This window comes from Frankia sp. R43, from assembly GCF_001306465.1.
GTDB lineage: Bacteria > Actinomycetota > Actinomycetes > Frankiales > Frankiaceae > Parafrankia > Parafrankia irregularis.
On sequence record NZ_LFCW01000005.1, the window covers coordinates 748,158 to 804,489 of the forward strand.

Annotated in this window: 57 protein-coding genes (2 of these 57 only partly in view); 37 read left to right on the forward strand and 20 right to left on the reverse strand. The window is 71.5% G+C overall.

What is annotated here, in order from left to right; all coding sequences use genetic code 11:
* Both ACG83_RS24010 and ACG83_RS24015 read right to left on the reverse strand, forming a co-directional pair.
* On the reverse strand, positions 1–230 hold the 5' end (the start) of the coding sequence (locus tag ACG83_RS24010; protein WP_054568443.1) for a S9 family peptidase. The gene continues 625 nt to the left of window position 1, outside the view; only the first 230 of its 855 coding nucleotides appear in the window; the start codon lies at positions 228–230; its stop codon lies beyond the left edge, outside the window.
* Positions 227–1,363 (reverse strand): YafY family protein, encoded by a 1,137-nt coding sequence (locus ACG83_RS24015; RefSeq protein ID WP_083473533.1) that lies wholly within the window; start codon positions 1,361–1,363, stop codon positions 227–229. Before ACG83_RS24015 ends, ACG83_RS24010 begins: the two co-directional genes overlap by 4 nt.
* Positions 1,364–1,475: 112 nt before the next feature.
* Here ACG83_RS24015 and ACG83_RS24020 point away from each other — a divergent pair, with 112 nt between their 5' ends.
* On the forward strand, positions 1,476–2,066 hold the full coding sequence (locus ACG83_RS24020) for a DinB family protein (protein WP_054568444.1): 591 nt from the start codon (positions 1,476–1,478) through the stop codon (positions 2,064–2,066).
* A 112-nt stretch (positions 2,067–2,178) separates the two neighbouring features.
* Here the strand turns inward: ACG83_RS24020 and ACG83_RS24025 are convergent, their stop codons facing one another.
* A complete protein-coding gene (locus ACG83_RS24025; protein ID WP_083473495.1) occupies positions 2,179–2,787 on the reverse strand; it encodes a TetR/AcrR family transcriptional regulator in 609 nt (202 codons plus the stop codon).
* Between the two features lie 73 nt (positions 2,788–2,860).
* Here ACG83_RS24025 and ACG83_RS24030 point away from each other — a divergent pair, with 73 nt between their 5' ends.
* Positions 2,861–4,051, forward strand: coding sequence for an FAD-dependent monooxygenase (locus tag ACG83_RS24030; RefSeq protein WP_054568446.1), 1,191 nt, complete (start codon positions 2,861–2,863; stop codon positions 4,049–4,051).
* A gap of 55 nt (positions 4,052–4,106) precedes the next feature.
* On the opposite strand, the gene ACG83_RS24035 is transcribed toward ACG83_RS24030, so the two are convergent.
* Positions 4,107–5,219, reverse strand: coding sequence for a questin oxidase family protein (locus tag ACG83_RS24035; protein ID WP_054568447.1), 1,113 nt, complete (start codon positions 5,217–5,219; stop codon positions 4,107–4,109).
* 186 nt (positions 5,220–5,405) lie between these two features.
* Here ACG83_RS24035 and ACG83_RS24040 point away from each other — a divergent pair, with 186 nt between their 5' ends.
* A complete protein-coding gene (locus tag ACG83_RS24040) occupies positions 5,406–5,831 on the forward strand; it encodes a MarR family winged helix-turn-helix transcriptional regulator (protein ID WP_063793179.1) in 426 nt (141 codons plus the stop codon).
* 123 nt (positions 5,832–5,954) lie between these two features.
* On the opposite strand, the gene ACG83_RS24045 is transcribed toward ACG83_RS24040, so the two are convergent.
* Both ACG83_RS24045 and ACG83_RS24050 read right to left on the reverse strand, forming a co-directional pair.
* The gene (locus ACG83_RS24045; protein ID WP_054568449.1) at positions 5,955–6,530 is read right to left on the reverse strand and encodes a GNAT family N-acetyltransferase; all 576 of its coding nucleotides are present in this window, start codon (positions 6,528–6,530) and stop codon (positions 5,955–5,957) included.
* 134 nt (positions 6,531–6,664) lie between these two features.
* Positions 6,665–7,549 (reverse strand): NAD(P)-dependent oxidoreductase, encoded by an 885-nt coding sequence (locus ACG83_RS24050; RefSeq protein WP_054568450.1) that lies wholly within the window; start codon positions 7,547–7,549, stop codon positions 6,665–6,667.
* A gap of 63 nt (positions 7,550–7,612) precedes the next feature.
* On the opposite strand from ACG83_RS24050, the gene ACG83_RS24055 reads away from it, so the two are divergent.
* Positions 7,613–8,020 carry a MerR family transcriptional regulator gene (locus tag ACG83_RS24055; protein ID WP_054568451.1) on the forward strand — a complete coding sequence of 136 codons (408 nt, stop codon included), beginning with the start codon at positions 7,613–7,615 and terminating at the stop codon, positions 8,018–8,020.
* A gap of 33 nt (positions 8,021–8,053) precedes the next feature.
* Here the strand turns inward: ACG83_RS24055 and ACG83_RS24060 are convergent, their stop codons facing one another.
* On the reverse strand, positions 8,054–8,902 hold the full coding sequence (locus ACG83_RS24060) for an SDR family oxidoreductase (RefSeq protein ID WP_054568452.1): 849 nt from the start codon (positions 8,900–8,902) through the stop codon (positions 8,054–8,056).
* A 207-nt stretch (positions 8,903–9,109) separates the two neighbouring features.
* Here ACG83_RS24060 and ACG83_RS24065 point away from each other — a divergent pair, with 207 nt between their 5' ends.
* A complete protein-coding gene (locus ACG83_RS24065; protein ID WP_054568623.1) occupies positions 9,110–9,523 on the forward strand; it encodes a MarR family winged helix-turn-helix transcriptional regulator in 414 nt (137 codons plus the stop codon).
* Between the two features lie 7 nt (positions 9,524–9,530).
* Here the strand turns inward: ACG83_RS24065 and ACG83_RS24070 are convergent, their stop codons facing one another.
* Complete coding sequence (locus ACG83_RS24070) at positions 9,531–10,196, reverse strand: DUF4097 family beta strand repeat-containing protein (protein WP_054568453.1); 666 nt, start codon at positions 10,194–10,196, stop codon at positions 9,531–9,533.
* Between the two features lie 222 nt (positions 10,197–10,418).
* Between ACG83_RS24070 and ACG83_RS24075 the strand changes: the two genes are divergently transcribed.
* On the forward strand, positions 10,419–11,147 hold the full coding sequence (locus ACG83_RS24075; protein WP_054568624.1) for a helix-turn-helix domain-containing protein: 729 nt from the start codon (positions 10,419–10,421) through the stop codon (positions 11,145–11,147).
* Between the two features lie 16 nt (positions 11,148–11,163).
* Here the strand turns inward: ACG83_RS24075 and ACG83_RS24080 are convergent, their stop codons facing one another.
* Complete coding sequence (locus ACG83_RS24080) at positions 11,164–11,541, reverse strand: helix-turn-helix domain-containing protein (protein ID WP_054568625.1); 378 nt, start codon at positions 11,539–11,541, stop codon at positions 11,164–11,166.
* A 104-nt stretch (positions 11,542–11,645) separates the two neighbouring features.
* Here ACG83_RS24080 and ACG83_RS24085 point away from each other — a divergent pair, with 104 nt between their 5' ends.
* Entirely contained in the window at positions 11,646–12,008 is a 363-nt protein-coding gene (locus ACG83_RS24085; RefSeq protein WP_054568454.1) for a DoxX family protein, read from the forward strand.
* A gap of 165 nt (positions 12,009–12,173) precedes the next feature.
* Positions 12,174–13,601, forward strand: coding sequence for an MFS transporter (locus ACG83_RS24090; RefSeq protein WP_152991500.1), 1,428 nt, complete (start codon positions 12,174–12,176; stop codon positions 13,599–13,601).
* Here ACG83_RS24090 and ACG83_RS24095 read toward each other — a convergent pair.
* Both ACG83_RS24095 and ACG83_RS24100 read right to left on the reverse strand, forming a co-directional pair.
* Entirely contained in the window at positions 13,571–13,900 is a 330-nt protein-coding gene (locus ACG83_RS24095; protein WP_200931363.1) for a YciI family protein, read from the reverse strand. The two genes, ACG83_RS24090 and ACG83_RS24095, sit on opposite strands and share 31 nt — an antisense overlap.
* Positions 13,901–14,050: 150 nt before the next feature.
* On the reverse strand, positions 14,051–14,929 hold the full coding sequence (locus ACG83_RS24100; protein WP_054568455.1) for an LLM class F420-dependent oxidoreductase: 879 nt from the start codon (positions 14,927–14,929) through the stop codon (positions 14,051–14,053).
* Between the two features lie 127 nt (positions 14,930–15,056).
* Between ACG83_RS24100 and ACG83_RS24105 the strand changes: the two genes are divergently transcribed.
* The 7 genes from ACG83_RS24105 to ACG83_RS24135 all read left to right on the forward strand — a co-directional run bounded on the left by ACG83_RS24105 (position 15,057) and on the right by ACG83_RS24135 (position 20,484).
* The gene (locus ACG83_RS24105) at positions 15,057–15,404 is read left to right on the forward strand and encodes a helix-turn-helix transcriptional regulator (protein WP_054568456.1); all 348 of its coding nucleotides are present in this window, start codon (positions 15,057–15,059) and stop codon (positions 15,402–15,404) included.
* A 281-nt stretch (positions 15,405–15,685) separates the two neighbouring features.
* Complete coding sequence (locus ACG83_RS24110) at positions 15,686–16,342, forward strand: cell filamentation protein Fic (RefSeq protein WP_235498132.1); 657 nt, start codon at positions 15,686–15,688, stop codon at positions 16,340–16,342.
* A gap of 181 nt (positions 16,343–16,523) precedes the next feature.
* Entirely contained in the window at positions 16,524–17,303 is a 780-nt protein-coding gene (locus ACG83_RS24115; protein WP_083473496.1) for an ABC transporter ATP-binding protein, read from the forward strand.
* Positions 17,300–18,022, forward strand: a complete 723-nt coding sequence (locus ACG83_RS24120) for an ABC transporter permease (RefSeq protein ID WP_054568457.1) — start codon at positions 17,300–17,302, stop codon at positions 18,020–18,022. The genes ACG83_RS24115 and ACG83_RS24120 overlap by 4 nt, the downstream gene beginning before the upstream one ends.
* On the forward strand, positions 18,019–19,272 hold the full coding sequence (locus tag ACG83_RS47765) for a sensor histidine kinase (RefSeq protein ID WP_054568458.1): 1,254 nt from the start codon (positions 18,019–18,021) through the stop codon (positions 19,270–19,272). The genes ACG83_RS24120 and ACG83_RS47765 overlap by 4 nt, the downstream gene beginning before the upstream one ends.
* A gap of 46 nt (positions 19,273–19,318) precedes the next feature.
* Positions 19,319–19,987, forward strand: coding sequence for a response regulator transcription factor (locus ACG83_RS24130; protein ID WP_054568459.1), 669 nt, complete (start codon positions 19,319–19,321; stop codon positions 19,985–19,987).
* A 113-nt stretch (positions 19,988–20,100) separates the two neighbouring features.
* Complete coding sequence (locus ACG83_RS24135) at positions 20,101–20,484, forward strand: hypothetical protein (protein WP_235498154.1); 384 nt, start codon at positions 20,101–20,103, stop codon at positions 20,482–20,484.
* Between the two features lie 29 nt (positions 20,485–20,513).
* Here ACG83_RS24135 and ACG83_RS24140 read toward each other — a convergent pair whose 3' ends face one another.
* Positions 20,514–21,368, reverse strand: a complete 855-nt coding sequence (locus tag ACG83_RS24140) for a nuclear transport factor 2 family protein (RefSeq protein WP_054568461.1) — start codon at positions 21,366–21,368, stop codon at positions 20,514–20,516.
* A gap of 115 nt (positions 21,369–21,483) precedes the next feature.
* Here ACG83_RS24140 and ACG83_RS24145 point away from each other — a divergent pair, with 115 nt between their 5' ends.
* On the forward strand, positions 21,484–22,008 hold the full coding sequence (locus ACG83_RS24145; RefSeq protein ID WP_235498133.1) for a TetR/AcrR family transcriptional regulator: 525 nt from the start codon (positions 21,484–21,486) through the stop codon (positions 22,006–22,008).
* Positions 22,009–22,020: 12 nt separating this feature from the next.
* Here ACG83_RS24145 and ACG83_RS24150 read toward each other — a convergent pair whose 3' ends face one another.
* Positions 22,021–22,677, reverse strand: coding sequence for a VanZ family protein (locus tag ACG83_RS24150; protein WP_200931364.1), 657 nt, complete (start codon positions 22,675–22,677; stop codon positions 22,021–22,023).
* An 88-nt stretch (positions 22,678–22,765) separates the two neighbouring features.
* Here ACG83_RS24150 and ACG83_RS24155 point away from each other — a divergent pair, with 88 nt between their 5' ends.
* The 3 genes from ACG83_RS24155 (at position 22,766) to ACG83_RS24165 (ending at position 25,988) form a co-directional block, all read left to right on the forward strand.
* Positions 22,766–24,097, forward strand: a complete 1,332-nt coding sequence (locus ACG83_RS24155; protein WP_054568463.1) for a serine hydrolase — start codon at positions 22,766–22,768, stop codon at positions 24,095–24,097.
* An 83-nt stretch (positions 24,098–24,180) separates the two neighbouring features.
* The gene (locus ACG83_RS24160) at positions 24,181–24,837 is read left to right on the forward strand and encodes a response regulator transcription factor (RefSeq protein WP_054568464.1); all 657 of its coding nucleotides are present in this window, start codon (positions 24,181–24,183) and stop codon (positions 24,835–24,837) included.
* Entirely contained in the window at positions 24,834–25,988 is a 1,155-nt protein-coding gene (locus tag ACG83_RS24165; RefSeq protein WP_200931365.1) for a cell wall metabolism sensor histidine kinase WalK, read from the forward strand. The genes ACG83_RS24160 and ACG83_RS24165 overlap by 4 nt, the downstream gene beginning before the upstream one ends.
* A gap of 18 nt (positions 25,989–26,006) precedes the next feature.
* Here ACG83_RS24165 and ACG83_RS24170 read toward each other — a convergent pair whose 3' ends face one another.
* On the reverse strand, positions 26,007–28,457 hold the full coding sequence (locus tag ACG83_RS24170) for a diguanylate cyclase domain-containing protein (protein ID WP_054568465.1): 2,451 nt from the start codon (positions 28,455–28,457) through the stop codon (positions 26,007–26,009).
* A gap of 187 nt (positions 28,458–28,644) precedes the next feature.
* The gene (locus tag ACG83_RS24175; protein WP_063793180.1) at positions 28,645–29,565 is read right to left on the reverse strand and encodes an SDR family NAD(P)-dependent oxidoreductase; all 921 of its coding nucleotides are present in this window, start codon (positions 29,563–29,565) and stop codon (positions 28,645–28,647) included.
* A gap of 93 nt (positions 29,566–29,658) precedes the next feature.
* On the opposite strand from ACG83_RS24175, the gene ACG83_RS24180 reads away from it, so the two are divergent.
* A complete protein-coding gene (locus tag ACG83_RS24180; RefSeq protein ID WP_063793181.1) occupies positions 29,659–30,126 on the forward strand; it encodes a helix-turn-helix domain-containing protein in 468 nt (155 codons plus the stop codon).
* Positions 30,127–30,182: 56 nt separating this feature from the next.
* Here the strand turns inward: ACG83_RS24180 and ACG83_RS24185 are convergent, their stop codons facing one another.
* Together ACG83_RS24185 and ACG83_RS24190 are read right to left on the reverse strand one after the other, a co-directional pair.
* Complete coding sequence (locus tag ACG83_RS24185) at positions 30,183–30,827, reverse strand: response regulator transcription factor (protein WP_054568466.1); 645 nt, start codon at positions 30,825–30,827, stop codon at positions 30,183–30,185.
* Positions 30,824–32,974 (reverse strand): sensor histidine kinase, encoded by a 2,151-nt coding sequence (locus tag ACG83_RS24190; RefSeq protein WP_235498134.1) that lies wholly within the window; start codon positions 32,972–32,974, stop codon positions 30,824–30,826. The genes ACG83_RS24185 and ACG83_RS24190 overlap by 4 nt, the downstream gene beginning before the upstream one ends.
* A 433-nt stretch (positions 32,975–33,407) precedes the next feature.
* On the opposite strand from ACG83_RS24190, the gene ACG83_RS24195 reads away from it, so the two are divergent.
* The 7 genes from ACG83_RS24195 to ACG83_RS24225 all read left to right on the forward strand — a co-directional run bounded on the left by ACG83_RS24195 (position 33,408) and on the right by ACG83_RS24225 (position 41,072).
* Positions 33,408–34,112 carry a hypothetical protein gene (locus ACG83_RS24195; RefSeq protein ID WP_054568468.1) on the forward strand — a complete coding sequence of 235 codons (705 nt, stop codon included), beginning with the start codon at positions 33,408–33,410 and terminating at the stop codon, positions 34,110–34,112.
* A gap of 563 nt (positions 34,113–34,675) precedes the next feature.
* On the forward strand, positions 34,676–35,713 hold the full coding sequence (locus ACG83_RS24200; RefSeq protein ID WP_083473498.1) for a fatty acid desaturase: 1,038 nt from the start codon (positions 34,676–34,678) through the stop codon (positions 35,711–35,713).
* Positions 35,714–35,730: 17 nt separating this feature from the next.
* Positions 35,731–35,988 carry an acyl carrier protein gene (locus tag ACG83_RS24205; protein WP_054568469.1) on the forward strand — a complete coding sequence of 86 codons (258 nt, stop codon included), beginning with the start codon at positions 35,731–35,733 and terminating at the stop codon, positions 35,986–35,988.
* The gene (locus ACG83_RS24210) at positions 35,985–36,902 is read left to right on the forward strand and encodes a cyclopropane-fatty-acyl-phospholipid synthase family protein (protein WP_054568470.1); all 918 of its coding nucleotides are present in this window, start codon (positions 35,985–35,987) and stop codon (positions 36,900–36,902) included. The genes ACG83_RS24205 and ACG83_RS24210 overlap by 4 nt, the downstream gene beginning before the upstream one ends.
* On the forward strand, positions 36,899–38,284 hold the full coding sequence (locus ACG83_RS24215) for a cytochrome P450 (protein WP_054568471.1): 1,386 nt from the start codon (positions 36,899–36,901) through the stop codon (positions 38,282–38,284). The genes ACG83_RS24210 and ACG83_RS24215 overlap by 4 nt, the downstream gene beginning before the upstream one ends.
* Entirely contained in the window at positions 38,281–39,198 is a 918-nt protein-coding gene (locus ACG83_RS24220) for a thioesterase II family protein (RefSeq protein ID WP_235498135.1), read from the forward strand. The genes ACG83_RS24215 and ACG83_RS24220 overlap by 4 nt, the downstream gene beginning before the upstream one ends.
* Positions 39,195–41,072 carry a fatty acyl-AMP ligase gene (locus ACG83_RS24225; RefSeq protein WP_235498136.1) on the forward strand — a complete coding sequence of 626 codons (1,878 nt, stop codon included), beginning with the start codon at positions 39,195–39,197 and terminating at the stop codon, positions 41,070–41,072. Before ACG83_RS24220 ends, ACG83_RS24225 begins: the two co-directional genes overlap by 4 nt.
* 102 nt (positions 41,073–41,174) lie before the next feature.
* Here the strand turns inward: ACG83_RS24225 and ACG83_RS24230 are convergent, their stop codons facing one another.
* Both ACG83_RS24230 and ACG83_RS24235 read right to left on the reverse strand, forming a co-directional pair.
* Complete coding sequence (locus tag ACG83_RS24230; RefSeq protein WP_054568472.1) at positions 41,175–42,734, reverse strand: carboxylesterase/lipase family protein; 1,560 nt, start codon at positions 42,732–42,734, stop codon at positions 41,175–41,177.
* 146 nt (positions 42,735–42,880) lie between these two features.
* Complete coding sequence (locus tag ACG83_RS24235; RefSeq protein WP_054568473.1) at positions 42,881–45,460, reverse strand: PKD domain-containing protein; 2,580 nt, start codon at positions 45,458–45,460, stop codon at positions 42,881–42,883.
* A 303-nt stretch (positions 45,461–45,763) separates the two neighbouring features.
* Here ACG83_RS24235 and ACG83_RS24240 point away from each other — a divergent pair, with 303 nt between their 5' ends.
* The 9 genes from ACG83_RS24240 (at position 45,764) to ACG83_RS24280 (ending at position 54,012) form a co-directional block, all read left to right on the forward strand.
* Positions 45,764–46,666 (forward strand): MerR family transcriptional regulator, encoded by a 903-nt coding sequence (locus tag ACG83_RS24240; protein WP_054568474.1) that lies wholly within the window; start codon positions 45,764–45,766, stop codon positions 46,664–46,666.
* A 54-nt stretch (positions 46,667–46,720) separates the two neighbouring features.
* Complete coding sequence (locus ACG83_RS24245) at positions 46,721–47,044, forward strand: PadR family transcriptional regulator (RefSeq protein WP_054568475.1); 324 nt, start codon at positions 46,721–46,723, stop codon at positions 47,042–47,044.
* A complete protein-coding gene (locus tag ACG83_RS24250) occupies positions 47,041–47,409 on the forward strand; it encodes a hypothetical protein (RefSeq protein ID WP_235498137.1) in 369 nt (122 codons plus the stop codon). Before ACG83_RS24245 ends, ACG83_RS24250 begins: the two co-directional genes overlap by 4 nt.
* On the forward strand, positions 47,406–47,861 hold the full coding sequence (locus ACG83_RS24255) for a hypothetical protein (RefSeq protein ID WP_200931366.1): 456 nt from the start codon (positions 47,406–47,408) through the stop codon (positions 47,859–47,861). Before ACG83_RS24250 ends, ACG83_RS24255 begins: the two co-directional genes overlap by 4 nt.
* Before the next feature lie 91 nt (positions 47,862–47,952).
* A complete protein-coding gene (locus ACG83_RS24260) occupies positions 47,953–49,761 on the forward strand; it encodes an ATP-binding protein (protein ID WP_054568476.1) in 1,809 nt (602 codons plus the stop codon).
* Positions 49,762–49,875: 114 nt separating this feature from the next.
* On the forward strand, positions 49,876–51,318 hold the full coding sequence (locus ACG83_RS24265; protein ID WP_054568477.1) for a phenylacetate--CoA ligase family protein: 1,443 nt from the start codon (positions 49,876–49,878) through the stop codon (positions 51,316–51,318).
* 154 nt (positions 51,319–51,472) lie between these two features.
* Positions 51,473–52,210, forward strand: a complete 738-nt coding sequence (locus ACG83_RS24270) for an SDR family NAD(P)-dependent oxidoreductase (protein ID WP_054568478.1) — start codon at positions 51,473–51,475, stop codon at positions 52,208–52,210.
* Between the two features lie 141 nt (positions 52,211–52,351).
* On the forward strand, positions 52,352–52,723 hold the full coding sequence (locus ACG83_RS24275; protein WP_054568479.1) for a YciI family protein: 372 nt from the start codon (positions 52,352–52,354) through the stop codon (positions 52,721–52,723).
* Positions 52,720–54,012 (forward strand): RNA polymerase sigma factor, encoded by a 1,293-nt coding sequence (locus tag ACG83_RS24280; protein WP_054568480.1) that lies wholly within the window; start codon positions 52,720–52,722, stop codon positions 54,010–54,012. The genes ACG83_RS24275 and ACG83_RS24280 overlap by 4 nt, the downstream gene beginning before the upstream one ends.
* A gap of 181 nt (positions 54,013–54,193) precedes the next feature.
* Here ACG83_RS24280 and ACG83_RS24285 read toward each other — a convergent pair whose 3' ends face one another.
* The gene (locus tag ACG83_RS24285) at positions 54,194–55,474 is read right to left on the reverse strand and encodes a GAF domain-containing protein (RefSeq protein ID WP_054568481.1); all 1,281 of its coding nucleotides are present in this window, start codon (positions 55,472–55,474) and stop codon (positions 54,194–54,196) included.
* Between the two features lie 159 nt (positions 55,475–55,633).
* On the opposite strand from ACG83_RS24285, the gene adh reads away from it, so the two are divergent.
* On the forward strand, positions 55,634–56,332 hold the 5' end (the start) of the coding sequence (gene adh / locus ACG83_RS24290) for an aldehyde dehydrogenase (protein WP_054568482.1). 825 nt of this gene lie beyond the right edge of the window; the window shows 699 of its 1,524 coding nt (coding positions 1–699); it begins with the start codon at positions 55,634–55,636; its stop codon lies beyond the right edge, outside the window.

Below are 56,332 nucleotides of genomic sequence, written 5' to 3' on the forward strand. Positions count from 1 at the left end.
CGCCGGCCGACCAGCGGCATTCCGAGATGCACCCGCCAGGCGGGCACATTCGCCAGCGGAAGCGCGGCGGCGAACGCGGCGTCCGAGCGTGGCGCGTCCATCATGTGCCAGGTCACCAGCAACGGAGCCGGTTCGTCGGCGCCTCCGGCCGGAGGCAGTGCCGTGAACGGCACGCCAGCCGCCCAGCCGGTGACAATCGTGCCGTCCTTCGTGCTGTCCTCCCCAGTCATGGAGGCGAACCTAGGTTGTCGGCGAGGCCATCGGGAGCAGCCTCTGCCGGCAGCAGAGGTTGTCTGCTGGCAGCAGAGGCTCTGGCAGCAGAGCCTCTGGCAGCAGAGGCTCCCGTCGGGTCGATCCGCCCGGGCGTCGACGCCCCGCCGCGCTGCCCGGCGGCGGCGCGGGCGTAGCGGCGGGCCAACATGGCGAAGGCGTCCGCGAGCTCGGGCGGCCCGATGACCTCGATGTCAGCGTCGAACCGGCCGACAGTGGCGGCCAGGCTGGGCCACGACCAGGAGCCGGCGACGAGCCGGCAGCGGTCCGGGCCGAGCTCCTCGACGATCCCGTCCTGGGAGAACCGGGACACGAAGGCGGCGGGCAGCTCGATGATCATCTCCCCGCGGCATGGCCAGCGGTCCGGGCCGGCGGAGCCCTGGAAACGCTGGGCGACGAAGGCGGCCACGTCCCCGCCGGGCAGCTCGCGGGGTGTGAACCGCGGGCCGGCCGGGGGACGCGGGGTGATCCGGTCGGCCCGGAAGGTGCGCCAGTCGTCGCGGTCCAGGTCCCAGGCGACGAGGTACCAGCGTCCGCCCCAGGTGACGAGGTGATGGGGCTGCACCCGACGCGGCGGGGGGACGTCGGCGGGCGCGGACCGCGACGGGACGGCGTAGTCGAAGCGCAGCTCCTCCCGGGCGTGGACGGCGGCACCGAGCGTCACCAGGACGGCCGGCTCGACCCGCGGGTTGGACGGTCCGCCGCGGCGTTCGACCGCGGTGACCCGCAGCGCGTCGACCTGATGGCGCAGCCGCGCCGGCAGGACCTGCCGGACGGTGCTCAGCGCGCGGGCCGCCGCCTCCCCGATACCGGCGCCGGACGTGACAGCGAGCTGGAGCGCGACGGCCAGGGCGACGGCCTGCTCGTCGTCGAACAGCAGTGGCGGCAGTTCCGCCCCGGCATCGAGCCGGTATCCGCCGTCGGGGCCCTTGGTGGCCCGGATCGGATAGCCCAGCTCACGGAGGCGGTCGACGTCGCGGCGAACCGTGCGCGGGCTGACCTCGAGCCGCGCGGCGAGCAGTGCCCCCGGCCAGTCCCGGCGTGCCTGCAGCAGCGAGAGCAGGGCGAGCAGGCGCGCTGACGTCGTCGGCATGCCATCGAGATTGCCCGAAGAAGAGGCCAGAACCTGACCTCTTCCCGGACGACCGTGGTGGTCACCGCCGACAACGGGAACGACCCAGGCGACCGAGAAGGGGCCGATCACGATGACGACCACGACCACGACCACGACCGCGCAGCCCGTAGCCCTCGACGCGGAGCGGGCCGACCTGCTCGCCGAGCTCGCCGTGGCCCGAGCCAGCCTGATCAACACCACCCGCGGCCTCAGTGACGAGCAGGCCGGCGAACGCCCGACGGCCAGCGCCCTGTGCCTGGGCGGGCTGATCAAGCACGTGACCGCCTGCGAGGAAGGCTGGATGCGGTTCGTCCTCGAGGGGCCCTCGGCGATGGACTACGCGCTCCCCGACGGCGTCACCTGGGAGGACTTCATGACCGGCACGGCGCGTGAATATCCGGCCTGGGCCGTCCAGCGCCAGAACGAGTTCCAGCTGCAGCCGGGTGACACGATCGCCGGGATCGTCGGCCGCTACCGGCAGGTCGCGGCCCGGACCGACGAGATCGTCGCGACCATCCCCGATCTGTCGGCGACGCAGCCGCTGCCGGAGGCGCCCTGGCACGAGCCGGGCGGCCGGCACAGCGTCCGCCGGGTACTGATCCACATCATCGCCGAGACCACCCAGCACGCCGGCCACGCCGACATCCTCCGCGAAACGATCGATGGCCAGACCACGACCTGACAGCGCAGCCCGCCGACTGCAACGGCCGACGACCGCTGACCGACAACCGACAGCCGCTCACCGACGACCGACAGCCGCTCACCGCTGACCGACAGCCGACGACGGGCCGGGGTCAGGACGGCAGGTCGCGTAGCCAGGGGGCGAGGGCGACTTCGGTGGCGGCGCGGATGGCCGCGTGCAGGGCGGCCGGGTCGTCGCGGTGCTCGGAGCCGTCGAGCACCACCGCCAGCGCGCCGGCGATGGCGCCGACGAACGCCCCGGTCAGCGCCCCGGCGCTCACCTCGTCGAGTTGCTCGGGGAAGGCCGCGGCGAGCTGGCGCCCGATCTCGCGCTGGGCGTCGAGCTGTACCTGCAGGGCGCGCCCGCGCACCGCGGGCACCGTCTGGAACAGTCGCAGGCGCAGCACCGCGAGCCGGCTCACCATCTCGTCGCTGTCGTCGCCGACCGTGCGCAGGGCGCGCAGCAGCACCTCGGCGGGCCCTTCGCCGGGGCGACGGGAGGCGATCGCCGTGATCGTCGCCTGTACCCGGGCATCCGATTCGGGGAAGAGCAGTTCCTCCTTGCTGGAGAAGTAGCCGAAGAAGGTCCGGGTGCCGATCTCGGCGGCCGCGGCGATCTCCGCGACGGTCGTCTCCTCATACCCGTTGCGCTCGAACAGCTCCGTCGCGACCTCGACGAGAAGCTGCCGCGTACGGGCACGCTTGCGATCACGCAGAGACACGGGGCAAGAGTACGCCCTCACTGCATTTTCGCATCGAGTGCAAAGTTGCACTCGATGCGATAGCGTGCCCTGCGTGACCTCTCACCGCGAGCACTCCGGAGACGTCCTGATCTGCGGCGCCGGCGTCGCCGGGCCGACCCTCGCCTACTGGCTGGCCCGGCACGGGTTCCGGCCGACCGTCGTCGAGCGATCCGAGGGGCTGCGCTCCAGCGGCAACCCGGTCGACCTACGCGGGCCCGCGCTGCCCGTGGTCGACGCGATGGGCCTGCGGCCGTCCCTGCGCGCAGCCGCGACCGAGACCACGGCGCTGCGGCTGCTGGCGGCCTCGGGCCGCCCGATCACCCGGGTCGCCATGCCCGGCAACAGCGCAGCCGGCCGCGGCGAGATCGAGATTCCGCGCAACGAGCTCGCCGCCGTCCTCGTCACGGCCGCCCGGGAGGAGGCGGAGTTCCTCTTCGACGACACGATCACCGCCCTGGCGCAGGACGAGCACGGCGTCGACGTCACCTTCGCGCGGGCCGCCCCGCGCCGCTTCGATCTGGTCATCGGCGCGGACGGCCTGCACTCCACCGTGCGGCACCTCGTGTTCGGCCCGGAAGACGAGTTCGTCCGGCACGCCGGCCTCTACGTCGCGACCATGCCGCTCGGCGCACCGGCTGACGACTCGCGGGAGGTGCTGATTTACAACACCCCGGGGCGGCTGGTATCCATCCACCCGAACCGGGGACGCGCCCTGGTCGCCTTCATCTTCCGCGGCCCGGCCCGCGCCGACTTCGACCACCGCGACGTCCACCAGCACCGGCGGCTGGTCACCGAGGCCTACGCGGACGTCGGCTGGCGCGTTCCGCAACTGCTCGGCCGGCTTCAGGAGACCGAAGACCTGTACTTCGACTCGGTGAGCCAGGTCCGGCTGCCGACCTGGTCCCACGGCCGCATCGCGCTGCTCGGCGACGCCGCCTCCTGCCTGTCCCTCCTCGGCGACGGCTCCAGCCTGGCCATAGCCGGCGCGCACACGCTGGCCAGCGAACTCGCCGCCAGCCCGGCGGACCACGCCGCCGCGCTACGCCGCTACCAGAGTGCGCACAGCGCCCTGGTCGAGCCGAGACAACGCCGCCTGAGGCTTTCCGCCGCCCTGCTCGTCCCGAGGACACGGGCCGGGATCACCGCCCGCAACCTCGCCGCACGGCTGTCACCCACACCGCGGCCAACGTCCCAGAACGGCCAGCGGGACGCATCCGTCGCCCAGCAAGGCGTCGCGCCCTGAGGGTGGCGGCCATCGCGCCGTCGGTCAGGACACGCAGACGTACACGCGTACCCCGTCAGATCGTGGCACGCGCCGGGTATCGGGCTATCCGGTCGCGGACGACCGTCGCGGCCGCCAGGTAGCGCGGATCGGGCCGCAGCGCATGTTCACGCAGGCAGGCCTCGGTGAACTTCAGCACGTGCTCGTCGCCGTGCTCGACGGCCTGGTGGATCAGCTCCTCGTGCCCGGGAACGTCGACGGCCCACGCCCGCGCGTGAGCCTCGCCTTCCCCGCGGTCGTCACCGGTGAACACCATCAGCAGCGCGGCCTCGGTCTGCCACATGGTGGCGACGGAAGGCTCGTGCAGCTCAGCCGGCAGGTACGGCAGGACGAGCCGCATGGCCGCCGGGGCGGTGACGGCGTGGATCAGGGGCACCGGCGACAGGTCGGTGTGGACCAGGCACAGGCCCGCGAACTGGGCGGTCAGGTCGCTGAGCAGTGCCTGGGCCTGCTCGGCGCGCAGCGCGGTGAGCGCATCGTGGTAGCCGGGCTGCCCGTCGAGCCGGCGCAGGCGCCCCTGTAGGAGCTCGCCCGCCGACAGGCCCGGCTCGAGCGGCGCCCGGGGCACCGCGGCCACGGCGGCGGCCACGGCGAGGCGTCCGTCGAACCGGGGGCTGCCGGGCAGCGGGGTGAAGCGGGCGGCCCAGTAGGCGAGCCCGCGGGCCAGCTCGGTCAGCTGCTGCGGGCCCGGCACGCCCTCGGCGGCGGCAACGCCCCGGACGGCGTGCGCGGTGCGGATGAGCCCGTGGGTCAGCCGGGACAGCAGGCCGGGCAGCAGCCGTGGCCACCAACGGACCAGCACGTCCCGCCAGGGCTCCTGGGCCAGCTCCCGTTCGAACAGGTACTCCCAGTCCCCGGCTCGGTCGATGGCGCCGAGCGCGGGCCGCCAGGAGGACTCGTCGGCTGGATCCAGGTCATCGCGGCGCGCGGACCGCTCATGGTGGGGCAGGAGGTCGCGGTATGCCTGCACCCAGGCTGGGATCGCGGCCCCGTGGCCGAGGACGGCCAGCACCTCGGCCCCCATCGGCCCGTGGTTGGCCAGATCGGCCTTGCCGGCACGCTCGTAGCCGAGATCGTCGAGGCGGTCGAGGGCGTCTGCCATCACGTCGCCATAACTCACCGAAACCATGTCTTCACGTCCTCACGCGGACGACTCCACCTGAAGGCGTCGCCCTGCCGTTATGTCGCATCGCCAAATGGTTCGGATATCCAAAGCTTCTACCATCGTAACGTGCGACCCGACCGAGGAGCCCCTGACGGCACGCAGGTGCCGGCGGCAGATCAGCCGCGGCCGTGGACGGCGCAGGAGCGAGACGTGCTCCTGCATGTGCCGCTGCTGGCGGCCTACTTCCAGCGCGCCCGCGGGGAGATGCCGCCACAGCTGCGGCGCACCTTCGACGAGCACCGGCTGACCGCTCGGCACGGCGCGGTCCTGCCCCAGCTCGTCGGCGGCCAGCAGTTCAGCGTCACCGAGCTGGCTGCCCGGCTGGGCGTGTCACTGTCCACCGCGAGTGAGCTCGTCGGCAGTCTGGGCGAGGCCGGCCTGGTCGAGCGCGCGGAGGACCCCGCCAACCGGCGCCGCACGCTGGTCTCGCTACGGGAGGAATACCGGCCTGCGGTCGAGGCCTTCCTCGCGACCCGCTCGGCCCCGCTGCTGCGCGCCCTGGCCACGCTGTCCGACGAGGAACGGGCGGGCTTCCGCGCCGGCCTCGCCGCCTGGAGCAGGGAGGCCCAGCCCTGACCCGGTGCCAGGCGAGAACAGATCGGCGCCGTCCTTCTCACCTGCGATGCCAAGTACGCCGCCACGGCTGGCTCCCGCTGCGCCATCGAACTGATCACATAGGTCGTCATCCTTCGGTCGCACTCAGGTGACGCGGTGACGCCCGACATCCACGGGCCCCGACGCAACAGACCAGACGTCGACCCGCCTGCCGATCGCGGGATTGTCGATCCGCCGTGCTACCCGCATTCCAAGCTTGGTGGCAACCCGCTGCGAACGAACGTTCTCCGGATGGATGATCGAGATCATCTCCGGCAGTCCGAGACGCCGGAACGCATCGTCACGGGCTGCCACAGCGGCCTCGGTGGCGAGCCCCTGCCCCCACGCCGACCGCTTCAGCCGCCAGCCCAGTTCGGGGTCCGGGCCCGCCTCCGCCAGAAAGGGCGGGACGTGCGCCAGGCCGGCGAAACCCAGGAACTCCCCGAGACGGTCAGGCTCGCGTGACTCCAGCGCCCACGGCCCGTATCCGTGATCCTCCCAGTGCCGGCACATCTGGCCGTAGAACGCGGCCCCGGCAGCGCCGTCAACGGGGCGGTTGAGGTGCCGTGCGACCTCGGGATCCTGGTTGATCTCCGCCATGGCCGCCTCGTCGGCCGGCTGCCACTGCCGCAGGAGCAGCCGCGCGGTCCGCAACGTGTCAATGTGCTTCCCCTCTGTCACATCGCGACTATTGCACTCCGCTCGACCGCACTCCGCTCGACCGGCGCACCCGGACGGCCATGAAGGCGGGCTGAAGGTGGTGGCCGCGGGGCCACCACCTTCCCGACGGCCGACGCGGTTGCGTTGCCTCGCGGTCAGTCGCCGCGCGGCCTGCTGAACTCCTCGATCAGCACGGGATACTGCTCCTTCCCGTGCCCGGCGGCGATCGAGCGGTCGGCCATCGCCTTGATCAGCCGGGGTAGTTCGGCGTTGACCCCCACCGCCTCGCTCTCCTCGACCAGATGTGCCATCGCCCGCGCGTCGGTCTCCAGGGCCGACGCCACGGCCGGGAAGGCGCCCGCGTCGATCTGCTCGGCGTATCCGGGCAGCCATTCGGCCACACCGGCGGCGATCTGCCGCGCGAACGGCGCGAAGGTCGCCGCCTCGACACCGGCGGTCCTGACCAGGGCGGTGCCCTGGAGCCAGGCGTTCAGGACGCTCCACATCATGGCCAGACCAGCCACGTCGTACAGGGACGCCAGCCCGTGGTCAGGGCCGAGGTAGGTGACCGTGCCGAGGGCACCGAGTGTCGGCGCGTGCGCCTCGAAATCCGACCGCGACCCGCTGTGCAGGATCACCGCCTCGGCGGTGCCGATCGCCGCGGGCAGGGCCATGATGGCGCCGTCCAGGTAACGCGCGCCGCGCTGCTCGGCCCATTCGGCGGCCGCCCTGGCCTGGGCCGAGTGGCCCGAGGTGAGATTGATCAACGTCCCGCCGCCCAGCTCGGTGCCGCCCACGTCGAGCAGTTCACGCACAGCGTGGTAGTCGGTGACACAGATGATCGTCAGGGGGCCCGCCGCGAGCGCGTCACCGACGGTGGGCGCCAGCCGCGCTCCGCCGGCCACCAGGCTGTCGGCCTTCGAGGCCGTGCGGTTCCAGACGGTCGTGGGATGACCGGCCTTGAGGAAGGCTCCGGCGAGCGCCTGGCCCATCAGTCCGAGACCGATCACTGTCACGGGTGTATCGGTGTTGTCACTCATGGCAGCATCGTCAACGTTGAGACCAGTCTGAAGGTCAAGCACGAGTCGAGCGAGCGAGGTTCGATGCGGATCGGGGAACTGAGTCGTCGGACGGGCGTCAACACCCACCAGCTGCGCTATTACGAGGCCCAGGGCCTGCTGGAGGCAGGCCGCCGCGCGAACGGCTACCGCGAATACGACGAGGACGCCGTGCTGCGGGTCAGCCAGATCCGGCACCTGCTCGATGCCGGTCTTTCGTCCGACGACATCGCCTACCTGCTGCCCTGTGCCGTCGGAGAGGCCCCGGAGCTGCCGGGATGTCCCGAGCTGCTCGACGCGATGCGGTCGCGGCTGCGGCGCCTGAACGATCAGATGGACAGGCTCGCCCGGTCCCGGGCCGCACTCGTCAACTACATCGATGCGGCCGAGCGCACGGGGAGCGAGGGCTATCCGACCTTCGCCGAAGCCTGCCAGGTACCTGCCCCGGCATAGACGCCTGCCAGGTACCCGCCCCGGCGTAGTCGGTCAGCCGTTCTGGAAGTCGTGCCGGTGGGCTTCGAGCCAGGAGCGCAGCGTCCGTGCGGGGTGACCGGTGATCCGCTCGACCGTGTTGTTGACGGGGGCGGTCTGGCCGATGGTCGCCGCGGCCACATCGAGCAGGCTTTCCAGGATTGGGCGGGGAATCCGGCCCTGGTCGAGATCCAGCGCCTGCTCCCGGGTCACGTCGTCGACGGTCACGTCGGCGCCGAGCACGTCGCCGATGAGCGCAACGGCGTCACGCATGCGCATCGACTGCGGCCCGCTGAGGATCTGCATCCGGGAGCGGAAGGTCTCGTGGGTGAGCAGATGGGCGGCGACCTCGGCGATGTCGTCGGGATGGATCGGCGTGACGGGAGCGTCCGCGAACGCGATGGCGACCCGTCCGCCGGCCCGGATCTGGCCCGCCCAGTCACGGCGGGTGTTGGTCGCAAGCCAGCTCGGGTACAGCACCGTGTGCGCGAGGCCCGAGTCGGCCACAGCCCGCTCGACCGCGCGGTGGATCTGGCCGATGGGCCGGTCGAACTCCCCGACCTCGTAGGCCGCCGGCGAGGACAGCAGCACCACGTAGCGCACGCCGGCGTCCACGGCCGCCGCGACGAAGGCGTCGACGGTACCGATCACCGGGTAGAGGAAGACGGCCTCGACCCCACGCAGCACCTCCGCCGCCGACGGACCGGGATCGGCGAGATCGAGCTCGGCCGGCTCGACGCCGGCGGGCAGCCGTAGGGTCGTCGCATCGCGGGACGAGCCGCGGACCGCACAGCCAGATCCGGCCAGTGTGGCGACCAGGCGCGACCCGATGTTCCCGCTGGCGCCGGTGACAAGGATGGTCATGACTCTCCGATCACGCAGGTGACAACACCCAAAGTTACCTTTGCAAGCAAAACATCTTTGACTACAAAGATAAGTGGTGCGGGGAGGGCGATGTCAAGCCGGAGCGAGGACGAACAGGACGGACGCGACGGGCTCGGCGAACGCGACGGGCCCGACGGGCCCGACGGGCTCGATGTGGACCAGGCTGTTCGCGCCCTGCTGCTGCTGATGCCGCAGCTGGTCGGGCGGGCGAAGCGGACGTCGCCGCCCGCCGAGCTGGCCGGCCTGGCCCTCGGCCCGCGGCACCTGTCCCTGCTCTCCTACCTGCTTCTCGACGGCCCGACCACGGTCAACGCGCTGGCCACACGGCTCGAGGTCGCGCCGACAACGGTCAGCCTCATGGTCGCCGACCTGGACCGCGCCGGGATCGTCGAGCGCCGCGAGGACCCCGACGACCGCCGGCGCAGGATCGTCAGCATCACCGCCGCGGGCCGCCCGGCGATCGAGGGATGGCTCGGCCCGGGGACCCGCGCCTGGCGGGTGGCACTCGGGCCGTTGAGCCCGACCGAACGCCACCTGGTCGTCAGCACCCTGCGTGCCTACGAACGCGCCGCGGGCGAGCAGGGCTCAGGCCCGCGTTGAGCAATCCCTAGAGGCTGTGGGCGGCGATGTCGCCCTGGGCGGTGGTCGCGTGGATGCTCAGGTCGGGCACGCCAGCGGTGTTCTGGAGCGCGTTGCGGATCCGGCCGAGGGTGGTGCCGGCGTCCAGGCAGGCCGAAACACCACGGGCGGCGCCGACCGACACGTCGCCGGCCTGGGTGCGCAGAACGACCGTGCCGCGCCTGGCCTCCGTGACCCGGATGTCACCCTTTCCGGTGCTGATCTCGGCGGGGCCACCCAGGCGACCGACCGAGACGTCGCCGGCGGCGGTGGCGACCCGGATGCTCGCGACCTCGTCAATCCTGATCGCGCCGTGCGAGCCGTCGAACGCGACGTCGCCGAGCCGTCCGACGCCCCGGAACTCCGCGCTGGCCGCCTTCGCCTCGACGCGGGAACCGGCGGGCAGCTGGATCGTCACCTCGACCGAGCCGGGGCTTGCAAGGGCATGCTTCCTCGCCGAGGACACGATCCGCAGGACGCCGTCGGCGTATTCGACCTCGGTCTGTTCCGCCGCCTTGACGTCGCGGCCCTTCGAGGCGTCGGCGGGCCGGACCTCGACCGTGGTGTCGGCCCGGTCGGCGGCGATGAGCTGCAGGCGCCCTGCGGGGATGTCGAGGACGGCTGAGATCGGGGCGGGGGTGTCGAAGCTCTGCATCGCGCTCTCCTACTGGAGGTCGTTTCTGACAAACGGAAAGCTACGTTGCGTTCGACAAACTTGCAACCATCGCGTTGCACTAGAACATGCATCTATGCAGTTCAGAGCCACGAAACCGTTGCAACGAGAATCGAGTTAACGCAACAGCGATCTCACGACCGTTGCAATGAGATGCGAATGAACGCTACCCTGAAGGCCTCGACGAGCGGGCCGGAGGTCGCGATGCCGGGAGGCAGGCTCACCCTGCAGGAACGCCAGCAGATCGCGCTGGGGCTGGCCGAAAGCCTCGCCTACGCGGAGATCGGCCGGCGCCTCGACCGTCCGACCTCGACGATCACACGGGAGGTGATGCGCAACGGCGGCCCCACCACCTACCGCGCCGACCTCGCCCATCGCGCCACCGAACGCCGCGCCCACCGCGGCCGGCAGGCCGCTCCCCCAGCGCCGCGAGCGCTCCCGCCGGCGTACGGGCGCGACGCCGAGGCCGTACGCGAGTACGAGGAGATGTTCACGGCCCTCCTCATGCAGTCCGGCCTGCCCAGGATGACGTCCCGGGTGCTGACCTGCCTGCTGACCACCGACGCAGCCAGCCTCACCGCGGCCGAGCTCGTCCGGCGCCTCCAGGTCAGCCCGGCGTCCGTCTCCAAGGCGATCGCGTTCCTCGAAGGCCAGAGCCTCGTCCGCAGGGAACGCGACGAACGCCGCCGCGAGCGCTACGCCGTCGACGACGAGCTCTGGTACCAGTCGGCGATCGCCAGCGCCCGGTCGAACGCCCAGCTCGCCGAGACAGCACGCCGGGGTGTCGGCGTTCTCGGCCCCGACACCCCGGCCGCCGCCCGTCTCGAGAACATCGCCCGCTTCCTCGACTTCGTCGGCGAGAGCATCGTCCGCGCCGCCGAGCAGGCCCGCGCGGTCCTCACCTCGAAGGCCGAAACAACCTCAGGACTCTGATCACGCCCGAGCGAGGTCAGGTCTGGCGGCTGTCGTACTGCCGCTGGCTGCGCCCGATGTCCGGGTCGTGTTCGACGGCCCACTCCGCCAGTGCGACGGCCGGCTCGATCAGTGTGCGGCCCATCGGCGTGAGCTCGTACTCCACCCGCGGTGGGACCTCCGGATAACTGGTGCGGGAAACGAGGCCATCACGTTCCAGATTACGCAGCGTCAAAGACAGCATCCGCTGCGAGATTCCGGGCACCCGCTGCTGCAGGTGGGTGAAGCGCATGCGCTGCTCGTGGAGCGTGGCAATGACCAGGAGCGCCCACTTGTCACCGATCCGATCGAGGATCCGACGAATGGCGCGGCCACCGTCCGCGCGGATGAGGCAGACCTTCTCGTAGCGCGACACGACTGCCATCCCTGTCAGTTGCTAACACCGATGTTCCTTTTGTAGCGGTCTCCATAGTCGCCCATCATGGGGTCGGTTACAAACCATAACCATCGGGAGCCACCATGAAGATCGCGTACTGGATCATCGCCGCGCTGCTGTGCGTCTTCTACCTGTACGCGGGAGGAAAGAAGCTGCTGCAGAGCAAGCAGCAGCTCGCGCCGATGATGGGCTGGGTCGACGCGACCCCGATGTGGCTGGTGCGCGGCATCGGCGCCGTCGAGGTCCTCGGCGCCGCCGGTCTTGTGCTGCCACCGGCAGCCGGCATCGCGACCGCGCTCGCCCTGGCCGCCGCGATCGGCCTCGTCGTTCTGCAGGGCCTGGCCGCAGGCCTTCATCTCTCGCGCGGCGAGGCCGGTGACACCGCCCTCAACGGCACGCTGATCGTCCTGGCCGCCATCACGGTCTGGCTCGCCACGGCGTGGTGACCAGCCATACCGAGCACGCGCCGGGGCCATCGAGGTGGTGATCAGCAGGCTGAGCGCTCGGCGATCCTTCCGGATTCCGATCGCATCGCGTTCCTCGAAAAATCGGTCGCGTGCAATGGCACGCACCAGCTACATTGCGCCGATGCCAGGCCCGGGTGACGCGACGTGACAGAGGTGGGCGCCGCCGCACAACAACCACGGCAGCCGGGCCAGGCCGCCTTCGACACCGGCCGCGAACATAACGGAGTATCACGGCTACTGCGCAGGAACCGCCCGCTGCGTGGATTGTTCTCGGCGCGGTGCGTCTCCGGAACCGGTGATTCCCTGAGCCTGGTCGCGCTGATGCTCCACGTCGCGGACACGGCCGGGCAGGGGCTGGCGATCGCACTGCTCCTGCTCGCCGGGGACTTCGCACCATCCCTGCTCGGCACGTTCACGGGCGCCATCAGCGACCGTTTCGACCGCAGACGCGTCATGATCCTCTGTGAGGTCGGCCAGGCGGCCACGATGCTCGTGATCGCGCTGTGGCTGCCCGCGCTACCGATCCTGCTGGCGCTGGTCGCGGCGCGCGCGATCATCGGGCAGGTGTTCCTGCCCGCCTCCCGAGCAGCGGTTCCCGCGTTGGTGGCCGACCGGGACCTCCCGGTCGCGAACTCCACGATCGGGTTCGGCACCAACGCCGCGGAGGTCGCCGGCCCGCTGATCGCCGCGGCGCTGCTGCCGCTGGTCAGCACACGCGGCCTTCTCCTCGTCGATGCCGTCACCTTCCTGCTGTCCGCGCTGTTTCTGCTGCGTCTCCAGCCGCTCCCAGCGCGACCGGTGAGGGGCGACGGACCAGACGGGCCGCTCGGCCAGGCCCTTCCGGGAATCGGCTACCTGCTGGCCAACCGGGCCCTACTCATGATCTTCGTTGGCTTCGCTGCGACGGTCGCCTTCAACGGCATCGACGACGTCGCGCTGGTCCTGTTCGCCAAGGAGACGCTGGGCACCGGCGACTGGGCGGTGGGCCTGCTGCTCGCCGCGGTCGGGATCGGGTTGGTCGTGGGCTACGCCCTGCTCGCGCGGGCAGGCGAACAGGGTTCGATGCCGCTGCTGCTCGTCGGCGGATTCTTCGTCAGCAGCGCCGGCAACCTCCTCACCGGCCTCGCCTGGGCGGTCGGCGCGGCCTTCACCGTCCAGGCGGTGCGCGGCCTGGGCATCGCGGCGATGGACGTCGCCGCCAACACCCTGCTCCAGCGCCTCGTTCCGGCCAGCCTGCTCGGACGGGCCTTCGGCAGCTTCTACGGTGCCGTCGGGGTCGCCGCCGCGACGTCATACCTGGCCGGCGGGCTCCTGCTCGACGCGACCAGCCCACGGACGACCTTTCTGCTGGCCGGCGGCGCCGGGATGCTGACCGCCCTACTGGCCGCGCTCGGGCTGTCGACCACATTGCGAGACCTGCCCGCCACCGCCGCCGGCACCGGTCAGCAACGACCGGACGGACCCCCCGTGAGCACTCCGGACGGCCGACTCACCTTCGCCGGCCGCATCGGCCACATCGGCCACATCCCGGTTGGCGAGGCTCAGATCTCGTGTCGGAACGCCGCAAGCTGAGGGCCGGTCGTCGTCGGAAGAAACTCGGTAATGGCGTACGAGACCACGCCGTGGCGCTGGAACGGGTCGGTCTCGATGATCTGCTCGATCGTGGACCGGTCACCTGCCGTGAGAATTATTCCTCCCGTGCGCGGCTCCTTCCGCCCAGACGCCAGAAAGAGCCCGGCATCGTAATTGCGCCGAAGAAACTCCCGATGGCCGTCCATGTACCGCTCGACCTCGGTCAGGTCGGCGGTATATGTGAGATCCAGAATAAACAGGCTCGCCATATCCGCAACCATATCGGGCTTGGCTGCCACGCCGGGAAAGCCACCTGGCCGCCAGCACCCTGCTCGCCTGTGAACATGCCGCGGTCGAGCAGACTCAGGCCCACGTCTGAACCCGGCATCACGTCTGAGCCCGGCATCACGGCTGAGCCCGGCATCACGGCTGAGCCCGGCATCACGTCGTCACAGCAGTGCCGCGGCCAGGGCTCGCCATTGCTTCCGGGCGGGCCGGCCGGTACGGCTGCGCACGTCGGTGTCGGCCGAGATGACCTGGACGGCCACATGGTCCGCGCCGGCGGCGTGGTGCTCGGCGACCCGCCTGGCGATCTGCTCGACCGTCCCCCAGGCGAACAGGGCGTCGACGAGCCGGTCGCTGCCGTTCCCGCCGAGGTCGTCGTCGGTGAATCCCATCATCTGCAGGTTGCGCACATAGTTGGGCAGCATGAGGTAGTAGCCGAGGTTACGGCGAGCGAGCGCTCGGGCCTCGGCGGGGTCGGTCTCCAGAATCACCTTCTGCTCGGGGGCAAGCAGCGGCTCCTCGCCCAGAGTTTCGCGGGCGAACCGGGTGTACTCGGGAGTGACCAGGTAGGGATGGGCTCCCGCGGAGCAGCGCTCCGCCAGGGCCAGCGCCTTCGGCCGCAGCGCGGCGAGGACACGGGATGCCACGGGAACCGGTTCCGGCGCGGCGTCAAGACCGTCGAGGAAGGCCGCCAGGTACCGCAGCGGTTGCGTGTAGGTCTTCCCGAACGCCCCCGCGGTGGAGGCGTGGCCGGCGCCGAGCCCGAGCAGAAAGCGGCCTGGATGCGCCGCGGCGACCTGATGGAATCTCGCCGCCAGCTCGGCCGCCTCGGTGGACCACACGTTGACGATGCCGGTGGCCACGACCATTCGACCGGTCGCCGCGAGCAACTCGGCGGGCAGGCGCAGCTCAGGGGCGGAAGAACCGAGCCACAGGGCCCCGAATCCCAGTTCGTCGAGCTCTTCGGCCGCCTCACGGGCATCGGGCGTGTTCCAGGCGAAGGACGGAGACCAGATACCCACTCGTCCCACTGACACTGTCACGGGAGTCCTCCCTCGTACGCAGGCAATGTTCACGCGACTCGTCGGTGTTCGACCGCCATCGAACACCGACGTGTGTACGATAGCGATCGAACAGTCTGGATGTCGAGGAAGGCGAGCGCCGAGAACGATGACCGCGCGGGCGCGCCGCACCGTTGACCTGCGGCACACCGATCCGAGCGATGTAAGCCTGCAGGAAGCGCTGGAGGCGCTGGCCGACCCGGTCCGCCGATCGATCCTTCGGGTGCTGGCGGGCGAGCCGGATTTCACCCGTGCCTGCGGCGGCTTCGACCTGCCGGTGTCGAAGGCGACCGCCAGCCACCATTTCTCCGTCCTGCGTGCCTCCGGGCTGCTCGAACAGATCGATCAGGGGCCACGCCGCCTCAACCGGCTGCGCCGCGCCGAGTTCGACGCCCGTTTCCCAGGCCTGCTCGCGCTGGTTCTCACCGAGGACGAGCCGATCGAGACGACGAGCTGAGCCACCACACGCTCAGCCCACGACCGCCGAGAACGGATGCCGCGCGCCACCAGTCGGACGCGCCGAGATCCCGTGGCCGCCTTATCGTTGGATCACAGGCCTGGCTCGCGGCGTGTGCCGGTCGCGCGCAGCCCCAAGGAGGTGCGAGTCATGGCGACGAGCGAGGCGACACGAAGCGCCTTCGGGTTCGTCTGGGATCGGTCCGCGGTGCGGAAGGATATTCCACGGTTCTCGGTCGAACGAGCCCTCTGCCGGTTTCACCGGTCGCTGCCGGAGTACGTGTGGGATGCCGCAGTGCTCGAGGGCAACCCGTTCACCTACCCGGAGGTCCAGACGCTCCTCGACGGGATCACCGTGGGTGGACGGAAGATCAGCGACGAACGTCGATCCTCAACCTCGCCGAGGCGGCGAACGAACTCGCCCGGCTCGTCAGGGCGCACGAGTTCCAGCTGTCCAGGGAGATCTCCGACCGGCTCCAGCTTCTCCTCGCCCGCGACGAGGCGCTGGAACCGGGTCATTTCCGCGGCGAAGGCAGGGAGACGCTCACCCCCGGTGTCAGCCTCGGACAGCATGGACGCTACCTGCCACCTGCGACCGAGCGCGGAGGCGAGAACCTGCGCCGCATCTTCGCACAGGGAACCGAGTTCCTTTCCGTCGAGATCGACGACGAGTTCGAGCGGGCGATCGCCTATTTTCTCCTCGGCTCGCTGCAGCAGTTCTACTACGACGGCGACAAGCGCACCGCGCGCTACATGATGAATGGCCACCTCATGTCCCACGGCCTGGACGCCATCAGCGTCCCGGCCGCACGCCGCCAGGAGTTCAACACCGAGATGGTCGAGTTCTTTCGGCACCGGGAAGGTACCGGCATGTTCGGCTTCCTGACCTCCTGCAGGCTCGCCGCCGACGACGGTGTCCTCCCACGCGACAGCGACTAGCACTGGCCTGAGGGCTGGCCCGGCCCGGCGACCTGACGGTGGCCTTCCTGGTGACCGCACCCATTCTCGATCATCCAACTCCGGGAGGAGGATCGGTCGCGCCGGTCTGCTCCCGGAGTCGAGTCGAGAAATCCGTCCAGATGATGATGACCGCGAGGCCGGCGGGCTGGATTCTTCCGCCATGGAAATCTCACGAACGGCGGGCACGAGCATGGGCAACGCCCCGGGCACAGCCGTGGCCGCGGCCGACCAGGCCTCCGCGGCTGTCACCGTCGAAGGACTGGCGAAACACTACGGACGGTTCACCGCCGTCGAGGACGTGTCGTTCAGTATTCGCCGCGGAGCCGTCACCGGATTCTTCGGGCCCAATGGAGCCGGTAAGACCACGGTACTCAAGATGATCAGCGGTATCACCCGGGCGAGTGCCGGGCGGATCCTTCTGAACGGTTTCGACACGCATGCTCGTGACACCGGCACCCTGGGCGCATTCATCGAGCCCTGCGGCGCGCATCCGGGGCGCTCGGCACATGCCCACCTGCGTTCGTTGGCGACCATGGCCGGGCTGCCGGGACCACGGGTGCCCGAGGTGCTCGCGCTGGTCGGGCTGGAGAGGGACGGCCGGCGCAGGGTCGGGAGGTATTCGCTGGGTATGCGCCAGCGTCTCGGTCTCGCGGCGGCACTGCTCGCCGATCCGGACATCCTGGTGCTGGACGAGCCGACCAACGGGCTGGACCCGCAGGGGATCCGATGGCTGCGGAATCTGTTGCGTCAAAGGGCCGACGCGGGACGCACCGTCGTGCTGTCCAGCCACTCGCTGACCGAGGCGGCGCCGATAGTCGACGATGTCGTCGTCATCCACCGCGGGCGCGTCGTGCGGCAGGCTCCGATGGCTGCGATCACCCGGGGTGGAGCAACACTTGAGGACGTCTTCCTCAGCCTGACCGGCGGGGAGGGCGCGTGAGCCGGCTGGTGCGAGGTGAGCTGATCAAAGTCGCGAGCACGCGCACGGTGCTGGCGTTCGCGTCGGCCTCCGTCGCCCTGACGGCCTCCAATGTGCTGATCGTCGCGCTGGCCGCGGGGACGCTCGACGATGTGGGCGAGAAGGAGGAGGCCCTGTCCGGTATGCCGATACTGTTGCTGCTGCTCGGGGCGGTCGGTGCCGCCGGTGAGTTCCGACACCGGACCGCCGCGCCCGCGGCGCTCGCCTCGGGCGCGTCCCACGAACGCCTGCTGCTCGCGCGGGCGACGGCGTACACGATCACCGCCCTGGCCGTGGGCATGCTCATGGTGGCCGTCTCGCTGGGGGCCGGGCTGCCGCTGCTGGCCCGGCAGCCCGGCCCCGACCTGAGCGTCGGCGAGGCGACCGCGGTCGCGGTCGGCCTGCTGGGGTCGTCGGTGCTCGCGACGATGATCGGGGTCGCCGTCGGCGCGCTGCTTCGAAACCAGGTCCTGGCGGCGGTCGGAGCGCTGATCCTGACCTTCGTCGTGAACCCACTGCTCGACCGGGTGCGGGAGGGCTTGTCTGACTACACGCCACTCGGCGCGGTCGCCGTGCTGACCCGCATGGTGCACGGGCCGGCCCGCATCTCCCTGGGCGCGGCGGCGATCGTCCTGGGCGCCTGGGCAGTGGGGCTCATGGCCGTGGCTCTCGCCGGCGAACGTCGACGCGACCTGGCATGACCGTCGAGGCGGCAGGGTTGCGGCGACTGCGGGCGCGGGCGGAGGCCGTAGCGGCGGCGGTGGCGGTGGCCGTAGCGGCGGCGGCCACCCGCGTCCGCGGTGCGGGGCCGGGGGAACGGTGGGCCGCCCGGCGTGCGCTGGGTTTCGACCTCCTCGTCGCGGTGGCCGCCACGATCGCCGAGCTCAGCCTTCTCCTCAACGACGACCACCTGGCGCGGACGTCGACCGTGGTGCTGGCGGTTTCGTCCGGCGGTGCGCTCACCGCCCGCCGCCGGGCCCCGTGGCGGGTGCTGCTGGCAACGCTCGCTCTGGCCGGGGCCCTGGTCGCCACCGGTGACTCCCCCGGCGGGGTGCCCGCCCTGGTGGCGCTCTTCACCGTCGCCGAGCGTGCCGACCGGCGCCGAGCGCTCGCCGCGCTGGTGCCCACCGCCGTGCTCCTGGCCGCGCTGTCGATCGTGTCCGTCCCGGTGACGGCAGGGGTGTGGGCGCTGGGCGCCTATGCGCGGACCCACCAGCGGTATGTCCGCGCCCTGGAGGAGCGCGCCGCGGACCTCCAGCGGGAGCAGGAGCAGCTGGCCCGCATCGCGGTGCACGAGGAACGCGCGTCGATCGCCCGCGAGCTGCACGACATCGTCGCCCACTCGGTGACCGTGATGTTGATCGGTGTACGCGGCGCACGCGACGTGCTGCACACGTCGCCGGACCGGGCCGACGAGACGCTGGCGCGGGTGGAGCGGAGCGGGGAGCAGAGCCTCGTGGAACTCCGCCGGATGCTGGCGGTGCTGCGTGCCCCGGGCACCCCCGCCGACGCCCGCCCAGCGCCCTCGCTGGGAGATCTGGCCAGGCTCGTCGCCGAGTACCGTGCCGCCGGCCTGCCCGTCGAGCTACGGGTGACGGGGGAACCGCGATCCCTGCCCGACGGCCTGGAACTGTCCGCGTATCGCATCGTCGAGGAAGCGCTGACCAATGCGGTGAAGCACGCACGCCCCAGCCAGGTCGTCATCACCCTCGCCCATCGCGACCACGGCCTCGACATCGAGGTGGTCAATGACGGGGTGGCCGCCGAGCCGGCACGGACGCCGATCCTCGGTGACACCCGGAACGCACCGGTGACCGCCGCCCCGGCACGGCACGGCCTCATCGGGATGCGGGAGCGAACCTCGGTGCTCGGCGGCGAGCTGGAGTTCGGTCATCAACGCGGCGGCTGGTTCCGCGTCGCCGCCCACCTCCCGGCGGGCGGCGGAACATGAGCCTGGCCGCACCGTTCGGCGCGCCTCACGAGAGCGGAGAACCGGATTGAGCATCCGCCTGCTGATCGTGGACGACCAGGAACTGGTCCGGACCGGCCTGCGGCTGATCCTCGAGGCCCTGGCCGACTTCGAGGTGGTCGGCGAGGCCGGGGACGGCGAGGAGGCCCTCGCCCGCGCCGAGGAGCTGCGACCGGACGTCGTCCTGCTCGACATCCGCATGCCCCGCATGGACGGCGTCGAGACCACCGCCCGGCTGACCGGCGGCGGTCTCGTCCCGGCCCCGCGGGTCCTCATCCTCACCACCTTCGACCTGGACGAATACGTGTTCGGCGCGCTGCGCGCCGGCGCCGCCGGATTCCTGCTCAAGGACGCCTCCCGGGAGCGCCTGGTCGAGGCGATCCGCGTCCTGCACGCCGGCGACGCGCTGCTGTCCCCCGCCGTCACCAGGCGGCTGGTCGAGGCCTTCGCCGCCCGCACCCGCCCGCCGACGCCACCCGGCCTGCTCGACGCCCTGACGCCACGCGAGCGTGAGGTGCTGGTGCTGGTCGCCCGCGGCCTGTCGAACACCGAGATAGCCGGCCGTCTCGTCGTGACCGAGGCGACGGTGAAGAGCCACGTGGGGGCCATCCTCACCAAGCTGGGGCTGCGAGACCGGGTCCAGGCCGTGGTGCTCGCCTACGAGAACGGCATCGTCGTCGCCGGCGAACCGACCTGACCCGTCCACATCCATCCAGCGAGCGTTGGTGGGAGAGGCCTGGCCGGTGATCGCAACGGGACGCCCGGTCGTATTCTGGCGCAATGCCGGAAATCGCCGTCGAAAACCATCGGATGTCGACCGAGCTGAACAATCAGGAGGATGGTTTCCGCATCCTCCTCGACGGTAATCCGGTGGCGATGACGCTCACCGAAACAGATACCACCGTCGGCAACACCAGGACGCACACCCGCGAGATCCGCCCGCCCGGCCCCGTTGACTGGCTCCCCGGCGGCGCCCTGCTCCCCGGTGGAGCCCGGCTCAGCGGCGGCGCCTGGCTGGAAACCGCGGAAATCGAGGTCCGCCCCGGCCGTGCCGTTCACCTGTCCTTCCCCATGCTGTCCGGCGAGTCCTACAACACCGTGGTCTACCTCCAGGAAAGCCTTGTTCTGACCTTCGATCCGGCCTACACCCAGGTGGATGTCACCTGGGACCACTGGAGCGACGTCTCCACCTGATCATCACCCGGCCCGTGGACGGGCGCGGATCACGTCCCGACGGGACCAGTGCGGGCGCCCCACAGTTCGGCGATCCGTCCCTGCGCGATCCGGATGATCTCGAGGAGTTCCCCGGTGCCGTCGGTCAGCCGGGAACGGATCACCGCGCGGTCGTCCTCGGCGATCAGGTCGACGATCCGCGTGCGCAGCTCCGGTGCGGCCGTGCGCATGGCGAGCCAGCGTTCCTTGACCGCGGCGGGCCCGCGGAACTGGAGCGGGTGGCTGAAGAAGTCCACGGCGAAGATCTCGTCGACCGCCGGCAGGTCGAGTGCGTTGAAGGCGGCATGCATGCGAAGCGCGAGGCCCCGGCTCAGCTGGGCCCCGGTCAGCTCGTCGGGCGCACGGCCGGCTCCGTCGGGCGCACGGCCAGCTCCGTCGGCGAGCGCCCGCGCCAGCGGCTCGAGCCGGCCGACCGCCCGGGCCATCCCGATGTGGTCGGCGTAGTCGCGGGACTCGACGATCTGCCCGTCACGTACGCGGACCACGAACACGCACGGCACCGCGAACTCGCCGGGGTCGGCCGTCCCGGTATAGGCGAACTCCGCGACGACCACCTCGGGATCCGCCGTCCGATGCACGACCATGTTCGTCGGCGCGAACCGCCGGACGCCGGATGCTCGCCCGGCTGACCCTGCGAAGTGCTGGCGCAGCTCGGCGCGGGTACGCATCGGCTGGTCGCCCAGCGGCGCGAACGGATGCCGGACGTCCGTCCGCTCCCCGTAGAGGCCGGCGAGCATGTCGAGCTGTCGCTCCCGCTCGTCCGGCGCGAGATCACCACGGACCAGTCGGCTCACACCGTCGGCGACCATGCGAACGACGTCGGCCGGGGCAGGTGTCGGTAGCATCGAACCTCCAAAACGAAGTCTGGACTCCGGCACGTTAACGGAGTCTGGACTTCGTTTACAACGTTGCGATGGCGGAAGCTGACGGAAGTCGAGGTGGGCGGTGCGGAGGAACGCCGTGGCCAACCGCGAGCGCATCCTCGCCGCCGCCGAGGCGGTGTTCGGTGAGCACGGCGCGGCCGGCTCCACCGAGGACGTCGCGCGCCGCGCCGAAGTCGGCATCGCGACCGTGTTCCGCCACTTCCCCACCAAGGCCGCTCTGGTGGAGGCGGCTCTGGTCCGCCACTTCGACCTGCTCAACGAGCAGGCATCCGCTCTGGCTGCCCATTCCGACCCGGGGCAGGCGTTCCGGGACCTGCTGCGAAGAATGATCGAGGGCGGGGCGACGAAGCTGACCCTCGCAGCCCAGCTGCCGGACGGACAGTTCCCGCCGAGCGTCCGGCAGGAGGCAGAAAGGCTACGCGCGACCGTCGAGGTCCTCCTGGACCGTGCGGCCCGGTCAGGGGCGATCCGCCGAGACGTCGGGGCCGACGAGGTCTATCTCCTGATCCGAGGGCTCGCCCAGGCATCCGCCACCACGCCGACGACGCCACAGACCATCAGCCGGGCCATCGAGGTGGTGATCGCCGGGCTGAGCGCGTAGAGCCGGCCCTCGTCATCGTCCCGGGCAGCCGGTGTCCGCGCCGACACCGCGTCCGCCCCCGCCGCCCCTTGACCGGCTACCGCCGGTGGAACAGCTCGGGCTCCGTACGCGACGGGACGCCAGGGCGGCCAGCCCGGCCCCGGCGGTGTTGAGCAGCACATCGTCCATGGAGGACACGCGGTCCAGCGGCAGGACGTACTGCGCGATCTCGACCAGGATCGAGCAGCCCGCCGCGAGTGCCAGGATCCGCGGTGTCGACGCCAGCGCGGCGAACCGTAGCGGGGCGAGGAACCCCAGCGCCGCGAACACCAGCAGGTTGCCGACAATCTGGCCCGTCGCCGTCAGCGGCCCGGCGGCGATGATCGCGAGCAGGTCCTGCAGCGGCACCAGGCGCACCCGGGCCGGGGAAGCGGCGCCGTCCCGGCCGCCCGGCAACATGATCATCCATACCGCGGGCACCGTCCCGTAGACGATGCCCACCTCGGCGAGCGACGTCCGCCACGCGCACGCCGGCGCAGTACCGGCAGCACGGCGACGGCGGGCCAGCACCCACACGGCCAGCGCGGCCAGCGGCAGTACGGCCACGGTGATGAGTGCGACGCCGTTGAACGTGCCGACCCAGCCGTGCCATCCCCCGGCCAGGCCAGCTCTTCGGAATCCGAGAACCACAGTTCTCTTTCTCCCGGCGGGTGGTTTTCGGGAGCTGATCGGCGGACCATACCCGGCCCATATCCGGGTGCCGCTAGGAATTGCCACCATGAGGAACCAGGAGACCCGTGCAGATGACCTGAATGACAGCGCCTCGTCGTGGCACCGGCGATCCCTGCTCGGCGCACTCGTCGCCGCGCCGCTGGCCGCCGGTGGGGTGCTGGCCGCCAGCAGCTGCGGCACCACACCCGCCGCCGGCTCCGGTACCGCCGCCGGCACCACCGGTCCTGGCACCGGCACCGCCGGCACCGCCGGTGCCGCACCCGTGTCGTCAAGGCAGGACCGGATCCCGCCGGACACTCTGCCCGGCGGGTCCTACGACCGGTACGTGGCGCAGCTGGCCGCCCAGGACAAGTTCTCCGGCGTGATTCTGCTGGCGCACCGGGGCCGAACCGTGTTGTCGCGCAGCTACGGCATGGCCGACAAGGAGAAGGGGATTCGCAACCACGAGGGCGTCGCGGTCAACATCGGTTCGGCGATCAAGCCGTTCACCGCGGTGGCGATCCTGCAGCTGGTGCAGCAGGGCAAGGTGAAGCTGCCGGACCCGGTGGGCACCCATCTGTCGGGCTTCGCGAAGGAGATCTCCGAGCAGGTGACCGTCCATCACCTGCTCAGCCAGACGTCCGGTCTGAGCACCCCGGAGCTTGACCTGCGGCGCGTTTTCCAGAGCCGAGAGGAGGTGCACGACTACTACGAGCAGTGGACCCGGCAGGCGAAGCTGGTGACCGCCCCCGGTGCCGGCTCCGTGTACACCGGTGCCGGTATCGCCATGGCGGCGCAGATCGTGGAGGCGGTGACCGGCACGACGTACTGGGACTATGTGCACGAGCACGTCTTCGGGCGTGCCGGCATGACCGGGTCGGCGTTCTACACCAGGCAGCAGTGGCTCACCGACGAGCACATCGCGCACTCGTACATGCTGCAGGCCGACGGCAGCCGGGTGGACGCCGTCCGCAACCTGGACAGGAGCACCCCGAACCCGGCCGCGCCGGGCAGGAATCCGGGCCGCAGCTTCATCGGCTTCGCCGGCGACGACGGATTCGCCACCGCGCCGGACCTGGTCCGGTTCGCGCAGGCGCTGCGCGACGGCACCGTACTGGACGGGCCGTTCGCCGACCTGTTCATCGGCGCCAAGGTCCCCCAGGGAAAGGGCAAGGACGGCGGCCCCGCACCCGCCCATCCGTCATTCATGGCGTATTCGATCGCCGCCAAAATCATCAACGGCCAGTGGGTGATCGGGCACGGCGGCGGCAACGGCGGCAGTGTCGCCAACTGGCACATCTATCCGGACACCGACTGGGTCGGGGTCATTCTCGGCAACTACGACGGCGTGCCGATGCAGGAGCTCGTCGACCGCGAGATGCAGGCCATCACCGGTTAGCGCAGCCCGGTGACGCGGCAGCGAGCAGCGCCGGCAGCGCGAACCATACGTGGCCGATAGGCGCTGCTGGGGATACTCGGCGGATGCGGGTGTTGCTGGTCGAGGACGAGCGGCCGTTGGCCTCCTACATCGCGGCCGGGCTGCGCAGGCACGGCTGCGCCGTGGACGTGGCGCACGACGGCCGGCAGGCACTGGACAAATGTGACCTCACCCCGTACGACGTGGTGGTCCTGGACCGGGACCTTCCGGTGGTGCACGGCGACACCGTGTGCCGGCGGCTGGCGGAGCACGGCGCCGCCCGGGTGCTGATGCTCACCGCGTCCGGCGCGGTGTCCGACCGGGTGGACGGGCTCGCCCTGGGCGCCGACGACTACCTGGGCAAACCGTTCGCGTTCGCCGAGCTGGTCGCTCGGGTGCGTGCGCTGGCCCGGCGCAGCACCCCGGCCAGTCCGCCGGTGCTGCGCGCGCGGGACGTCGAGCTCGACCCGTCGCGGCGGACCGCCGCACGGGGCGGCCGGCTGCTGTCGCTGACCCCGAAGGAGCTCGGGGTGCTGGAACACCTGCTCGCCGCCGACGGCGTCGTGGTGAGCGCCGAAACGCTGCTGGACAAGGTGTGGGACGAGCACGCCGACCCGTTCACCAACGCCGTACGGATCACCGTCAGCACGCTGCGCCGCAAGCTCGGTGATCCACCGCTGATCGAAACGGTGACCGGCGCCGGATACCGAATCACGCCGTGATCTCGAGCCTGACCGCCCGCGGCCGGCTCACCCTGCTGTACACAGCCCTGGTGCTGGCCGCCGGGCTCCTGCTTCTGGCGCTGGCCTACTACCTGCTGCTGCGGGGCGGCCTCCAGCTGCCTCCCCCTGACCCGGACGGCGTCACCGATGGACCCCTGCGCGGGGAGGCCATCTCCGCTCTGCTGGCCCGGGCCGCGCTGGCGCTGCTGGTGGTGACCACGCTGGCCGGGCTGACCGGCTGGCTGGTGGCCGGACGGATCCTGCGGCCGATCCGGACGATCTCCGGTACCGCGAACCGGCTGTCCGCGGAGAACCTGGCTGAACGGGTTCCCGTGTGCCGGCCCACCGACGAGCTCGCGGCGCTCGCCACCGTCATCAACAGCATGTTGGACCGCATCCAGCGGGGCATCACCGAACGCGACCAGGTCCTGGACAGCCAGCGTCTGTTCGTCGCCAACGCGGCACACGAACTCCGCACCCCGCTCACCACCATGCGCACCGCCATCGACGTCACCCTCGACGGCGAACCCGACCGGGACGAGCTCGTCGCGATGGCCGGCGACATCGCCGCCGCCGTCGAGACCAGCCAGCGCACCCTGGACGGGCTGCTGATCCTGGCCCGCAGCCAGGCCGGCCCGCTGCGCCGGGCGCCCGTCGACCTGGCCTCGATCGCCGCCGCGGCGATCGACGCCGCCGACCAGACCGCCCTCGGAGCCGTCACCCTCCACGCCGACCTGCAGCCGGCACCGGCCAGCGGCGAGCCGGTGCTGCTGGAACGGATGGCCGGGAACCTGCTCGAGAACGCGCTGCGCTACAACCGCCCCGGCGGTGCCGTCACGGTGGCCACCGGCACCGCGGGCGGGCACATCTTCCTGCGGATGGTCAACACCGGCCCACCGGTCACACCGGACGAGGAACGGCGGCTGTTCGAGCCGTTCGTCCGGGGCGCCAGGCTCGACGCGGGCGGCACGCACGACGCGGACGGCATGCACGACGCGGACGGCATGCGTGGAGCCGGACTCGGGCTGTCCATCGTCCGGGCCGTCGTCACCGCCCACGACGGAGAGATCTTCAGTACCGCCCCGCCCACCGGCGGCATGGACATCGCCGTACACCTGCCGCCGGCCCTGGCCACGCCCGTCCCCGGTTGACGCCTCGGTGCGTGGTCCTCATCCCGCTGCCCGGGCGGACCCGGACCAGGGCGGCAGCGAGAGCGCCTCACCGACGGCGGCGCCCTGCATGAGATCGCACCCGGCGCCGCGCACGGCGGCCAGCTGCAGCAAGGTGTCCACGCCACGGGCGGCGACGCCCAGGTGCAGCAGGTGGGAGAAGCGCACGAGCCCGGCGATGACCGCCTCGGCCATGGCGTCATGTTCGGCGCCGTGGATGTTCTGGCTGCCGAGCCGGACACCGGCGATGCCGGCGGGAACCGTGTCCCGGGTCGTGCTTCGCAACGGCCGGACCTCGCTGAGATCGATCCAGACGGCCATTCCGGCGCCCGACAGCTCGGCGGTGATCGTGTCAAGCGTGCGGTCGCCCCGGGCGGAGAGCGTGTCGGGGATCAGGATGCCGAGGGACGGGGCCTGGAGGCCACCGGCGCCTGAGGGACAGGCGACTCGGGAAATGATGGTCTTGCGCAGCGAGGTGTCGGACAGCCCTCGTTCGGAGATTCGCAGCCACAGTTCCCGCCGGGTGCGGTCCTCCTGGCGACCGGGCTGCTGCCCGGATGCGGCCGTCGGCAGCAGGGCGGCGACGCTGTCGACCAGCCAGCGGTCGACAGCGACGGTGAGACCGGCGTTGAACGCGATCGGGTAGAGGTCGTCCGGGCCGAGCAGGCCGCGGCTCGGATGGGCCCAGTAGGGGACCGCCTCCGCGGCGACGATCACGCCGGACTGGGACACGACCGGCTCGAAACGCAGGGTCAGCTCGCCGGCGCCGAGGGCACGCCGCAGGTCGGTGGTGTCGCGCAGCCGGGTGGCCAGCGCCGCCCGGATCCGGTCGTCGTAGGCGACGACGTGCCCCGGCCCGCGACGCTTCGCCTCGTACATCGCCATGTCGGCGGCGTTGAGCAGGTCCTCGGCGTCGGTGAGGTCGGGACCCGACCGGGCAAGCCCGACGCTGCCGCTGACGCCGACTGGCCGGATCAGCTCGATGGGTGGGGTGAGCGCGGTGGCGATCACGCGTTCGCCGATGGCTCGCAGCTCATCGAGGTCGCCGATGCCGTCACAGAGCACCGCGAACTCGTCTCCCGCGAGCCTGCCGACGACGTCGCCGGGCCGGACGGCGTCGCGCAGCCGGGAGGCGACGACCCGCAGCAGCTCATCGCCGCACTTGTGCCCGAGGGTGTCGTTGATCGCCTTGAAGCCGTCCAGGTCGATGAACAACACGCCGGTGTGCCGCCCGCCGCGAGCGGCCCGGCGCAGGCTTCGGCTCAGGTGGTCCAGCAGCGCGGCCCGGTTCGGCAGACCGGTGAGCGGGTCGTGCAGTGACAGGTAGCGGGCGCCGTCCTCCATCCGGATCCGCATCGCCGCGGCACCGAGAATCGCCGCCACCGAACGGACGAACGCCTCGTTGTCGGGCGTCAGCGGGTTGGTGCGGCGGCGCACCAGGACCGTGCCGATCCGCCTGCCGGCATGGGTGACAGGCACGGTCATGTCCGCGGCTTCCGCGTCCACGGGCCGGACGTCCACGGCACCGTCGGCGTCGGGGTCGGGGCCGGGGTCGTGGCGGACGGTGACCAGGTCGGCGCCGAGCTGCTGGGTGAGGGTCCGCACGCCCACGTCCCACAGCGTGTCCTCGTCCGCGATCCGCAGGGCCTGTTGCGCGAGATCCGCGAGCGCGGTGTCGCAGGCGGTGCGCATCACCAGCTCGGCGGTCGCTCGTTCGTGCGCGGTGACATCACTGACGATGCCCGCGACGGACACAGGCCCGCCATCGGCTTCGGGCACCGGTACGAGATGCAGGTCGTACCAACGCCCGCCGGCCTTCACGACCTGGTGGGCCTGTTCCCCGTCCATCGCGCGGCGCACCAGCGCCAGGACGGCGGGCTGCTCATGGAACGCCGTGCGGACCGCGGACCCGGCCTCCTGGCGCAGTGCGACGGCAAGCTCCGCGGAGTCGGAACCACCGCTGAGCGGCACCTGCCCGTCGTGGTCGACGCGGAAGATCGAGAACGGGGTGTGGCCGAGGACGACCCGCAGCTGCCGATGAGTGGAGGCGAGCTCGGAGACGTCCTCGAACCGGGCGAGAAGGCAACGGTCACCGTCCACGGTGACCTCGGCCGTGGTCAGGAGGGCCTGAACAGCGGTGCCGTCGGGTCGGGCGATGCGCACGACCTGCGGTGCGGCGCCGGATCGAGCGAAGTCCGCCGCGGCGATTCCGTCGGCTCCATCGACTCCGTCGGCTTGCATCGGGTCGATGATCTCGCTCCAGCGTCTGCCCACGTAGTCAGCCTCGCCACATCCGACGATCTCGCGGGCGGCCGGGCTGACACTCCGGACCCGCCCGTCGTCGCGACCCACGAGAACCATGCCGGTTCGGGCCAGCCCGAACCGGTCGAACGGGCCGGCGGGCTCCAGGCCGCCGTCGCGTCCGGTCAGCGTCACCGGCAGGTCACCCACCCTCGTCTCGACCGACAGGTCCAGGCGCTCCGCTACCTGAAGTCACCATCCAGGATCATTGAGTGCCAAGTGGGTCCGTACCCGGCACCTCGAAGGCAAACCTGCCGGCCGCACATTCGACCGGGCGTGGTCCGGCCGGCACCCGCGCCAGCATCGTCACCAGCCCATCCAGCTGACGGCCGAACAGTCAGTGCACGCCACCGGCCGATCCGGGCTCTCCGGGCTCTCCGGGCTCTGGCAACAGTTGGGTGGGGCCGTAGCGCGTGAGCACCAGGCTCCTGGACACCTCGGCCAGTCGGCGCGCGTTGTCCGGGTCGAAGGTCCGCAGACTCAGATCGACCGGCTTGCCGCGGTCGATCGCGGTGAGCCGTTCGGCGGGGGGCCGGTCGATCAGCTCGACCATCGGGGCGATCGCCTGGTCGACCGATCTCGCCGCGACCCTGCCGAGAACGGTGATGATCCCGCGCGCCGGCTGCCTCAGATGGGCGACGCCACCACGCGTCGCGGTGAAACCGGGGTGATACAGCACGTACCGAGCTCTGCTGCTCGGGCTCTGCAGGAAGTTCCGGCCCAGCAGGTCGTTCGCCCGGCCGCATTGTGCCTGAACCCGCAGGATGCCATAACGGCGCTCGGCCTGGAGGTCGTCGAATTTCACCGAGCCGACCTTCAGCCCGGGCGCGGCGAAATTCATGATGACCGGGTTGTCGGCGGAATCGAGCTGAAAACGCAGGCCGTGCCCGAGCAGATAGCGACTCAGATAGTACAGACTGAAGGTGGATTCCAGCCCTTCGGGGGACTCCCGTCGGGTCCGGTTCAACCGGTTGGCGCACAGGACGAGCGCGTCGACCACCGGATGCTCACGGGCGATCACTTCGACCACCCGCTCGACGGCGGCGATGGAACTCAGGTCGACCTGGACGAAGTGGCACCGGCCAGCCGCCCCCAGCAACGCGGCGTCGGCCATCAGCGCCGCGCCCTTGGCCTCACCGCTGCCAATCACGACAACCGTGTCGCCCCGGCCGAGCCGGGCGAGCACGATGCCGCGACCCATCCCGTCGGTGCCACCGGAAACGACGACCGTCCTGCCGTCAGGATGTCGCTGCTCCATACCCGACTCCTCCCGCTGTTACCGTTCGAACCTGACACACAGGTTCAGGGCACCGTAATCGGCGCAGAATCCATCGGGAAAGAAGGAACATTAATGTTGGATACGCACATGGGTGTGCCCACGGTGCTGGCCGTGGACCTCGGATTGCCGGTCACCCCCGCGGAACACGAGGCATGCCCGATCACGGACGTGCTGCGCCGGGTCGGTGACAAGTGGAGCGTGCTGGTTGTCGTCCTGCTCGGGCGCGGGCCCCGGCGATTCAACGAGCTGCACCGTCTGGTCGAAGGCATCAGCCAGCGGATGCTCACCCGCACGCTGCGCGGCCTGGAGCGGGACGGCCTGGTGACCCGCACGGTCGCGCCGACGGTCCCGGTCACGGTCGAATACTCGTTGAGCGAGCTCGGCGTCACGCTGCTGGTGCCGCTCTCCGTTCTCACCGACTGGGTCATCACCCACCAGAACGAGATCGCGGATGCCCGCCATGAGTACGACACCTGGGACGCGATGCTGCCCGCATCCGGGCCGGCGGCCAGCGAGCAGCAGCAACAGCCGCGGCCCTGAGGCGCTCCCCGGCGGCGTCTGACCAGGCCGGTGAACCGGGCCCACGAATCGGGCCGTTACTCGGCGGTAGCGGATCCGAAGCCGGCGTCGCGGGCCCGCAGGATCACCTCGGTGCGGGTCGCCGCCTCGAGCTTGGTGAGGATCGTCGAGATCCGGTTGCGCACCGTCTTCTCGGAGAGGGACAGCCGGGCGGCGATCTGCCCGTTGGCCAGGCCGTCCGCGACGAGGTCCAGCACCCGGATCTCGGCGTCCGTCAGCTGGGGGAAGATCCGTGGTGAGAGCCCGCCGACGGCGTGGCGCACCTTGTCGGCGACCCCCGGTCCGATGACCAGCTCACCGCGCGCCACCGCCTCCAACGCTCGCGCGACGTCCGCCTTCGACGACTCCTTCAGCAGGTAGCCGCGTGCCCCCGCCTGCAGGGCCGCCTGCAGGGAGGCGGTGTCCTCGCTCATCGTCAGGACCAGGACGGACGTCCCTGGCGCCTGCTCGCCGATGCGCGCGGTGGCCTCGATGCCGCCCAGGCCCGGCATGCGCAGGTCCATGAGCACCACGTCTGGCCGGTGCAGCAGCACCGCCGCCAGCGCTGCGTTGCCGTCCGCCGTCTCGGCGACCACGGTCGCGCCCAGGTCGGCCAGCAGGCCGCGCAGCCCGTCCCGGAACAGCTCGTGATCATCGGCGATCACGACGCGCAGAGGTGTCACGCCGGGCCACCTTCGCGCAGCGGCAGCCGCGCCCGAACCACCGTGCCGCTGCCCGCGCCGATCCCGCCGCGCGCGATCGCGCCGCGCTCGATTCCGCCGCGCTCGATTCCGCCGCGCCCAGTTCCGCCCGGCTCAGTCCCGCCCGGCTCAGTTCCGCCGGTGGGGCGGGCTGATCGGGCGTCGAGGACCTCCAGGCGGCCGCCCACCTCGCTCGCCCGCTCCCGGATGCTGCGCAGCCCGATTCCCGGGACCGCGTCGGCGGCCAGGCCGCCGCCATCGTCGCGCACCTCGACCAGCAGCCACGGCGGCTCGGCCCGGACCCGGACGACGCACCGCTCGCAGCCCGAGTGCCGGACCGCGTTCGTCGCCGCCTCCGCGACGATCCGGTACGCGGCGACCTCGGTCGCGGCCGGCAGGATGAGTGCCGCCAGATCGGCCGGTGCGTCCAGGGTCACGACCGGCGCGAACGGCGCGACGGCCTGCGTCAGGGCGACCGCCAGCCCGCCCTCGTCGAGCGCGGGCGGGCGCAGATCCTCGACGATGTGCCGGATCTCGCGCACGGTGCCGCGCAGCCGGTCCCGGACCAGGGCGGCGCGCTCCGCCGCGGGGTCGTCCCGTTCCGCCAGGCCCGAGGAGATGACGTCCAGCTGCATCGCCATCGCGGCGAGCTGGGGGCCGACGCCGTCGTGCAGGTCGCGGCGCAGCCTGCGGCGTTCCTCCTCACGCGCGGTGACCAGCCGCTCCCGGCTGCGCCGCAGGTCATGCTGCGTGCTCGCCGCGTCGAGCAGGTCGCCGGCCCGCCGGGCGATGTCGTCGAGCATCGCCCGTTCCGTCTCGGTGAACTGGTCGGCCGGGTGGCGGCGGCCCACGAGCAGGGTGCCGGCGCGCCCGCGTCCGGTCCTGGCGGGCACCGGGAGCCGCTCAAGCCAGCCGACGGACGTCCCGGACTCGATCGTCGGCAGCCGGTCGTCGCTGCCTTCGACTGCTACGTAGGGCACCTTCAGAGCCTCCCGCACCCCGTCCGTGAGCTGGGAGAGCGCGTCCACCGGACCTGTGGCCAGGTCGAGCCGGCCACGCAGGACGGCGAGCACCGCGTACGGGTCACGGGCCGCGCCGAACAGCAGCCGGTCGACGAGGCGCTGCAGCTGGTCGCGGGCCGCCGCCGCGACCAGCGCCGCGACCGCGAGCACGCCGTAGGCGATCCGCCGCCCCGGCACCAGCGCGCCCGCGCCGGCGACCGTCGCCGCGTATGCCAGCAGCAGGAACGCGGTGAGCAGGCCGTACACCAGCATCCGGCTGAGCGCCGTCCCGATGTCGAACAGCCGATGGCGGACGGCGCCGACACCGATCGCGGCGACCAGCAGCACCATCCCGACGTCCATGCCGGTGGCCTGCCCGTCCGGCCCGTGCGGGAGCGCGCCGAGCAGGGTCGCGCCGACCAGGCAGGCGACCCCGAGCACCAGCCACTGCAGCCGGGCCCGCTCGACGCCGGTGGACCGGCGCAGCCGCGTCACGACCGCCAGCAGTCCGAGCAGCCCGCCGCCGAAGATGACCGCCAGGGAGGTGATCATCGTGACGTAGCGCAGCCCGGTCGCGGACTCCAGACCGTACGGGTTACGCAGCAGCGATGACACGTCCAGCTGGGTCGGGCAGAACATCCGGGCGATCAGATGGCATCCGATGGCCGCGGCGGTGGCGATGACGGGAGCCCGCCACCGCCGGGAGGGCAGCCGGCCGTCGGGGAACAGCACCGGCACCAGCCCCCACAGCACCAGGTACGGAACGTAGCCCCAGGTCGCGAACCAGGTGGCCGCCTCCTGGGCGGGCAGCCCCTGTGCACCGGAGATGCCCTGCGCACCGGGCAGCAGAGCGAGCGCCGCGTACTGGGTGGCCAGCAGGTACGGGCCGGTCAGCGCGGTCGTCAGCAGCAGCCAGCCGACCCGGTTGCGCGGCTGGTAGACCAGCACCAGGGCCGCGACCAGCGGGAACGCGATGGCGAGGACCAGATCCGCGCGGTCCAGCGCGACGTGCTCGGCCGTCCGGGCCGTGACGTAGCGGTGCAGCAGCACGGCGCCGACCGAGCAGAGGACGGACTGCAGCGCCAGCCCGACCGCGAGCACCAAGGCCACGACGGCTCCGGACGTCATCGTGGCCGCCGGCGCGGCCGGGACCGCGGGCGCGGATGCGGGCGCAGGCGCAGGCGCGGGCGCGGATGCGGGCGCAGGCGCAGGCGCGGGTGGGACCGTAGGCGCGGGCGCCGGCGGGGACGACGGCCGGGGCGGGATCCACGGCACGAGCGGGGGCGCCACCGGGTGCGGTGCCGCGCCGTCCCAGGTGCCGGATACCGGCGCAGATGCCCCCATGCACCCAGCATCACGCCAGATCGGCGCGATGTCGCGCCTGGTCAGCGCACTGTCGCGAGCCCGATCAGCGCGGTGTCGCGCGCACGTCCCGGGTGTCGCACGCACGTCCCGGGCACGGGGCGGCTGTCCCTCGTTTGCGGGACGTCGGGCGCCCGAGGCTTGTCCTCACAACGCCGGCGGCGATCGGGCCACCGGCACGAGGAGGGGACGGACCACCATGACAACCACGACAGCGCAGGTCACCCGCGGCTACCGCGACGATGTCGACGCCGGTGCGCCCACCCGAGCCCGGTGGACGTGGCTCGGTGTCGGCGCCGGGGTGCTCGGCATCGTCGCGACGATGTTCACCAGCCCGAACGTCGGCACGGACAAGGTCGGGCCGGACGCGCTGGCCAAGCTCTCCCGCGGGCAGCTCCAGCTCGGTGGCGCGCTCGGCTACGTGACGGTCGCCCTCCTGCTGGTGCTGGCCGCATCCTGGCGCGCGAAGGCGGTGACCGCGGCGCGCGGCGCCGTCGCCGCCCGGGTGGTCGCCGACGGGCTGACCGCGTCCGCCGCGGCGCTGAGCCTCGGCTACGGCTGGAAGCTGGCGCTGGCGCTGTACATGCCGGGCGGGCTCAACGAGAACGGCTTCAACACGGATGGTCAGTTCGTCTACTTCATGCTGAACGACTTCGGACCGTTCATCGGCTACCTCGGCGTCGTCGTCGCCGCGGGGGCGGTCGCCTGGCTGGGCCTGCGCGACCGGCTGGTGTCGCGGTGGCTGGGCCTGGTCAGCCTGATCCCGCCGGTCGCGGTGCTGTTCATGTCGGGTGCGCTGTCGATCGCCGGGTTCCCGGGCATCGTCGGCCCGATCTGGCTGATCGTTGCGTTCGCCGGCCTCAGCCTCGGCAAGCACCCGATCCTGGGCACCGCCCGAGTGTGACGGCTGCCCGTCAGGATGAATGTCGGCCCATCAGGATGCCGTCAGGGTACTCATCAGGGTAGCTACCCTGATGAGTACCCTGACGCCGACCAGGGCCCGGGTGGAGCCATTGCTTCCACGCAAGAATTGAGGATTTTGGCTGCCACAGCAACCGAAATCCTTACTTCTTGCGGATTACCAAACGATCTTATGCCCCACCTGCCCCTGTCGGCATGAATTGCCGGCACCGTGTCGCGACGCGAGATCCCCGTTGGATCACCAGGTGGTGGTTGGGCATGGAACTCAAAGCCCGGTATCGGTCCTGGAGCCGCCACTTCCTGCGGTCCGCCGGAACGGGCCACCGAGTCGGCGGCGCGTTCACGCGACGGGGTCATGCGACTCGCGCCGTCGTACACCGCTACCAGATCCAGCCGGTCCGGCGGCCATCGAGAAGCGGCGCCACTCCCCCGATAGAAAAAAGCAGAAAGCTCCGCGCGCGAACACCACCCCCGGTGTTTGCTGGTTATAAATAGGTGGCCTGCCGAGCAGACTCCTGTTTATCGAGCGGAGGACTGGTGAGCTGAATGGTCGACGAGGGCACCGGGCCCGTCGCGCGCGCCGACAACACCCTGCTGGCATCTCATCAGCCCGCAGCCGAGCCCGGCCGGGTCGGTACCGAACCACGCCGGAAGACCATCAGCAATCCCTATGTGCACCGTCTGCAGCGGCGCCATTTCCTGCTGTTCGACGTCGCGCCGATTCTCGGGACGGCGGTGGCGCTCGTGCTGCTGGCAGTGCGTCCCGTCGGCGCCACCGAGATCTCGCTGCTGCTGGCGATGTGGGTGGTCACCGGGCTGGGCATCACCGTCGGGTACCACCGGCTGTTCACCCATCGCTCGTTCCGGGCGACGCCTCCCCTGGCGGCGGCGCTCGTGATCGGCGGGTCGATGGCCGGGCAGGGCGGCCTCGTCTCGTGGGTCGCCATCCACCGCCGCCACCACGAGCGCAGCGATTCCGAAGGTGATCCGCACTCGCCGAACCTCGCGGGCGCAGGGCTGGCGGGCCGGCTGCGCGGGCTGGCCCATTCGCACTTCCTGTGGATGCGCCGCCATGAGTACCCGAACGTCGTCCACTACGCCCCGGACCTGATCAGGGACCGCGGGCTGATGCGGGTGGCCAGGCGCTACTACCTCTGGGTCGCGCTGGGGCTGGCACTGCCCGCGGCCGTCGGCGGACTCGTCGACCAGAGCCTGACCGGCGCGCTCTACGGGCTGCTGTGGGGTGGGCTGGTCCGCATGTTCGTCCTGGAGCACACCATCTGGGCGATCAATTCGTTTCTGCATATGTTCGGTACCCGCCCTTTCGTCTCCCGGGAAAACAGCCGGAACGGCGGGGTATTCGCCATGCTCACCTTCGGTGAATCCTGGCACAACAATCATCACGCCTTTCCCGAATCGCCGTCGTTCGGGTTGCGCTGGTATCGCCTCGACCCGGGTTACTGGTTCATCCGGACCTGCGCCGCCCTGCGCCTCGCCAGCGATCTGAAGACACCCTCCCCGCGGCGGATCTCCGCGCGCAGGACGACCGCGAACGCCGCGGTCACTCCCACCGTCACCTCCTGACTGAGGAACGAGCCACCGTGACGACAAGCCAGGAATCCATCGCGCGCTGGTGCCAAGCGTACATCGCGGACCTGCTGGGAGTGGCGCCGGACGCGGTGTCACCCACGGCGTCGTTCGACCGCCTGGGAATCGACTCGGCCGTCGCCGTCTCGCTGCTGATCGAGGTGGAGGAGCGGTACGGCGTCGACCTGCCGCCCGAGGCGCTGTTCGAGAACCCGAACATCGACGCGGTCGCCGCCTACCTGCACACGCTGACCGGGCAAGGGGCGGCTTGACCACCCAGGCGGCCGGCTCCCGGGCCACGGCCGCAGCCGGCTCCCGGGCCGCGGCCGCAGCTGCCATCCGCCACCACTACGACGTCGGCAACGAGTTCTACCGGCTGTGGCTGGACCCGTCGCTGACCTACTCGTGCGCGATGCCCGACGGCCCCGACGACGATCTCGAGGCCGCCCAGGAGCGGAAGCTGCGCTTCCACCTCGACGCCGTCAACGCCCGCGGCGCCGGAGCCGTCCTCGACATCGGCTGCGGCTGGGGTGCCGTCCTGGGACGTCTCGCCGGCACCTACCGGGTGCCGCGGGCCGTCGGGCTCACTCTCAGCGTCGAGCAGGCGGCCCACATCACCGGGATCGGTGATCCCGGGGTCGAGGTGCGTACCGAGGACTGGCGGGACTACGAGCCCGACGGCCCCTTCGACGGCATCATCTCGATCGGCGCCTTCGAGCACTTCGCCCGCCCGGACGACTCACCGGCCGAGAGGATCCGGACGTACCGGGAGTTCTTCGAGCGCACCCGGTCCTGGCTGACCGATGACGGCGCGCTGTCGCTGCAGACGATCGCCTACGCGAACATGCCCCGCGAGGCGGCCAGCACGTTCATCCAGCAGGAGATCTTCCCGGACGCCGAGCTGCCGACCCTGGCGGAGATCGCCATCGCCGCGGAGGGCCTGCTCGAGACGCGGTCGGTGCGTAACGACCGCCTGGACTACGCCTGGACCTGCGAGCGGTGGGCCAGCCGCCTGCGCGCGCACCGCGCGGAGGCGACCGCCCTCGTCGGGCCGGACGTCGTCGCCCGCTACGAGCGCTACCTGCGCATGTCCGCCCTCGGCTTCCGGATGGGCAAGATCTGTCTGTACCGACTGGTGTTCGCGCCCTACCCCCGCGGCTATGCCAGGCGAGCGGCCGCACGATGACGGCGGCGGCCGAGAGCACGACGATCCGCTTCAACCCGTTCAGCGCCGAGTTCCGCGAGGACCCGTACCCGATCTACCGGCGGCTGCGCGAACACCGCCCGGTTCACCGCACGCTGGGCATGTGGGTGCTCACCCGGCACGCCGACGTGCACGGTGTGCTGCGTGACCGCCGGTTCGGCGTCGGCGTCATCCCCGGCCAGATCGAGCGGGCGGTGGCCCGGCTCGGCCGCCACGCCGCCAGGCCCCACGGCACCAACCCCCACGACGCCAACCCGCACGACGCCAACCCGCACGACGCCAACCGCCACGACGCCAACCGCCACGACGCCGGGCCTCACGAAACCGGACCTCACGACGTGGGACGCATCGGGCGGCTGGCGGCGTCGTCCCTGGTGTTCACCGATGATCCCGAGCACGGGCGCCTGCGCGCTCTGGTCAATCGGGTGTTCACCGCCTCGGCGGTGAACACCCTGCGCCCGCGGATCAACGCCGTGGTCGACCGGCTGCTGAGCCCCGCCCTGGAGCTCGGCGGCATGGACGCCGTCGGCGACTTCGCGGCACCGCTGCCGATCGCGATCCTCGGCGACTGGATGGGCCTGCCGGACGACCTACGTGACCAGGTCGGCGGGTGGACCCACGACATCCGGTTCCTGCTCGAGCCGGGCCTGCTCAAGGCCGACGATCTCACCCGGGTGCGGGACGTCGTCGACACGTTCGTCAGCGCCCTCGGCGACGTCGTCGGCGAGCGTCGGGCCAGCCCGGGCGAGGATCTGATCAGCCGCCTGCTGGCCGCGCGGACCGGGAGCGGCGACCGGCTGGGCGACGAGGAGATCGCCTTCGTCTGCATCATGTGCTTCGTCGCGGGGCTTGCGACGACCACCTCGCTCATCGGGAACGCGCTGCTCGCGCTGCTGTCCGACCCGGCGCAGGACGCGCTGCTGCACCGCCGCCCCGAGCTGGCCCCGGACGCCGTCGCCGAGGCACTGCGCTACGACAGCCCGCTGCAGCTGACGAAGCGGCTGGCCTCGGGCGACGCCGAGCTCGGCGGGCAACGGGTGAAAGCCGGTGACGAGCTGCTGCTCTGCCTCGGCGCGGCCAACCGTGACCCGGCCGTGTTCGACCGGCCCGACAGCTTCGACATCGGTCGCGCCGGCCGTGGGCGCACCGGCGGCGGGCATCTCGCGTTCGGGCACGGGATGCACGGCTGTCTGGGCGGACCGCTGGCCCAGGCCCAGGCGGAGATCGCGCTCGAATCCCTGTACCGGCGGGCGGGACGGATCGAGCCGGCGGCGGATCAGGGCCCGGAGCCGAGCTGGCAGGCGCACAGCTTCATCATCCGCGGGCTGACCCATCTGCCCGTCGCCCTCGGGGACGTCCGTTGACCGCGGTCGAGGGCATGCCGTGGCTGCGCCTCGGCCCGGCCGAAGCAACGGAGCCGGCGGGGAGCCGGGAGCCGTCCGTGCGGCTCGTCTGCTTCCCGCACGCTGGGGCCGGCGCCACCTCCTTCGCCCGCTGGATCGGCCTGTTCCCGCCGGCGGTGATCCTGGTGCGGGCGCAGCTGCCCGGGCGGGAGGACGTCACGGCGCAGCCGCCGCTGCGGCAGGTGGGTGACGCCGTCGGAGCCCTGCTGCCGCAGGTGGCCGCACTCACCGACGGCACGGCGGGTCGCACGGAAGGCGGCGCGACGAGCGACACCGCGGGCAGCACGGCGAGCGACACAGCGAGCGGTGCGGGGCCGCTGGCGCTCTACGGGCACAGCATGGGCGCGCTGGTGGCCTTCGAACTGGCGCGGGCGCTCACCGCCGCGGGCAGGCCGCCGTCGCACCTGTTCGTCTCCGGCCGGCGGGCCCCGCACCAGCCGAGCCGCCGGCCGCCGGTCCACCGGTTCCCCGACGACGAGTTCGTGGCGGCGATGGAGGCGATGGGCGCGACCGACGGCGTCGTTCCCCGAACCAGGGCGTTCCTGCGCTACATGGTCCGGGTCACCCGCGCCGACCTGGAGCTGTCCGAGGAGTACGGCTACCGCCCGACACCGCGGCTGGGCTGCCCCATCACCGCCTTCTACGGGACGGAGGACCCGGTGGTCGACATCGACCAGGTCGAGGCCTGGCGGCACGAGACGGACGCGCCGTTCACGTTCCACACCTTCACCGGCGGCCATTTCTTCCACCAGCGGCACCGGACGGCCATCGTCACCCTCATGTCCCAGGCACTGGGCCCCGCGGACACGACCGGAGCTGTGGAAGCGACCGGAGCTGTGGACACGACCGGAGCGGTGACCGGGGCTCCGGCGTGAGCGTGAGCGTCAGCGGCCCGGAGCCGGCCGCGGCTCGTTCCCTGCCCGAGACCCTGCACGTCCGCGCCGCCACGCAGCCGACCGACCGCGCCTACGTGTTCCTCGACGACCGCGGCGAGGAGAACTGCGCGCTGACCTACGGCGAGCTGCACGCCGAGGCGCTCACCCTGAGCCGGCGGCTGGCGGACGTCGCCAGGCCGGGTGATCGGGTGCTGCTCGCCTTCGGATCAGGCCCCGAGTTCATCGTCGCCTACTTCGCCTGCCTCCACCGCGGGATCATCGCGGTGCCGGTCAACCCGCCGCGGGCCGGCCACGTGCAGAGCTCGACCCGAGCCATCGTCCGTGACTGTGATCCTGCCGCGGTGCTCACCGTCCCGGGCCTGCTCGCCTCCGTCGGCGCGGCCCTCGACGAGATCCGCCCGGGGGTGCGCCGGCTCGCGCTAGACCGGGACCGCCGCGCGGACGTCGTCACGGCGGACGCGCTCACGGCGGACGCGCTCACGGAGGGCGGCGACCTCCGGCCACCGGACCTGGAGGCCATCGCGTTCCTGCAGTACACATCCGGGTCCACCGCGGCCCCCAAGGGCGTCATGGTCACCCACGGCAACCTCGTGGCGAACCAGGAGATGATCAGGCGTGCGTTCGGGCACGACGAACGGTCGACCTTCGTCGGCTGGGCGCCCTTCTTCCACGATCAGGGGCTGATCGGGAACGTCCTGCAGCCGCTGCACATCGGGGCGACCAGCGTCCTGATGTCACCCGCGGCGTTCGTCCGCCGGCCGCTGCTGTGGCTGTCCGCGATCTCCCGCTACCGCGCCCACACCAGCGGCGGGCCGAACTTCGCCTTCGACCTCTGTGTGTCGCGCGCCGCCCGGGAGGCGGCACGGGGCCGCGACATCGGCGCCGACACCCGCACCAACGGCGACGGCGACGGCGACGGGCGGCTTGACCTGAGCAGCTGGAAGGTCGCGTTCAACGGCGCGGAACCGATCCGTGCCGAGACGCTCGCCCGGTTCGCCGAGACCTTCGCCCCGCACGGGTTCCGTCCCGAGGCGTCGTACCCGTGCTACGGCCTGGCCGAGGCGACCCTGCTGGTGACCGGCAGCCGGCCGGGCCGCGGCCCACGCACGATCACCGCGGCCCGCGACGGCCTCGCTCGGCGGAGCTACGTCCCGGCCGCGGGCGGGCTCGGGCGCGGCCAGGTGCTCGTCGGGTCGGGCCGGGTCCTGCCGGAGGAGACCGTCCGCATCGTCGACCCGGCCACCGGGCAGGTGTGCCCGCCCGGCGCGATCGGCGAGATCTGGGTGTCAGGGCCGCACATCGCGCGCGGCTACTGGCGCAACCCCGAGGCCAGCACCGCCACCTTCGAGGCCACCTGCCCGGACGACGAGCCGGGCCGCCGCTTCCTGCGCACGGGGGATCTCGGGGTGCTGGTCGACGACGAGCTCTACGTGGCGGGCCGCCTCAAAGACCTGATCATCATCAGGGGGCGCAACCTCTACCCGCAGGACATCGAGCGGACCACGGAGCAGGCACATCCCGCGGCGCGCCCCGGCCGGGTGGCCGCGTTCGCGGTTCCCGACCCGGCTGCCGGCGAGCGTCTGGTCGTCGTCGCGGAGGTCCGGGAGACGCCGGATGTCCTCCCCGACGACGTCGCGGCGTCGATCCGGGCCGCGGTGGTTCGCGAGCACGAGGTGTCGATCGGCGATCTGGTGCTCACCGGGGCGTCCGAGCTCGCGACGACCAGCAGCGGGAAGATCATGCGAGCCGCCGCCCGCGCCCGCTACCAGGACGGAGGCTTCCCGGCCTGGTCCCCCGGGGCTCGCGCCGCGAGCCAGCCGCTCGCCGCGCAACTCGACCGCTCGACACCCTGACAACCGCGGCGCGTGCTCACTCGCGCCGCAGCCGTACACAGGCCGCAGCCGTACACAGGCTGCGGTCGTACTCAGGCTGCGGTCGTGCTCAGTCCGCGGCCGTCACTCCGCGCCGAGGAGCAGGGCCGGGAAGGAGTGGTCCTGCCAGATCAGCCGGGATCGCTCCTCCGGGTAGGCGGTGACGGCGCAGGAGACGTCGAAGAGCTGGGTGAGGCGCCGGTCGCGGTCGTAGGCCGGCCAGCCGGGGTCACCCCCGGTGGCGAAGGCGGTCCAGGCGGTCCGCATCCGGGCCGACAGGGCCGTCGCCTCGGCGGAGGGGCTGTCACCGATCAGCAGGGCTGGCTGGCCGCTGGTGAGGTTGCCGAAAACGAGCGGCACATCGAGGCCGTGGCAGGCTCCGAACGCGCCGCCCATCCCCGGGGCCGGCCAGGTCAGCTCGTAGAGATGCACCCGGCCACCGGCCGCGGCCTGCGCCTCGGCGAGGTGCAGGGTGGGCATCCGGAACAGCCAGTCGGAGTGCACCAGTTCGTAGAGCTGGTCGGGGCTCGCGTCCGGGTAGGCGCCGCGGTAGCGGTGGGCGCCGTCCGGGCCGGGGGCGAAGACCTGAAGCGCGGTCTCCGCCTGTTCGGGGGTCACCTGGCCGAGCAGGCCGGTGAAGGCGGTGAACAGCCGCTGCTCGTCGCGGGTGTGGCCGGCCAGCAGGTCGACGTCCCGGCTGCTGCCGGATGCCACGGCCTGCCACGGGGTGACCGGCAGGACGTCGCCGTCGACGACCGGCGCGAACAGGATCGATCGCTGTGCGGGCTGGCCCCAGCGCTGCGCCCGGGTGGTCAGCGTCGCGGCGACGGCGTCACCGGCGAGGGCCAGCAGCGCCGGGTCCGCCGTGGCGAGGTCCGCCGAGGTGGGACGCAGTCCGAGCTCGGCGGCGCAGGCGGCGGCGATGTCGGCGGCGAGCTGGGGCGAGAAGAAGGTGCCCGGCACGCTCTGGGCGATGGCTCGGCGGAACAGCCCGGCCGCCCGGGGCATGGCCAGCAGGGCGGCGACCGATCCGCCACCGGCGGACTCGCCGAAGACCGTGACATCGTCCGGGTCGCCACCGAAGGAGGCGATGTTGTCGCGCACCCATTCCAGGGCTGCGACCTGGTCGAGCAGGCCCCGGTTGGAAGGTGCTCCCGCGAGCTGGGCGAAGCCCTCCATCCCGACGCGGTAGTTGAAGGTCACCACGACCACGCCACCGTCGCGCGCCAGTCGGCCGCCGTCGAACTCGGGCTGGCTGGACACGCCGATCGTGTACGCGCCGCCGTGGATCCACACCATCACCGGCAGCGTCGCGGCCGGGTCGGCCTCGGGCGACCAGACGTTGACCGTCAGCCAGTCGTCGCCCGCCACACCCTGGGCCCCCGAGTCCTGGGCACCCGTGCCCTGGCCGAGCATGTCGGTCTGCGGCGGCGGGGGGCCGTACGAAAGGGCGGGCCGCACCCCGTCCCAGCTCGCGGCCGGCCGCGGTGCGGCGAAGCGAAGCCGGCCGACCGGCGGCGCGGCGTAGGGGATGCCGCGGAAGACCGCGACGCCCGACTCCAGGCTGCCGCGCAGCGCCCCACCCGCCACGCGGACCTCGGGCCGGGGCCCGGCTGACGCCGTCCCGCTGTCAGCGGTCGCCATGGTTTCTCCGGTGCGGGCGCCGTGTGCTCGATCGCTTACCTGCACGGAGGAATCATCACGCGGGGCCGGCACGCTTCGCCAACCATTTACCCGCCGCGCATCACCACACCTGCCCACCCGGGCCAGCCTCAGCCGGACCCGCCGGGTCAGCCTCCGCCGATCGTGCTCGAGGGCACAGGGGGCGTCGGGGTCGTCGACGGCGCCGCGGATGCGCAGGTGATCGTGGCACTGGCGCGGTATGCCGGGGATACGAAGGTGATCTGCCCGTTCTCGTAGATCTCGATCTCATCCGTGTTCGTGGTGGTCTCCCCGGGAGCGCCGTCCACGGTCATCGTGAAGCTGACGGTCTGCGTCCCGGCGCCGCTGAAGGTCAGCGACTGCGCCCCGGGCCCGTGGTTGCGCCAGGCCCACGTGGCGGTGCCCGCGCCGTTCGCGGTCACCGTGCCGGTGAAGGTGAGCGTCAGCGGGCAGGTGTAGGTACCCGATCCCGGGCTGACGGAGGCGCGTCCGGCGGTGGCCTTGAACTGGGCCCCGACGGTGACGGTGGCCGTATCCGTCGCGGTCACCCCGGAACCGTCCCTGATCGCGGTCAGGGTGACGGTGTAGGTGCCCGGCGCCGTGTAGGTGTGGGTGGCCGAGGAACCAGCTGCCGCCGGGCTCCCATCGCCGAAAGTGATGCGGTAGCTCAGGTGCGGGTCAACGAGGTAACGGATGGTGTCCTCGGCTGTCACGGTGAGCGGCGCCTCGCCGGAGGTCGGTGTCACGGCCAGCGACGCCTGCGGCGGGCCGCAGTCACCGTCCGTGCGCGCCGCGACCTGGTGCGGCTGGGATCGCGCGGTCGCGCCGTTCGCCGCGGACACCGTGCCCACCAGGGTGAAGGCGTCGCATCCTGTGACGTCGACCCGGAACGCGCCGCCGCCGAGGGCGCTGACCGTCGTGCCCGTCGCCGGTGACGCGTCCAGGGCGTAACGGGTCACGGCGGCGCCCGCTCCGGTACCAGGGCGAACCCTGACGTCCAGGGAGGTGGTGGACGTCTGCGCGACGTCGAGGGTGGGTGTCGCCGGGTTGGCGGGCTGATCGGGCTGCGGCTGGGTCCGAGTCGGGTCGGGGTCTGGTTGAGGCGGGGTGCCCGTGGAAGTGCCGGGGGGTGGGGTGCGCGACGGGTCGGGCTTCGTGGGAGGCGCCTGGTCCACCACGTTGATCGTGCTGCTGACCTGGACCTGCTCGCCGCTGGCGAGCCCGGCCCGAATGGTCACCGGGTAGCTGCCCGGCCGTGCCCAGGTGTGCGACACCTCCGCTCCCGCCGCGGTACCCGCGTCATCGCCGAACGACCACCGCACCGAGGCCAGCCTCGCCCCGTTGGAGGCGATCGCACGCAGCACCACCGGGCGGCCGGCTGTCGCCGGATTCGTCGAGGTCTGGATCTGCACGGCGGATCGATCACGATCCGGCGTGCCGGAGACGGTCGGCGTCGGTGGCCGTGGCGACGCTGTGCCGGTCGGTGGGGTGGTGGGCTTCGAGGAGTCCCCGGAGCCACCGGAGCCACCGGAGCCGCCGGAGCCCTGCGTGTCTTCCGCGCCGCCGCTGCCTCCGGAGAACAGGTTGTCCCCGGGCCGGTCGGGGTTGTACTTCTGGATGGGGATGGTCTGGCCGGTCAGGGACAGGACTCCGGCGCGGGCGCTGGCGGGGTCGTTGTAGAACACGAACGGCCCGCTGGGAACAAGGTCGAACGGCGTGTCCGGGTCGAGGACGTCGGCGTGCGTCACGGTGTCGGGGTGGGCCAGGTCCGCGATATGGACCTGGCCGGTGGTGAAGTCGGGGATGAAGACCCGGCCCGCGGCCTCCGTGGGTGCGCCGAGGGTGTGCCCCGCGGCGTCGAGGTCGATCGCGGTGTCACACCGGTTGCTGTCCAGGTCGCTGACGAGGAGAACACCTCGCTGCCCGGAGGCGGCATACACCCGGGACGCGGCCGCGGATCCGGTCAGTACGGCGGTGTCGTCCCGCGCGCCGCCGGCCAGGCAGGTCGGCCCCCCGAAGGTGCCGTCGTCGTGCAACGGACGCACGGCATCCCCGTCGACGACGACGGCTCGCCCGCCGACCTCGAGCAGCCGGGCCGCCGGTGACGCGACGGCCCCCGTGCGGGGTACCGCCGGGCCCGTGCCGGCGCTGTCCAGGGAGACGATCCGGCCCGAGCCGGCGTCGACCAGCCACAGCCGGCCGGTCGCGTCCACCACGCCGCCGCCGGGCCCGATCCGTGACACGACGGACTGCGGCTGGCCCGCGCTCAGCGTCCGGGAGTCGGCGCTGGTCACCAGCCCGGTCTGCTCGGCGAAGACGTACGCGCGACGCGGGCCGGCGAAGACCCGCAGCCGCTGGCCCGGCCGGGCGAAACGCACCGGCTTGGAGACCTCGTAGGAGGCGCTGTCCACCCGCACCACCGTGCCGGTGGACGTGTCAGCGACCAGCGTCTGGGCACTGGTCGAGGCGGCGGACAGATCCGAGCCCGGGTCGGCGACCCTGACCTGGGTGATCAGCTGCCCGGAGGAGCCGTCCACCAGCGCGGCCTGGCCGACCGCGGAGGACACCAGCCACGCCGACCCGCTGTCCAGCGACACCCGCAGCGCCCGGTCGTCATGACTCGACACGACCACCACCGCCACCGCGGCGATCGCGAGGATGGCGCAGGTCACCGCCAGCCGCATGCCACGATCGGCCGACCGTCGCATCCCCACGCTCGTGTTCACCTTGGCCCCGCAGCAAGCTGTCAGCCCGTGGCGTGCGTACCGCCGCAGGAAATTCCCCCGGTTAGTGCGGCCCTGCGACCCGCGACGCCCGAGTTTCTCCGGATTCCGGTCCGCCTGCGCAGTGGCCGCTTCGTCTGCGATTCCGATTCAGAATCAGAATCACGGGCGCCGATCCGGCCGTCAATGTCCTTTCGGGCAGTCCCCCGGGCCATATGTTCCGCATGTTCCGCGCGCGCGGGTGGCAGGACGGCTCCGGCGGTTGACTCTCCAGTTGGTGGAGGCCCGATGATCGGGTTCATGATGATCGGCGAGCTTGCGGCGCGTACCGGGCTGTCGGTACGGACACTGCGGTTCTACGCCGACGCCGAGGTGCTGCCCGCGCAGGGACGTACGACGGCGGGGTACCGGCTGTTCGGGCCTGAGGCCGTCGCCCGTGCGCGCCTGATCCGTACCCTGCGCGAGCTCGGCGTCGGTCTGGACGACATCAGGGAGGTGCTCGGCGCCGAGACCTCACTGGACGAGGTGGCCGCCCGGCACGTCCGCGCCCTTGACGCCCAGATCCGCGTGCTGCGGCTGCAGCGTGCGGTGCTGCGCGCCTTCATCGGTTCCACCGACCCAGAGGAGCTGCGACGGATGACCGACCTCACCAACATGACCGACGAAGAGCGTCGCCGGATCGTCGAGGAGTATCTCGACGCCGTCTTCGGTGACAGCCCGAGCGCCGTCGCCGACAGGATGGCGATGGGTGCACCCGAGCTGCCCGAGGATCCGACCCCGGAGCAGGTCGTGGCCTGGGTGGAGATCGCCGAGCTGCTGCGGGATCCCGACTTCATCGCCACCAGCCGGCGGATGGCGCAGCGGGCCCGGGCCGAGGGGCCGGAGCCGGACGTGGCGCAGTTCGATGTCGGCAAGGCCGTCGGCGAGCTCGCCGGCCCCGCCGCGAGGGCCGGTGTCGACCCTGCCGCGCCTGAGGCTCGGACGATCGTCGAGCGTCTCGAAGCGCTTGGCCCGACCCCGCCGGAGGACCGCACGCGGGTGGCCGACCGGATCGAGGCCTTCACCGACCGCCGCGTCGGCCGTTACTGGACGCTCGTCGGCATCATCAACGGCTGGGCGCCCAGCCAGGCGCCCGACGACATCATCGACGCCTGGGAGTGGTACTCCCGGGCGCTGCGCGCCCACGCCTGAGCGGAGATCACCGGGTGTTGCCACACCCGACTACTACGCCATACGATGCATCGCATGGCGAGATTCGGGCGGGACGAGGGCTTGGCCCGCTTCGGCGAGCCGGGCGTACTCGTCCTGCTGTCACTGAGCGAGGGCCCCAAGCACGGCTACGCGATCACCACCGATGTGCTGGAACAGACCGGGGTCCGGCTCGGGCCCGGCACCCTGTACGGCTCGCTGACCAAGCTGGTGGAACGCGGCCTGATCGCCGCGCTGCCCAGCGACGACCGCCGCCGCCCCTACGAGATCACGGCAGCGGGACGGGCTGCCCTCGCCGCCCAGCTGGCGACCTGGTCCCGGGTCGTCCACACCGGGCAGATCCGGCTGGCCCAGGCGTGAGCATCGCGAGGCGTTCCCTTCTCGCCCTGTGCCCCAGACGGTGGCGGGCGCACTACGGCGACGAGTTCGCCGCGCTCCTCCAGGACACTCCGCTGACCTTCGCCGTCGTCCTCGACGTCCTTCGCCTGGCCGCCGGGCTCCACCTCCGGGGCAGGCCGCGGCTCACCCGGCTTACCGGCTCGACACTCGCCACCGCCGCCGTGGAGGCAGCCGCCGTACGAGCCGAGCTGACCGACAACATCCTGTGGGCACCGACGACACCGCTGCGGGCACTGGCCCTGGTCGCGGTCCTGATGCCGACGGCACTGCTGGTCGGCTCCGCCGCCGTGCGCCACGCCCGGCACCGCGGGCAGGCGTCGCCATGACGGGGCTCGCCGTGGCCGCCGCGGTCACCGCCGGCCTGATCATGGTGGGTCTGGTGGCGGCACGCCGGCCGGCGCCGCGGCCTGCCACCGGCTGGGCCACCCGGCTACGGCGCATCGCCCTACACCTTCTCCTGCTGGCCGTCGGCGCCGTTCTTGTCGCCCGGGCCGGATACATCCTCGCCACGGAACACCCCGGCGACCCGGGGACGTATCAGGACGACTGGGGCGGCCCCTACTACGCGGGCTACGTGATCGTGCACGTCGGCCCGGCCATCCTCGCACTGTTCCTGATCTACCTGGCCGTTCGCCGCGGCCTGCAGGGGACGTCGACGGCCGTTCGGCGATCGATAGAGCGGCCGAGAGCCTGGCCCGCACGGTCGTCGACCGCATCTGACCCGCGTTCACCCGTCGCCGACCACCACGAGACACCAACAAGCAGGAGTCATCGTTAATGCGCGCATCGTAGCCTAACGCAATCAAAGGGGCTTGACGGGCTCGTGTTAGGCTCGTGTTAGGCTCGTGTTAGGCTCTGGAGGTCATGGCGTGCAGGCTGCGGAACTGGCCGAGATCGTCGCCTCTCTCCGCCGGATCGGCCGGGATGACGCGGGTCTTGAGGTAAAGCGGGCGTCAACTGGCAAGTTGCCCAGCGAAACGATTCAGACGCTGTGCGCCTTCGCGAACACGCCGGGTGGCGGCACCCTGATCCTGGGTCTCGACGAGGCGCAGGGGTTCGCGACGACTGGCTGCGAGCACGCCGCGAAGCTCGCCGGCGACATCGCAAGCCTGTGCCGGGACGCTCTTGTACCACCACTCGCACCCGTGATCAGCCTGCCGGAGTTCGAGAACATGACGCTGGTCGTCGCAGAAGTGCCGGAGCTCGACCCCGCGGACAAGCCCTGCTACCTCCGAGGGAAGGGCCAGCCCAACGGCTCGTACATCCGCATCTCGGACGGAGATCATCGACTCACCTCCTACGAGGTCAGTCAACTACTGATCAATCGGGGCCAGCCGGCCTTCGACAGGGAACCCGTCGAAGAGGCCCGGCGTGCCGACCTGGACGGCGAGCTCGTCGCGGACTATCTGCGCGAGCTCCGCCGGTCCCGGCCAGCGCTGGCCCGACGGGACGACGAGGATCTGCTTCATCGGTGCGGAGTGCTTGTAAGGAGCGCTCCTGACGACCAGAGACTCGTCCCGTCGCTGGGCGGACTGCTCGCACTGGGCCTGGACCCGCAGGGTTTCGACGCACTGCGCGCCTGCTCGATCACCGTGACCGTGTATCCCACGACGCGCAAGGGAGAGCCCGGCCCGGATGGCCAGCGCTTCCTGGACGACAAGATTCTCGAAGGTCCTGCCCCCGTCCTGCTCGAAGAGGTGTTCACGGTCCTGCTCGCCCGCATGAGCAGACGCGGCATGGTGCAGGGACTCGGCCGGGAGGATCGCTGGGAATACCCACCAGAAGCCCTCCGTGAGATCTTGGTGAATGCCGTGGCCCACCGCGACTACAGCCCGATGTCCCGAGGAACACGCATTCAGGTGGAGATGTACCCCGATCGACTCGAGGTGATTTCACCGGGTGGCCTCTTCGGGCCGGTCACCATCGACCGCCTGGGAGACACGAACATCGCCTCAGCGCGAAACAGGGTGCTCGTTGACATTCTCGAGAGCGTTCGCCTCCACCGAGACCGGAGGGCACTGTGCGAGGGACGGGCGACCGGCATCCCCACCGTTCTCAACAGCCTTCGCCAGGCCGGACTCGCACCACCCAGCTTCAAAGACCACATCAGCGAATTCAGGGTCATCGTGCCGAACAGGACCCTGCTCGACGAAGGTACCCGGGCCTGGCTGCACTCGCTGGGTCAGCCGGGAATTTCGTCGACCCAGGAGATGGCCCTCGCGATCCTCAGGACTGGCCGCGCCATGACGACCGACGAGTACCGCATCGAACTCGCGGTAGACAGCAAGGTAGCCCGGCGCGAGCTCGCCGATCTTGTCCAGCGTGGCCTGGTCAGAATGGTGAACCAGCGCCGATGGGCACGGTACGTCCTGGACGACACAGCCGAGGATCCACATCCGACGCTTTTCTCCGACGAGCCCGGTCCCGAGCCGGCACACGCAGCTGTGACACCCGCCAGACCCGGGACGATCCTCGCACTGCGCAAACAGCGGGTTCTGGAACTTCTGGCTGCCGAGTCACCGCTGAGCCGAGCGGAGATCGCCACACGGCTTTCCCTCACCAATCGACAGGCCACCTATGCCCTGACCAGACTGACCTCCGACGGCCTGATCGACAGAACGACGAAGACACACAGCGATCCCCATGCGACATATCGCCTTGCGAAGCCGCCGAGCTGAGTCTCGCGTCAGCTCCACGTGCCGGCATCATCCGGCTGGGCAGTTTTCTCCTCCACCCCGGTCTGACTGCCCGCGGAGCCATGGTTGGCGTAGCCGGGGCCTGCGGCCGACACTGTGTGCGTGTTCGGCGAGGACCCCAGAGCGGTCTACCGGCGTCTGCGCGCAGCGCATCTGAGCGCTGTACGGGCCGCGCTCGAGGACCATGCGGCACGGCTCACGTGGCCGCGCCAGCGGATCGAGGACTACCGCACGGAACGGCTCCGGTCGTTGCTGGGTCTCGCGCGCGAGCACTCGCCCTTCCACGCGGCCCGGATGGCCGACATCGACCCGGCCACGGCGACGGTTGACGACCTCGCGCGACTGCCGGCCATGACCAAGCAGGACGTCCAGAGCAACTGGGACGCGATAGTCACCACGCCGGATATCGACCGGGCAGGCGCGGAACGGGTGCTGGCCCAGCAGGGCTGGTTCTCCTACACGCCCACCGGACTGCAGGTTTTCAGCTCGGGCGGCTCAAGTGGTGTGCGCGGCGTCTACATCTGGGACTGGGAGCAGTTCATCACGCTCGCCTGTCTCGCCTGGCGATGGCAGGTGCGGGGCGAGCGAGCATCAGCCGACTCGGACCGCGCTGCCGACTCGGACCGCGCTGCGGGCCCGGCGGGCCCGGCCGGTCGGCCGGCGCGGCTGGCCGTGCTGGAGGCCGGCGAGCCGCCGCACGCCAGCACGCCGCTGTTCGACGTCGCGACCGGGCCGTCGACGCGGACCTTCGTGATCCCGACGACGGCCCCGTTCGATCAGATCCTGCGCGCGGTGAGGGAGGCACGGCCGACCCATCTCGTCGGCTATGCCTCGGTGATCGGCCGTCTCGCCCGGGCCGCGAACGCGGGAGAGCTCGACATCCGGCCGGTTCGGGTGAGCACCAACTCCGAGCCGCTCAGCGCCCAGGACCGCGACGCCATCGACGCCGCCTGGGGCGTCCCCGTCCACAACCTGTGGGGTTCGACGGAGATCGGCGTCCAGGCCGTCGGCTGCGGCCACCCCGACGGCGACGGCCTGCACATCTGCTCGGACGAGGTGATCCTCGAGCGGGTCGATGCGGCCGGGCGGCCGGTCGCCCCCGACGAGCCGGCGGCGCGCACACTCGCGACCGGACTGGCGGGGCGAACCTTCCCGTTTATCCGTTACGACCTGGGCGACGAGATCACGATGCTGCCTGGCCGCTGTGCGTGCGGGAGTTCGATGCCGCGCGTCGCCGACATCGTCGGCCGGCGTGACGACGACTTCCGCTACGGGCGGCGAACGGTCCCGGCGAGCGTGTTCCGGCATGTGCTGGGCACCGACCCGCTGATCTCGGAGTACCAGGTGCGCCAGACCGCTGGTGGGGCGGATGTGCTGGTGGTCGGGTCACCCGACACCACCGCGGTGGCCACGGCGCTGGCCCGCTCGCTACGGCCCTACGGTCTCCCGGATGCCGACATAGGCGTGACCACCGTTGCGCGGATCCCCCGGCACGCCTCGACAGGCAAGCTCAAGCGGTTCGTCGCCCTGAGTGGCTAGCTCACGTTTCGCCTCATACCGGAGACTGCCACGGAGGGAACGACGCCGCCGTCCTGTATCGGGCCGGAGAATGCCACGTCGGATTCTCGCCAGCATTGTTCGGCACGCAGGAACTAGCCTGCAAGGAAATACGCCGGAGATCCTGGAGATCCGAATGCCCACCATCGTTCTCATCACTGGCGGCAGCCGAGGCCTGGGGTATGCGACCGCCGCGCATCTGAGCCGATCGGGCTCCGCTGTAATCATTGGAGCGCGCCGGGAGACAGCAGCGCGCACGGCCGTCGAGGCACTGGGCGCAAACCGCGGGACCGTGGACTGGGTGGAACTCGACGTCACCAGGCCGGCAACCGTGAGATCCGCCGCAGCCGCCGTCCAGGAGCGATACGGCCGTCTCGACGTGCTGGTCAACAACGCGGGCGTTCTCCCCGAGGCCACCGACACCAGCACCCACGACCTCGCGGACCCGGACACGTTCCGGCAAACGTTCGAGACAAATGTTTTCGGCGTGGTAACGGTAACCGAGATATTCCTTCCGCTACTGCGACGAAGCAGCGCCGGCCGGATTGTCAACGTGTCCTCGACGATGGGCTCGCTCGCCGATCAGAACAACTCGCAGTCTCCGTACTACTCGATGTTCCTGCCCGCGTACCGGAGCTCGAAGGCCGCGCTCAACAGCCTCACGATCGAGCTGGCGAAGCACCTCAAGGACACCTCCATCAAGGTCACGACCGTGTGCCCGGGCTTCGTCCAGACGGAGTTGACCCCGATGAACCGCCAGCTGGCGCCGCTGACCGCCGACGAAGCCGCGCACGTCGTGGTCAGCGCCGCGACACTGCCCGCCGACGCCGAGACGGGCACCTTCGTCGACGCCGACGGCCCCGTCGCCTGGTAGACCGTCCGATTCCTCCGGGCCCTCTCATCAGGAGATGTTCGGGCGGAAGATGTTCGGGCGGGCACGTCAAGACGGCTCGGTCGGCTCCGACCAGGTGGTCGGCGGGCCCAGCCGGGGCTCGCGAACCACGAGGAGCAACCCATGAAGTTCGTGATCAGCCTGGTTATCAACCCAGCCCTGCTGGACGTCCTGACCGAGGAGGAGAAGGCGGCGGTCGGTGACGGCCACAGCAGGCTCATCGAGGCGATGAAGAAGTCCGGCGAGCTGATCACCGGACTCGCGCTGGTCGACCCGGCGCAGGCCGCCGTGGTGGCCGTGCGCGACAGCCAGCGGGTGGTGACCGACGGGCCCTTCGTCGAGTCCAAGGAGTATCTGGGCGGCTTCTACCTGATCGATGTCGAGAACAAGGAGCGGGCGATCGAGCTGGCGGCGCAGATCCCGGACGCCGCGATCGAGGGCCTGGGTGTCGAGGTGCGGCAGGTGATGTTCGCCGACGGACAATTGGACGTATGACCGCACCAGCGATCGAGGACCTGCTGCGTGAGATCGCGCCGCAGGTCCTCGGCACCCTGGCACGTCGGCACGGGCAGTTCGAAGGATGCGAGGACGCCGTGCAGGAGGCCTCCCTCGCCGCCACCGTGCAGTGGCCGGCTGAGGGGGTGCCGGACAACCCGCGCGGCTGGCTGATGACGGTTGCGTCCCGGCGGCTCATCGACCAGATGCGCAGTGACCACGCGCGCCGCGAGCGGGAGAGCGCGACGGCCACCGAGCCGGTGCCCGAGGACGTTCCGGACAACGACGACACGCTCGTCCTGCTTTTCCTGTGCTGCCATCCGACGCTGACGCCCGCCTCCCAGACCGCGCTGACGCTGCGGGCGGTCGGCGGTCTGACCACCGCCGAGATCGCCCGCGCGTTCCTGGTGCCCGAGGCCACGATGGCGGCCAGGATCAGTCGCGCCAAGCAGCGCATCAGGGCCGCCGGCAGCTCGTTCAGCCTGCCGGGCGGCGCGGAGCACGCCGAGCGGCTACGGGTCGTCCTGCACGTGCTCTACCTGATCTTCAACGAGGGCTACGTCGCCTCGTCGGGCAGCGAGCTGCACCGCGCCGACCTCGCGCACGAGGCGATCCGGCTGACCCGGATGGTGCACGCCCAGCTGCCCGAGGACAGCGAGGTGACGGGGCTGCTCGCCCTGATGCTGCTGACCCACTCCCGCCGCCAGGCCCGGGCGACGGCGGCCGGCGACCTGGTGCCACTGGACGAACAGGACCGCGCGAGGTGGGACCGCGGGATGGTCGACGAGGGCACCGAGCTGGCCGCGGCGTCGCTGGCCGGGCCGGCCCTGGGGCCCTACCAGCTGCAGGCCGCCATCGCCGCCACGCACGCCGACGCGGCCACGGCCGCCGAGACCAACTGGCCGCAGGTGCACGCCCTCTATCTGATCCTGGAACGGATCGCACCCAACCCGATGGTCACCCTCAACCGGGCGATCGCGCTCGCCGAGACCAAGGGCCCGCCGGCCGGTCTGGAGCTGCTGGCGACCCTGGACGGTGACGAGCGGATGGCCGGGCATCACCGTCTGCTGTCCGTCCGGGCGCATCTGCTGGAGCGGAACGGCGACCCGGCCGGGGCGTACGAGCACTACCGGAGGGCCGCACGGGCCACCGCCAGCCTCGCCGAGCAGCGCTACCTCGAAGCCCGGGCCAGCCGAGTACGGCTGCGGCAACCGCGGGACCTCACGGCGGGCGCGGGGGCGGCGCTCCCGCCAGATGGCGGGTCAGCGGGCCAGGCAGGCGATCAGTAGCCAGCGGCCACGCTGGCCGCCGCCGGCGACCTTGGCGTACGCCGTGGCCGCGTCGGCCAGCGGTACCTGACCGGCCACCCGCGGTTCCAGGACTCCGGCGGCGGCGAGGGCGAGCAGCGGTCCTCGTCGGTCAGCGGTCCTCGTCGGTCAGCGGTCCTCGTCGGTCAGCGGTCCTCGTCGGTCAGCGGCTCTCGCGGTCGAGTACGCGCACCCGGGCGATCGCGCGGTCCCGCTCCGGGCCCGCGGGCAGCAGGTCCCGGCATCGGCGCCAGAGGGCGAGGTCGTCCGCGGCGACCGGGCCCTCGACCCAGCGCAGCAGCAGGATCGGATCACCGTTGCGCTCCAGGGCCGCCCGCACCTCCTGCGCCATCCGCAGGCGCACGGTGGCGACCCCCGGGGAGCCGGAGCGCGCGAGCAACGGTGCGCGCCACAGGGTGATGGCCGCCGCGGGGTCGCCGGCGGCCAGCGCCCGCCGGACGTCGTCCACGTCGGTGGTGAGCGCCCCCGGGGCGAGCCGGTACGGACGCGAACGCAGCGCCTCGGGCCCGAGGACCCGCCGTAGCCGCGAAAGCTCGGCACGGACCGTCACCTCGTCGAGGTCCCGCTCGTCGAGCAGGACGGCGAGCCGGCCGGCGCTGCATCCCTGCGGATGCTCGGCGAGCAGGAGCATCAGCTCCGCATGGCGCAGGCTGACCCGCCTGGTGCGCCCGTGCTGGGACAGCGTCGGCCCACCCGGGTCGAGAACGGACAGACGCAGCGGCTGCTCGGCTGCACGACGCACGCCCTCGTCTCGGTGCTGCCGCAGCAGCAGCTCGCGTTCCACCGCGGCGGCGGTGGCCCGGACGAGCGCCAGCGCCCCGGGAGAGGCGGCCCGCTCGTCGCCGGTCACGTCGAGCGCGCCCAGCAGCGCACCGCCCACCGGATCGCGGACCGGCATCGCCGAGCAGCTCCACGGCTGCACGGGACGGGCCCAGTGCTCGGCGGCCACCACCCGCATGCCGACCCCGAGCGCCAACGCCAGGCCGGGAGCGTTCGTGCCGGCGTGTTGCTCGTCCCAGCGGGCCCCGGCGACGAACCGCATCCGCTCGGCCCGGCGGCAGGCGGCCGGGTCGCCTTCCACCCAGAGCAGCATGCCGGCGGCGTCGCTCACCGCGACGATCATCTCGTCGGACGCCGCATGCTCGACCAGCAGGTCGCGCACCACCGGCATCGCCTGCCCCAGCGGGTGCGACGCCCGGTAGTCCTCCAGCGCGTCGTCGACGAGATCGACGGGCGGGACGGTGGCTTCCGGGTCCACCCCGAAGGTGCGGGAGCGTGTCCAGGATTCCAGTACCTCGGGGCGCACCTGGCCGAGCGCCTGCTCGCCACCGCCAGGCGCACGACGGTCGGCCGCGGCGGCGGTGCGGACCCCGGTGAGCAGCTGCTCCTGCGCGACCCGGCGCCCGTCGCACCCGTTGGTCATGGAGACCTCCCCCCGACAGGGTGGCGCGAACCGGATCAGTGGGCAAGGGGCCGCTGGCACCCCGGCCGTGTTGCAACGGTGTTGCAACGTTCACCGATCTAGCGTGCACGCAGCCGGCGTCACGGTGACCGGCCTCACATCGCAGAGGGAGCGCTCGAGATGACCATCTACGCCCGCCCTGGCGAACCGGGCTCGCCAGTCCGCTACGCGTCGCGCTACGACAACATCATCGGTGGCGAGTACGTGCCGCCGGTGAAGGGCCGGTACTTCGAGAACCCGAGCCCGGTCACCGGCCAGGCCTTCACCGAGATCGCCCGCTCCAGCGCCGAGGACGTCGAGAAGGCCCTCGACGCCGCCCATGCGGCCGCACCCGCGTGGGGGAAGACGGCGGTGGCCGCCCGCGCCGACATCCTCAACAGGATCGCCGACCGGATGGAGGCGAATCTCGAGCTGCTGGCGGTCGGTGAGACCTGGGACAACGGCAAGCCGGTCCGCGAGACGCTGGCGGCGGACATTCCGCTGGCCATCGACCACTTCCGGTATTTCGCCGGCGCCATCCGGGCGCAGGAAGGCACCCTGTCGCAGCTCGACGAGGACACCGTCGCCTACCACTTCCACGAGCCGCTCGGAGTCGTCGGGCAGATCATCCCGTGGAACTTCCCGCTGCTGATGGCGACGTGGAAGCTCGCGCCGGCGCTCGCGGCCGGCAACGCCGTCGTGCTCAAGCCCGCCGAGCAGACACCGGCGTCCATCAACCTGCTGTGGGAGCTGATCGCGGACCTGCTGCCGCCCGGTGTTCTCAACGTGGTGCAGGGCTTCGGCGTCGAGGCCGGCAAGCCGCTGGCGTCATCGCCCCGG

Excerpts from the sequence above, each read along its gene's own strand:
- ACG83_RS24280 (WP_054568480.1), top strand. The coding sequence starts at position 52,720 with ATGACCGCACCAGCGATCGAGGACCTGCTGCGTGAGATCGCGCCGCAG.
- ACG83_RS24070 (WP_054568453.1), bottom strand. The coding sequence starts at position 10,196 with ATGCAGAGCTTCGACACCCCCGCCCCGATCTCAGCCGTCCTCGACATC.
- ACG83_RS24180 (WP_063793181.1), top strand. The coding sequence starts at position 29,659 with ATGTTGGATACGCACATGGGTGTGCCCACGGTGCTGGCCGTGGACCTC.
- ACG83_RS24230 (WP_054568472.1), bottom strand. The coding sequence starts at position 42,734 with ATGGCGACCGCTGACAGCGGGACGGCGTCAGCCGGGCCCCGGCCCGAG.
- ACG83_RS47765 (WP_054568458.1), top strand. The coding sequence starts at position 18,019 with ATGACCGTCGAGGCGGCAGGGTTGCGGCGACTGCGGGCGCGGGCGGAG.
- ACG83_RS24155 (WP_054568463.1), top strand. The coding sequence starts at position 22,766 with ATGAGGAACCAGGAGACCCGTGCAGATGACCTGAATGACAGCGCCTCG.
- ACG83_RS24035 (WP_054568447.1), bottom strand. The coding sequence starts at position 5,219 with ATGGTTTCGGTGAGTTATGGCGACGTGATGGCAGACGCCCTCGACCGC.
- ACG83_RS24245 (WP_054568475.1), top strand. The coding sequence starts at position 46,721 with ATGGCGAGATTCGGGCGGGACGAGGGCTTGGCCCGCTTCGGCGAGCCG.
- ACG83_RS24200 (WP_083473498.1), top strand. The coding sequence starts at position 34,676 with ATGGTCGACGAGGGCACCGGGCCCGTCGCGCGCGCCGACAACACCCTG.
- ACG83_RS24140 (WP_054568461.1), bottom strand. The coding sequence starts at position 21,368 with ATGCTACCGACACCTGCCCCGGCCGACGTCGTTCGCATGGTCGCCGAC.
- ACG83_RS24275 (WP_054568479.1), top strand. The coding sequence starts at position 52,352 with ATGAAGTTCGTGATCAGCCTGGTTATCAACCCAGCCCTGCTGGACGTC.
- ACG83_RS24270 (WP_054568478.1), top strand. The coding sequence starts at position 51,473 with ATGCCCACCATCGTTCTCATCACTGGCGGCAGCCGAGGCCTGGGGTAT.
- ACG83_RS24065 (WP_054568623.1), top strand. The coding sequence starts at position 9,110 with ATGCCGCAGCTGGTCGGGCGGGCGAAGCGGACGTCGCCGCCCGCCGAG.
- ACG83_RS24190 (WP_235498134.1), bottom strand. The coding sequence starts at position 32,974 with ATGACGTCCGGAGCCGTCGTGGCCTTGGTGCTCGCGGTCGGGCTGGCG.
- ACG83_RS24135 (WP_235498154.1), top strand. The coding sequence starts at position 20,101 with ATGTCGACCGAGCTGAACAATCAGGAGGATGGTTTCCGCATCCTCCTC.
- ACG83_RS24255 (WP_200931366.1), top strand. The coding sequence starts at position 47,406 with ATGACGGGGCTCGCCGTGGCCGCCGCGGTCACCGCCGGCCTGATCATG.
- ACG83_RS24105 (WP_054568456.1), top strand. The coding sequence starts at position 15,057 with ATGACCGCGCGGGCGCGCCGCACCGTTGACCTGCGGCACACCGATCCG.
- ACG83_RS24050 (WP_054568450.1), bottom strand. The coding sequence starts at position 7,549 with ATGAGTGACAACACCGATACACCCGTGACAGTGATCGGTCTCGGACTG.
- ACG83_RS24285 (WP_054568481.1), bottom strand. The coding sequence starts at position 55,474 with ATGACCAACGGGTGCGACGGGCGCCGGGTCGCGCAGGAGCAGCTGCTC.
- ACG83_RS24240 (WP_054568474.1), top strand. The coding sequence starts at position 45,764 with ATGATCGGGTTCATGATGATCGGCGAGCTTGCGGCGCGTACCGGGCTG.
- ACG83_RS24235 (WP_054568473.1), bottom strand. The coding sequence starts at position 45,460 with ATGCGACGGTCGGCCGATCGTGGCATGCGGCTGGCGGTGACCTGCGCC.
- ACG83_RS24085 (WP_054568454.1), top strand. The coding sequence starts at position 11,646 with ATGAAGATCGCGTACTGGATCATCGCCGCGCTGCTGTGCGTCTTCTAC.
- ACG83_RS24075 (WP_054568624.1), top strand. The coding sequence starts at position 10,419 with ATGCCGGGAGGCAGGCTCACCCTGCAGGAACGCCAGCAGATCGCGCTG.
- ACG83_RS24215 (WP_054568471.1), top strand. The coding sequence starts at position 36,899 with ATGACGGCGGCGGCCGAGAGCACGACGATCCGCTTCAACCCGTTCAGC.
- ACG83_RS24175 (WP_063793180.1), bottom strand. The coding sequence starts at position 29,565 with ATGGAGCAGCGACATCCTGACGGCAGGACGGTCGTCGTTTCCGGTGGC.
- ACG83_RS24160 (WP_054568464.1), top strand. The coding sequence starts at position 24,181 with ATGCGGGTGTTGCTGGTCGAGGACGAGCGGCCGTTGGCCTCCTACATC.
- ACG83_RS24195 (WP_054568468.1), top strand. The coding sequence starts at position 33,408 with ATGACAACCACGACAGCGCAGGTCACCCGCGGCTACCGCGACGATGTC.
- ACG83_RS24060 (WP_054568452.1), bottom strand. The coding sequence starts at position 8,902 with ATGACCATCCTTGTCACCGGCGCCAGCGGGAACATCGGGTCGCGCCTG.
- ACG83_RS24015 (WP_083473533.1), bottom strand. The coding sequence starts at position 1,363 with ATGCCGACGACGTCAGCGCGCCTGCTCGCCCTGCTCTCGCTGCTGCAG.
- ACG83_RS24115 (WP_083473496.1), top strand. The coding sequence starts at position 16,524 with ATGGAAATCTCACGAACGGCGGGCACGAGCATGGGCAACGCCCCGGGC.
- ACG83_RS24020 (WP_054568444.1), top strand. The coding sequence starts at position 1,476 with ATGACGACCACGACCACGACCACGACCGCGCAGCCCGTAGCCCTCGAC.
- ACG83_RS24055 (WP_054568451.1), top strand. The coding sequence starts at position 7,613 with ATGCGGATCGGGGAACTGAGTCGTCGGACGGGCGTCAACACCCACCAG.